Consider the following 42928-nt stretch of genomic DNA (forward strand, 5'->3'; position numbering starts at 1 on the left):
AGCCGGAGGAGCCGGAGGAGCCGGAGGAGCCTGAGGGGCCTGAGGGGCCTGAGGGGCCTGAGGGGCCTGAGGGGCCTGAGGAGCCTGAGGAGCCTGAGGAGCCTGAGGAGCCGGAGGAGCCTGAGGAGCCTGAGGAGCCTGAGGAGCCTGAGAGGCCTGAGAGGCCTAAGAGGCCTGAGAGGCCTGAGAGGCCTGAGAGGCCTGAGGGGCACGACCGCCCGACCGCCGCGGCGGCATGCTCGCCTCGTGGCAGCGCCGGCGCGCCTGCTCTATCCTTCTTGGCGAACGGCGCACCGGCTCAGGTGCGCCCCTCCTCGGGAGTCCGCCATGTCTTACCTACTGTTGATCGTCGAACCCGTCGGCCAACGCGCCGAGCGCACGCCAGACGAAGCCCGCGCCGCCTACGATTCGATGCTCCGCTTCGGCGCGGATCTGAAAGAACGCGGCCTGCTCGTCGCCGCGCAATCGTTGGCGTCGACCGACGAAGCGGTGCGCGTCGAGCTTCGCGGCGGCGAGCGCCGCTTGATCGACGGCCCATTCGTCGAAGCCAAGGAGATGGTGGGCGGTTTCTATCTGCTCAACTGCGACCGCGAGGAGGACGCCCTCGCCATCGCGGCCGAGTGCCCAGCCGCCCAATGGTGCACGGTCGAAGTCAGACGCCTGGCACCCTGCTACGAATAAGGGACAGACCTTTCCCAAGATTGTCATCGATATTTCGCAGAAATGAGCGGTGTCGATGTCGAACGGGCAGCGTTTCGTTCGTCGCAAAGACAGGAGACCGATCCATGGTCGCCGTCACTTTCGAGGAGCGATACGATGCGTTTCATGATCATGGTCCGGGCCAGCGCTCGCAGTGAATCGGGCGCGATGCCGGAGGAATGCTGGATAGCGGCGATGGTGGCCTATCACGAAGAACTGACGCGCGCCGGGGTATTGCTCGACGCGAACGGTCTCAAGCCGAGTTCGGAAGGCTGGCGCGTGCGTTATTCGAGCGGCGCCCGCACGGTCATCGACGGGCCGTTTGCTGAAACGAAGGAGCTCATCGCCGGCTATACGCTCATTCAAGTGCGTTCGCGCGAAGAAGCACTCGAATGGGTGCGGCGCTTCCCCTCGCCGTTCGGTGACGCCGGCGACGGTGAAATCGAGGTCCGCGAGCTGCTCGAGTTGGAAGACTTCGAACCCAGTGAGCGCATTGAACGTTTCCGTGCACTCGAGTCGAGCCGGCGCTGACCGACCATGATCCCGGCTAATCCCACCCATCGCGCAATCGAAGCTGTCTGGCGCATCGAAGCGGCGCGCGTCGTCGCGCACGCCGCGCGACTCGTGCGGGACATCGGCGTCGCCGAGGAACTGGCGCAGGATGCGCTCGTCGCCGCGCTCGAACATTGGCCGCGCGATGGGGTACCCGATAATCCCGGCGCATGGCTGATGGCGACCGTCAAACATCGCGCACTCGACAAGCTGCGCCAGGACGCTCTGCATGCCAAGAAGCACGAGGCGATCGGGCGCGACCTCGATGCGCTGGAAGCTCATGTCGTACCCGATTTCGTCGATGCGATCGATGCCGCGCGCGCCGATGATATCGGCGATGACTTGCTGCGCCTCATTTTCACGGCCTGCCATCCGGTGCTATCGACGGACGCACGCGTCGCCTTGACGCTACGGTTGTTGGGCGGGCTCGCCACGCACGAGATCGCACGCGCCTTCCTCGCGCCAGAAGCGACGATCGCGCAGCGCATCGTGCGCGCCAAACGCACGCTGCGTGAAGCGCATGTGCCGTTCGAAGTGCCGCGCGCCGAGATGCGCGCCGCGCGCATGGCATCCGTGCTCGAAGTCGTCTATCTGATTTTCAACGAAGGATATGCAGCCACGGCAGGCGAAGACTGGATGCGGCCGGCGCTCTGCGACGAAGCCCTGCGGCTGGGCCGCATTCTCGCTGAACTCGTGCGCGACGAAAGCGAAGTGCACGGTCTCGTCGCCTTGATGGAGCTGCAGGCGTCACGACTCCATGCGCGCATCGATGCAAGCGGCCGGCCCGTGCTGCTCGCCGATCAGGACCGTTCGCGCTGGGATCCGCTGTTGATTCGGCGGGGGCTCGCCGCGCTCGCGCGGGCCGAAGCGCCCGGCGGCGCACTGGGCCCGTACGCGCTGCAAGCGGAACTTGCCGCTTGTCATACGCGCGCGCGCCGCGCCGAAGACACCGATTGGGCACGAATCGTCGCGCTTTACGACGCGCTCGCTCAAATCAATCCGTCGCCTGTCGTGGAACTGAACCGCGCGGTCGCGGTCGGCATGGCCTATGGTCCTGAAGCCGGTTTTGCAATCGTCGAGGCACTGGCGGCCGATCCGATGCTCGCGCGTTATCACTGGCTGCCGAGTGTGCGCGGCGACTTATTGGCCAAGCTTGGGCGGCATGACGAAGCGCGCACCGAATTCGAACGCGCGGCCGCGATGACGCAAAACGCGCGAGAGCGCGAACTATTGCTCGTCCGCGCGCAGGCGATGCGCGGCGCGCGATAGCGCAGGAGCAGACGAGCGGCAGTCATCGCCCCGGGATGCTCGATGCGGCGGCGCCCCTATGCCGCCGATGCAAACCGGATCACGCCGTCCTCACCTTCGCGGCGCTCGAGTTCGCCTGCGAGCCACAGCAAGTGCAGATGGGCGAGCGCTTCGCCCATTGCGAACGTCGTCTGGTGGATATCGAGCTCGCGCTTGAACATCAACGGCACAATCTCGGCCGCGCTCATCGGCCGCCGCGCACATGCCTCGCGTACCTCGGCCAGCCGCGCGTCGTGATGGGCACGCAATTGCGCGATACGCGTGCGCACGCCGCGAAACGGCTTGCCGTGCGAGGGCAGCACGAGCGTATCGGCCGGCATTCCCTGGTAACGCCCCAGCGATTCCAGATAGAGCGCAAGCGGATTGCTTTCCGGCTCGATATCGAAGACGGAGACGTTCGTCGAAATGCGCGGCAACACCATATCGCCCGAAATCAGCACACCCGTGGCCTCGCAATGGAGCGCGGCATGTTCGGGCGAGTGCCCGTACCCTGTGACCACTCGCCAGGCATTCCCGCCGATGCGAATCAGATCGCCCTCCCGTATGCGCCGATACTGCCCCGGCATCGACGGCACGAGCTTCGAGTAATAATCGCGGCGGTTGCGCAGTTTTTCGAGCGCGATCGGATCCGAGAGCCCGTGTCTGGCGAAGTGACGCGCCGCCCCTTCGCCGCCCGCGTTCGACCCATCTCCTGCAGCCATCACACGCCCGAGCATGTATTCGCCAAGGGTGATCCACAGGCGCACGTTCCAGCGCTCGCGCTCGCCGCCCTTGCAGATCCAGTCGGCCAACCCGAGGTGATCGGGGTGGCAATGGGTGACGATCGTGCGCAAGATGGGCAAGCCGCCCAGCTCGTGCGCGAAAATGTGCTCCCAGTTCGCCTTGATGGTGTCATCGGCAATGCCGCAATCGACGACTGTCCACCCGGCGTGCCCGTCGATTTCGTCACGCAGCAGCCACAAGTTGATGTGATCGAGCGCGAACGGCAACGGCATGCGCACCCAATGAACCCCAGGGGCCACCTCGACCAACCGCCCCGGCTCGGGCAAGGTATCGGTGAACGGATAATCGAGTTGGTGTTCCAACGCATTCATCAGGAGTTTCCCGTTCGAGGGCAACGCAGCCACTCGGCTAGTTGCACTTTGTTGAAGTTGACGATAACGTAAACGTCTGTCGATTCTACCCCGACGCGCCCCTTATGACCCAGCACTTCACGATTACCGAACTCGCACGCGAATTCGATGTTACGCCCCGCGCCATCCGCTTCTATGAAGACCAGGGCCTGCTCGCGCCGCGCCGGGAGGGCTCCAGCGGTTTGCGGCGCGTGTACTCGCCGCGCGATCGCACGCGCCTGAAGCTGACGCTGCGCGGCAAACGGCTGGGCTTCACGCTGTCGGAGATTCGCGATCTGCTCGACCTGTACGAATCGCCGACCGACACCGTCCCGCAGTTGCACGCGTTCCTGGCGACGATCGCCGACCATCGCCAAGTGCTCGAACGCCAGCTGGAAGACCTGACGACGACGCTCGAGGATCTCGCGCAATATGAATCGCAGTGTCGCGCGATGCTGGCCGACAACGGCATCGATTGCTCGCGGGATGCCGGCGCAAACGGCAGCGCGAATGGGAGCGCAAACGGCAGCGCGAATGGAGTCGCGAACGGCGGCGCGGGCGTTGAGCAATCGGAAGACGAATGAAGCACTTTCCCAAACTGCTGTCGTCGCAGATCGGCTTCGACGTCGCGCAGACGATGCTCGAGGGCTTCGATCGTCACTACGGCAATTTCCGCTCGGCGGCCGTCCATGCGAAAACGCTGTTCGAAGCCGCTGACTGGCTCGCGCTGCAAAAGCTCGCACGTGACCGGATCGCTTCGTACGACGATCGGGTGGACGAATGCGTGCGCCTGCTCGAAGACGAATACGATGCCGAGAACATCGACGACGAAGTATGGCAGCAGATCAAGCTGCACTACATCGGCTTGTTGACGCACCACTTGCAGCCGGAATGCGCCGAAACGTTTTTCAATTCGGTCTGCTGCAAGATTCTGCACCGGTCGTACTTCAACAACGATTTCATCTTCGTGCGGCCCGTCATTTCAACCGAGTATCTGGAAAACGAGGAGCCCGCCGCGAAGCCGACCTACCGGGCCTACTATCCGGGCAAGGATGGCCTGGCCGCCACGCTCGAACGCATCGTCACGAATTTCCAGCTCGAGCCGCCGTTCGAGGATCTGTCGCGCGATGTCGCCTGCATCATCGATGCGATCCACGAAACGTTCGGCGTGTTTTCGGAAGCGTTCAACTTCCAGGTGCATGTGCTGTCGTCGCTGTTCTTCCGCAACAAGGCCGCGTACATCATCGGGCGCATCATCAACGGCGAAGTGCTGGTGCCGTTCGCCGTGCCGATCCGTCACGTGAAGCCCGGGCTGCTCGCGCTCGACACCGTGTTGCTCAAGCGCGAACTGCTGCTGATCATCTTCAGCTTTTCGCACTCGTATTTTCTCGTCGATATGGACGTGCCCTCCGCTTACGTCGACTTCCTCGGCACGATCATGCCGGGCAAGCCGAAGGCGGAAATCTACACGTCGGTCGGCTTGCAGAAGCAAGGCAAGAACAACTTCTATCGCGATCTGCTTAAGCACCTCTCGCATTCGAGCGATCACTTCATCATCGCGCCCGGTATCAAGGGGCTCGTGATGGTCGTGTTCACGCTGCCTTCGTTCCCGTACGTCTTCAAGATCATCAAGGACGCCTTCCCGGCCCCGAAGGACACGACGCGCCAGAAGATCCAGGACAAGTACCTGCTCGTGAAACGGCACGACCGGCTCGGGCGCATGGCGGATACGCTCGAATACTCGAGCGTGGCGCTGCCGCGCTCGCGCCTGGACGAAGAACTCCTCCGGGAGCTCGAGAAGGAAGCGCCTTCGATGATCGAGTACGAGGGCGACTGCCTCGTCATCAAGCACGTGTACATCGAGCGCCGCATGGTGCCGCTCAATCTGTTCCTGCAAAACGGCACCGAAGCCGATATCGAGCATGCGATCAAGGAATACGGCGATGCCGTGAAGGAGCTCATGCAGGCGAACATCTTCCCCGGCGACATGCTCTACAAGAATTTCGGCGTCACGCGTCACGGCCGCGTCGTGTTCTACGATTACGACGAGATCGAATATCTGACGGACTGCAACGTGCGGCACGTGCCGCAAGCGCAGACGGAGGAAGATGAACTCTCGGCCGAACCGTGGTACGGCGTCGCGCCGAACGATATCTTCCCCGAAACCTATTCGACGTTCCTGCTCGGCGATCCGACGGTGCGCCAGTACTTCATGCGCCATCATGCCGACTTCTTCGATCCGAAGCTCTGGCAACGGCACAAGGAGTTGCTGCTCAAGGGCGACTTGCCCGACTTTTTTCCGTACGACTCGGGCTTGCGCTTCTGCAATCGCTTTCCTGCCCGGTTCGCCGATCAACCTGCCGCCGAAGCGGCGCAAGACACCGCATCACCGCATCCGGACGGCGGCGGCTCAGGTACCGCCCGCGCGGCATGAGTGCCGGGCGCCCCGCACACAGTCCAAACGCGCTTCATAGCCTGTCAGGGCTCAACCACTACGACGACGACTCACTATGAACGAACCCAACCATCCACTCGCCCAGCTCTTCGCCAACAACGAAGCGTGGGTGGAACGCAAGCTCGCCCAGGATCCGCAGTACTTCGCACGCCTCGCCGATCAGCAGGCGCCCGAGTACCTCTGGATCGGCTGTTCCGATTCGCGCGTGCCTGCCAACCAGATCATCGGCCTGCCGCCGGGCGAGGTATTCGTCCACCGCAACATCGCGAACGTCGTCGTGCACACGGATCTGAACTGCCTGTCCGTCATCCAGTTCGCCGTCGATCTGCTCAAGGTCAAGCACATCATGGTCGTGGGCCACTACGGCTGTTCGGGGGTCGGCGCCGCGTTGCACGATCGCCGCATCGGGCTGGCCGACAACTGGCTCCACCACATTCAGGACGTACGCGCCAAGCATGCCGCGCTGCTCGAACAGTGGCCGATGGTGGCGCGCCACCGCCGTCTCGTCGAGCTCAATACGATCGAGCAAGTCGTCAACGTCTGCCGCACGACGATCGTGAACGATGCGTGGGCGCGCAGCCAGCCGCTCACGGTGCACGGGCTCGCCTACGGTGTGCACGACGGGCGCGTGCGCAACCTCGGCATGACGATTTCGAGCCCCGACGCGCTCGATGCAACCTATCAACGCTGTGTCGCCGCCCTTTCCGCCGAACAGGCGGGATCGGCGCAAAACGACGTGGTCGCCGCCGATCTAGCCTCGCTTGCGAACGTCGAGCAGGTGGCCAAGGGTGTGATCAAGGAGCTCAAACATGACTGACGCAATGCGCAACACGAAGGATCCGATCGTGATCGTCTCGGCAGCTCGCACGCCGATGGCGGGTTTTCAGGGCGAGTTCGCCTCGCTCACATCGCCGCAACTCGGCTCGGTGGCCATCGCGGCCGCACTCGAGCGCTCGGGCCTCCAACCCGGGCAGATCGAGGAAGTGCTGATGGGCTGCGTGCTGCCGGCCGGCCTCGGCCAGGCGCCGGCGCGGCAAGCGGCGCTGGGCGCGGGCCTGCCGCTCGCGACGGGCTGCACGACCGTCAACAAGATGTGCGGCTCGGGCATGCGCGCGGCGATGTTCGCCCATGACATGCTTGCGGCGGGCTCCGTCGACGTCATGATCGCCGGCGGCATGGAGAGCATGACGAACGCGCCGTATCTGCTGCCCAAGGCGCGCAGCGGCATGCGCATGGGACACGGCCAGGTGCTCGACCACATGTTCCTCGACGGCCTGGAAGATGCCTATGAAAAGGGCCGCCTGATGGGCACGTTCGCGGAAGAATGCGCGAGCGCCTACGGCTTCACGCGCGAGGCGCAGGATGCGTTTGCGATCGAATCGCTCGTGCGTGCGAAGCGCGCGAACGAAGACGGCTCGTTCACGTGGGAAATCGCCCCCGTCAAGGTGGCGGGCCGCAAGGGCGACGAAGTGACGATCTTGCGCGACGAGCAGCCGTTCAAGGCGAACATCGACAAAATCGCCACGCTCAAGCCGGCCTTCAGCAAGACGGGCACCGTCACGGCCGCGAACGCGTCGTCGATCTCCGATGGGGCCGCGGCGCTCGTCATGATGCGCGCATCGACCGCCGAACGGCTCGGTCTCACGCCGCTCGCGCGCGTCGTCGGACATTCCACGTTCGCGCAGGAGCCGTCGAAATTCACGACGGCGCCCGTCGGCGCGATCCGCAAGCTGCTCGAGAAAAACGACTGGCAGGCGAACGATGTCGATCTGTACGAAGTGAACGAAGCGTTCGCCGTCGTGGCGATGGCCGCGATGACGGACCACAAGCTGCCGCATGAGAAGGTCAACGTGAATGGCGGCGCCTGCGCGCTCGGCCATCCGATCGGCGCTTCGGGCGCACGGATCCTCGTCACGTTGATCGGGGCGCTGCGCAAGCGCGGTGGCCGGCGCGGCGTGGCGAGCCTGTGCATCGGCGGCGGCGAAGCGACGGCGATGGGCATCGAAATCGTCTGATCGATGGAGGATGGCCGCCGCGCGGATCGGCGCGGCGGCCGCCCATCAAACGCAGTCCATCGCGACAGGAGAGCATCGATGAAGACCGTCTTGATTGTCGGCGCATCGCGCGGCCTCGGCCAGGAATTCGTCCGCCAATACGACGCCGCAGGCTGGCGTGTGATCGCCACGGTGCGGGACGAGCGGGCACTGGCCCAACTCGAGGCTCGCAACGTATCGGCGATTTCGCTCGACGTGACCGAACCCGGCGACATCGCCGCGCTCGCCGCGAAACTCGCCGGTGAACGGCTTGATGCCGCGCTGATCGTGGCCGGCGTTTATGGACCGGCCACGGAGGGTGTCGACCCGTTCAGCGCCGAAGACTTCGATTACGTCATGACGACGAACGTACGCGGGCCGATGATGCTGATGCCGGTTTTACTGCCACTCGTCGAAGCCGCCCATGGCGTGCTCGGCGTGGTATCGAGCCGCATGGGCAGCATCTCCGAGGCGACGGGCACCACGGGTTGGCTCTATCGCGCGAGCAAGGCTGCCTTGAACTGCGCGTTGCGCATCGCGGCGTTGCAGACGCGGCGCGCCACCTGCGTCGCGCTGCATCCGGGATGGGTGCGCACCGACATGGGCGGCTCGCAGGCCGCGATCGACGCCCCGCGCAGCGTCACGGGCATGCGTTCGGTGCTCGCAGCGGCTGCAGCCGATCGCGAAAGCTATCACGGCCGATTCGTGCAATACGACGGCACGTCGATCGATTGGTGATCCTGCGGATTTCGCCGGAACAACAAGCAGGCGGTTGCCCACAGCCGCGATAGCAAGCAGTCCTAATCGAATACCGAATACCGAAAATTGAATTGACGGAGACGCCGCCCATGGTGCTCGACCAAGATCACTCGATGATACGCGACGCCGTGCGCACGTTCGTGCGCGAGGCTATTGCACCGCATGCGGCCACCTGGGACCGCGAGCGTACCTTTCCACGCGAGGTGCACCGGCAACTGGCCGAACTCGGCGCCTATGGCGTGCTGGTACCGGCCGAGTACGGCGGTGCGGGGCTCGATGCGCTCGCGCTCGCCGTCATGCTCGAAGAGATTGCGGCAGGCGACGGCGGCACGTCCACGGCCATCTCCGTCAACAACTGCCCCGTCTGCAGCATCCTGCTTGCCTACGGCAACGAAGAGCAAAAGCGCGAATGGCTGACGCCGCTCGCGCGCGGCGATATGCTTGGCGCGTTTTGCCTGACGGAGCCGCAAGCGGGATCGGACGCCTCGGCGCTGCGCACCGTCGCCGTTCGCGATGGCGACAGTTACGTCATCGACGGCGTCAAACAATTCATCACGAGCGGCAAGCACGGCGATGTCGCGATTGTCATGGCCGTGACCGACAAAACCGCCGGCAAGCGCGGCATCAGCGCGTTCATCGTGCCGACGAATACGCCCGGCTACCTCGTCGCGCGGCTCGAAGACAAGCTCGGCCAGCATTCGTCAGACACCGCGCAGATCGTCTTCGAAGGCTGCCGCGTACCGAAGGCCAATCGGATCGGCGAGGAAGGCGAAGGCTACCGGATCGCCCTGTCCGGGCTCGAGGGCGGACGGATCGGCATCGCCGCGCAAAGCGTCGGGATGGCGCGGGCGGCGTTCGAAGCAGCGCTCGCCTACGCGCGCGAGCGCGAGAGCTTCGGCCAGCCGATTTACGCCCATCAGGCCGTCCAATTCCGTTTCGCGGAGATGGCGACGCAGCTCGAAGCCGCGCGCCAGCTCGTCTGGCACGCCGCTTCGCTCAAAGACGCGGGCCTGCCGTGCCTGACCGAGGCGGCGATGGCCAAACTGTTCGCCTCAGAGGCGGCCGAGCGCATTTGCTCGAGCGCGATCCAGACGTTCGGCGGCTACGGGTACGTGAGCGACTTCCCGGTCGAGCGGATCTATCGCGACGTGCGCGTCTGCCAAATCTACGAGGGCACGAGCGATATTCAAAAGATCCTGATCGCGCGAGGGCTCGCCGCGTGACGGCCGCCTCCGTTTCCCGATACAAGGCCGCACCGCTCGAATGCCCTTGCGGGGGCACGGCCCCGGGACGGGCGCCCGGCGTGCGACCGCCCAGGTTCGACGCCTGCTGCGGGCCGTACCTCGCCGGCAGCGCCATCGCACCGACCGCGCTCGAACTGATGCGTTCGCGATACAGCGCGTATGTGCTCGGCGCCACAGATTATCTGCGCGCAACATGGGACCCTGCCACCTGTCCCGCCGATCTCGACGTCGACACGGATACGCCCGACGCACCACGCTGGCTCGGCTTGCAAGTGAAGCGATTCGAGCCGCTGGATGCTCGGCATGCGATCGTCGAATTCGTCGCCCGCTACAAACAAGGCGGCCGCGGACATCGGCTGCATGAGGTCAGCCGTTTCGTACGAGGAGAAGACGAACGCTGGCGCTACGTGGACGGCGACGTCAGCGAGCGCTAACTCGCATCGATTTTAGGCGATCTTTGCTTCGGCAAAGATTGCCACCCTCCCCCGCCCTGGCCGCCTCGCGCCCCGGGTTCTCCTGCATTGGCGGAACATTTCAGCGACGCTACGATGGTTCCGCACTATCGCCGTACCCCTTCCCCGCTGTTTCACCCTATTGGCCGCCGCCATTTCGTCGCTGCCGAAGGGGCGAATTGCGGCCGGAGCCGGGCTCTTTTCGGGCAACGGCACCGGGGGCGGCTCACAGATACTGAGCAGGTCGGGCGCTTACGCCACGCACCGCCAGCAGTAGGGGCACTTTTTTTGTAATCAGGGCAGACACGCGCATGGGTTTGAAGAACGTATTCGTCGGATGTTTGTGCGCGTGCGCATGCGTGAGCGCTTTTGCCGGCGCGACCACGGCCGCGCCGAGCGACGCGAACACGCTGCGCGCCATGACGCTCGCCTCGAACGATACGAGGCCGCTCGGCCGCGCGGGCGTCGCGCCACTGGAATTCGGCAACGACGCTTACGTCCGCCCCCCGCTCGCGGGCGACATGAACGAACAGATCGTGCGCATCCCTGTCGACGCGGCGGGAACGATCACGCTCGAGGCGACCATCTATAAACCCGACGGGCAGGGGCCGTTTCCGCTCGTCGTTTTCAATCACGGGAAGATCGAGGGCGATCCGCGTGCACAGCCGCGCAGCCGCCCGCTCTCATTCGCACGCGAGTTCGTGCGACGGGGCTATGTCGTCGTCGCGCCGAATCGCGAAGGTTTTGCCGATTCGGGCGGTGCCTATCGTCAGGAAGGCTGCGACGTCCAGAAGAACGGCATGGCGCAAGCCGACGACGTCAAGGCGACGATCGCGTTCATGACGAATCGATCGTACGTCGACGCATCGCACATCGTCGTGGCCGGCACCTCGCATGGCGGCCTGACGACGATCGCTTACGGCATGGGTGCCGCACCGGGCGTACGCGGCCTCATCAATTTCTCGGGCGGCCTGCGACAGGACGCCTGCACGGGCTGGCAAGACAATCTCACGCATGCGTTCGAGCAATACGGCGAGACGGTGCATGTGCCTTCCCTGTGGATCTACGGCGACAACGATTCAGTCTGGAGCCATAACTTGGCGCAGCGGATGTACGCGGGCTATGTCGAGCACGGCGCCCCCGCCCGCATGGTGGACTTCGGCGATTATAAGAACGATGCGCATCGGCTCGTGGTCGATCGCGACGGCGTGCGTATCTGGTGGCCTTCTGTCGAGGCATTCCTCGAACGAATCGGCATGCCTACCCGCGTGCAGTACGAAGTTCAGGATCAGGCGGCTCCGCAGCCGTCCGGCTTTGCCGCGATCGATGCGGTGAAGGCGGTGCCCTACCTCGATGCCGCCGGCCGCGCCGCTTACCGCGCGTTCCTGAATCAATACCCGACGCGCGCGTTTGCCGTGTCGTCGTCGGGGGCGTGGTCGTGGGCCGAAGGCGGCGACAACCCGATGTCGGTCGCACTGGCTAATTGCCGCAAAGAAAACGGCAACTCGCCTTGCCGGCTCTATGCCGTCGACAATCAAGTCGTCTGGAACGACACATCTTCCGCTGCGAATGCCTCGCAAACGGCTTCGTCGTCGAATTCCACCAACGGCAACGAGTCCGCGCTGGCCAGTCGCGATTGATGTGACCTAGCGGAACATCGTTCGCACCACCCTGCACGCTGGCCCGGTTTTCGTCCGAACTCGTCATCCTCGGCGCGCTCGCCAGCCTTGTCGGCCCTTTTACTTCATTCCAACGGCTATTGCTCGGCTTGTCCGCGCTCGTCGCGCTCGTCCCCCTCGTCCCCCTCGTCCCGCTCGTCCCGCTCGTCGCGCTCGTCTGCGCTCGTCTGCGCTCGTCTGCGCTCGTCCACGTTCGTTTTCACGTTCGTTCACGCGTCTTCGCCTTCGCATCACGCGTTCGGAAAATCGGTTCCACAGACGCGACGACAAATTTTTTTCGCAGGTAGGGCTCACTCTGCCGTCGCTATCTGAGTCGATTTCGGTCGATCTCGGCAAAAGCGTCGCCAGCTGCCTCGAACCGCCTCGAACGGGCCCTTTGGCAGCCTTGAGCAGGCAGGTGCAATCGTGCGCCGAACGCGTTAATCTCACGCCGTTTTTGTTCGCGCGGCACCGGTCGGTGATTCAAATCGCCAGACCTGTCACGCATTTTTCGCATGAATCCAGCGCGACGCGCGGCTCTCATGCCACGGAGCGGTGATTGAACAGACAAGTAGCCGACGATCGTCGAACGCAAACGCCAGCCGGCGGATATGGCGCCGATCACGATTGGGTTGCCCGCAGCCTGAAGGCCGTATGGCATCCGTGTACGCAGATGAAGCATCACGAGCGTCTGCCGCTCATCCCCGTCGCGCGCGGTAAAGGCGCGTGGCTCTACGATCGCGCGGGCCATCGCTACCTCGACGCCATCAGCTCGTGGTGGGTCAACCTGTTCGGTCACGCGAACGACGACATCAACGCAGCGTTGAAGACCCAGCTCGATACGCTGGAGCATGCGATGCTCGCGGGCTGCACGCACGAAACCGCGGTTGAGCTCGCCGAGCGGCTTTCCGCGCTCACGGACGGCACGCTCGGCCACGCGTTCTTTGCATCGGACGGAGCCTGTGCCGTCGAAATCGCATTGAAGATGAGCTTCCACTACTGGCGCAATCGCGGGCAAGCGGACAAATGTGAGTTCGTCTGTGTAGCGAACGGCTATCACGGCGAAACGATCGGCGCGCTCGGCGTGACTGATGTCGCCTTGTTCAAGGATGCCTACGATCCACTGATCCGCTCGGCGCATATCGTCGCGTCGCCCGACGCACGCCGCGCCGAGCCCGGCGAAAGCGCACGCGACGTTGCCGAGCGCGCACTGGACGACGTGCGTGCGCTGCTGGCCGCACACGGCTCGCGTATCGCCGCGCTGATCGTCGAACCGCTCGTGCAGTGCGCAGCCGGCATGGCGATGCACGACAGCGCCTACGTGGCCGGGTTGCGCACGCTATGCGACGAACACGACGTGCATCTGATCGCCGACGAAATCGCCGTGGGCTGCGGCCGCACCGGTACCTTCTTCGCCTGCGAACAGGCGGGTATCTGGCCGGATTTCCTGTGCCTGTCGAAAGGCATCAGCGGCGGCTACCTGCCGCTTTCGCTCGTCCTCTCGCGCGACGAAATCTACGCGGCGTTCTACGACGACGACACCACGCGCGGCTTCCTGCATTCGCATTCGTACACGGGCAACCCACTTGCTTGCCGGGCTGCGCTGGCGACACTCGATCTGTTCAAGCGCAACGACGTACTCGCGCAAAACGAAACGAAGGCAGCGATGTTGATGGATGCGCTTTCGCCGCTTCGCTCGCATGCAGCCGTCCGTCATTTCCGCCGGACCGGCACGATCATCGCGTTCGACGTCGCGCTGCAAGGGGATGCCGCGCGCACCTTCTCGCGCCGCTTCTTCGAACAAGCGCTATCACGCGAATTGCTGCTGCGCCCGATCGGCACCACCGTCTACCTGATGCCGCCGTATATTTTGGACTCCGAAACGATTGCCCTGCTCGCCTCACGCACGTGCGAAACGTTCGATGCCACGATGTCGGCAGGAGCGCAATGATGCACCCGCTCGATACCTTGCGCGAAGGGCTGGCCGACCTCGAAGCGCGCGCGCTGCTACGCCGGCACCGCGTGGCCGATACGCCGTGCGCCGCACATATGACGGTGGACGGCCGCGCGACTGTCGGCTTCGCCAGCAACGATTATCTCGGTCTCGCCGCCCATCCGCTGCTGGCCGATGCGGTGGCCGAAGGCGCGCGCCGCTTCGGCTCCGGCAGCGGCGGCTCGCATTTGCTCGGCGGCCATTCGCGCGCGCACGCGGTGCTGGCCGATGAACTGGCCGCGTTCGCCGGCGGCTTCGTCGACGCACCGCGCGCGCTGACGTTCTCGACGGGTTACATGTCGAACGTCGCCGCCGTGACGGCCCTTGCGGGACGCGGGACGACGTTGTTCTCCGACGCACTCAACCATGCGTCGCTCATCGACGGTGCCCGGCTCTCGCGTGCCGACGTGCAGGTCTATCCGCACGCCGATACCGCGGCGCTTGAGGCGATGCTCGAAGCGTGCGATACGCCGGCGAAAGCGATCGTGACCGATGCCGTGTTCAGCATGGACGGCAGCATCGCGCCGCTTGCGCGGCTCCTCGAATTGGCGGAGCGACATGGCGCGTGGCTGCTCGTCGACGATGCGCATGGCTTCGGCGTGCTGGGCCCGCAAGGGCGCGGCGCCGTGGCACAGGCCGCATTGCGTTCGCCGAACCTCGTCTACCTGTGCACGTTCGGCAAGGCCGTGGGCGTGGCGGGGGCCGCGGCGATCGCGCACGAGACCGTCATCGAATGGCTGCTGCAGCGCGCGCGGCCGTACATCTTCACCACGGCTGCCTCGCCAGCCGAGGCGCATGCGGTGTCGGCCAGCCTCGCGCTGATCGCGGGCGCGGAAGGCGACGCGCGTCGCGCGCATCTGGCCGCACTGATCGAGCGCACACGCACGATCTTGCGGGCAACGCCCTGGCGCCCCATCGATTCGCCAACGGCGGTGCAGCCGCTCATCATCGGCGGTAACGAGGACACGCTGGCGCTCACTGCCCGCCTGGATGCCCAAGGATTGTGGGTACCTGCGATCCGTCCGCCGACGGTACCCGCGGGCACATCGCGTTTGCGCATTTCACTGTCGGCGGGGCACAGCTTCGACGATCTCGATCGACTGCAAGCCGCCCTCGTTCACTCGGGAGACTGCGCGTGAGTTCGGCGCTTTCGCTATTTGTTACCGGCACTGACACCGAGATCGGCAAAACGCTGGTCTCGTGCGCACTGCTGCGGGGATTCGCTGAAGCCGGCCTGTCCGCTGCCGCGATGAAGCCGATTGCCGCGGGCGCGTATTTCAACGTGGAAGACGGCCTGTGGCACAACGAAGACGCCGATCAGCTCGACGCGGCCGCCGGTGCGCTGCTGCCGCCCGAGATGAGAACGCCTTACCTGCTTAAAGCGCCGGCTGCGCCGCACATCGTCGCTGCGCAGGAAGGCCGCACGCTGAAACTCGCACCGATCGTCGACTGTCATCGCGAAGCGATGCGACGGGCCGACGTGGTTGTCGTCGAAGGGGTTGGCGGCTTTCGCGTGCCGCTCGACGATCAGCGCGACACGGCCGACCTCGCGCTCGCGCTGGGTTTGCCTGTCGTCATCGTCGTCGGCGTGCGACTCGGCTGCATCAACCACGCCTTGCTCACCGCCGATGCGATTGCCGCGCGGGGCCTGCATCTCGCGGGGTGGGTGGCGAACATCGTCGATCCGGCCATGCGCTTTGCCGACGAAAACATCGAAACGATCCGCGCGTGGCTGCAACGCGAACACGGCGTGCCGCTGATCGGCACGGTGCCGCATCTCGCGCCGCCATCGGCGGAACGTGCAGCCACGCACCTCGACATGCCCTTACTCCTGCGCGCGCTGCGAGCGCATGCAGGGTGACCGCACGCAACCGCACGCCTATCGTGCCTTTCGACTTATTCGATTTCCAACCGGATCAACGCTATGACTGAAGCCCAACACGCTACGCAGACTGCCTCGCTCAACCCTGACAAGGCCCACGGCGACGACGCCAGGGCCGGCACGGCACCGCGTTGGCGCGTGGTCGACGTCGTCGCGCTCTACGAGCTGCCGTTCAACGATTTGCTGTACCGCGCGCAGCAGGCGCATCGCGAACATTTCGACGCGAACGAAATTCAACTCTCGACGCTGCTTTCGATCAAGACGGGTGGTTGCGAAGAAGACTGCAAGTACTGCTCGCAATCGTCGCACTACGAGACGGGCCTGAAGGCCGAGAAGCTGATGGATGTGGACGCGGTGCTCGATGCGGCGCGCCTCGCGAAGCAGAACGGCGCGACGCGCTTTTGCATGGGGGCGGCCTGGCGCAGCCCCAAGGAGCGTCATATTGAGCCGATCAGCGAAATGATTCGCGGCGTGAAGGCCATGGGTCTTGAAACGTGCATGACGCTGGGCATGCTTGAAGACGATCAAGCGAAGGCCTTGCGTGAGGCGGGGCTCGATTACTACAACCACAACCTGGATACGTCACCCGAGTTCTACGGACAGATCATTTCCACACGCAGCTACCAGGAACGGCTCGATACGCTGGAGCGCGTCCGCGATGCGGGGATCAACGTCTGCTGCGGCGGCATTATCGGCATGGGCGAATCGCGCCGCGAACGCGCGGGGCTGATTGCTCAGCTTGCCAACATGGATCCCTATCCGGAATCGGTGCCGATCAACAATCTCGTGGCGATTGAGGGGACGCCGCTTGGCCATGTCGATCCGATCGATCCATTTGAATTCGTGCGGACGATTGCGGTGGCGCGCATCACGATGCCGCGCGCGGTGGTGCGGCTCTCGGCTGGACGCCAACAGATGGACGACGCGCTGCAGGCGCTGTGCTTCCTGGCGGGTGCGAATTCGATGTTCTATGGTGATCAATTGCTGACGACGGGCAATCCGCAGGCGGATGCGGATCGTAAGCTGCTCGATCGCCTCGGGATGCGTGCCGGGAGCCCGGCACCGGCTGAATCCGGCGAGTCGTGCTCGGGTGGCTGCGGCCACTGACGGGCGGGCCGCTGAGGGAAGAGGCGCCCAAATCGAGCTGCGAGACTCCCTGGACAGGCCGTAAAATAACGGCCGTCCTCAGCCTATCAGGTCGGCCCTTCAGGGCGATCCGCCACTGCATGAAAATCCTGTTCTACAAACCGGAGAGCGACGACGCACGCGCCTGGGTTGCGTTGCTCGCACGCGCGCTGCCTTCGGCCGACGTACGGTTATGGACGCCGGGCGATACGGCCCCTGCCGATTACGCGGTCCTGTGGCGGCCACCGCCCGAACTGTTCGTCGGACGCGAGCACCTGCGTGCCATCTTCCTGATCGGAGCCGGTGTCGACGCGCTGCTCGCGCTCGAACGGCGCGCGCCCGGTACGTTGCCTACCGGCGTGCCGATCGTGCGGCTCGAGGATACGGGCATGGCCGAGCAAATGATCGAATACGCCATGCACGCCGCACTGCGCTACCTGCGCCGCTTCGACGAATACGAACTGGCTCAGCGGGCAAGCACCGGTGCGGGTGCCGCGCCATGGCAGGCACTCGTGCCGCATGAGCGCGAATCGTTTCATGTCGGCGTACTCGGTCTGGGCGTGCTCGGTGCGCGGGTGGCCCGCGCGCTCGCGTCGTTGGGCCTGCCGGTCCGCGGCTACAGCCGCAGCGTCAAGACGATCGAAGGCGTCACCACGTTCGCCGGCCGCGATGCGCAGCCCGCCTTCCTGAGCGGCCTGAAGCTGCTCGTCAATCTGCTGCCGAGCACACCCGATACGGACGGCATCCTGAACCGCCAGACGTTCTCGCATCTGTCTCCCGGCGCCTATCTGGTCAACCTCGCCCGCGGCGCGCATCTCGTCGAACCCGATCTCATCGACGCGTTAAGCAACGGACGGCTCGCCGCCGCCACGCTCGACGTCTTCGCGCAGGAACCGCTTCCAGCCGAGCATCCGTTCTGGCGCATGCCGCGCGTGACGATCACGCCGCATATCTCCGCGCTGACCTTGCCTGAACCTGCGGTGCAGCAAATTGCGCGTAAGATTGAAGCGCTTACGCGCGGTGAAGAGATCGGCGGCATCGTCGATCTGCACCGCGGGTACTGAATTCTCATACTGAACGTTCGGAGCACGATACGCGGCGATGTGCTCGCTTGCGCACCGCGTCATTTCGGCCTAATTGCTTAGCATTCCAAACGAATACTATCGAGGAGACATCCATGTCTTTGCCTGGCTCAGTGAAGATCGTCGAAGTCGGCCCGCGCGACGGGCTGCAAAACGAAAAGGAGTTCGTGCCGACCGAGGTCAAGATCGATCTGGTGAATCGACTCGCAGCGGCGGGTTTTCGTAACATCGAATCCGCGTCGTTCGTCTCGCCGAAGTGGGTGCCGCAAATGGCCGACGGCGCGCAAGTGATGGCCGGCATCAAGCGCCGCCCCGGAACGATCTATTCCGTGCTTACCCCGAACATGCAGGGCTTTGACGGCGCACTGGCCGCGCATGCCGATGAAATCGTGATCTTCGGCGCCGCAAGCGAAGCGTTCTCGCAAAAGAACATCAACTGCAGCATCGCGGAAAGCATCGCGCGCTTCGAGCCCGTCGCGCGCGCGGCGAAGGAAAGCGGCGTGCGCGTGCGCGGCAGTATTTCATGCGCGCTCGGCTGTCCGTATCAGGGCGACGTGCCAGTACCGGCCGTCGTCGACGTCGTGCAGCGCATGGCCTCGCTCGGCTGCGATGAAATCGACATCGCCGATACGATCGGCGTCGGTACGGCGGGACGCACGCGCGAAATCTTCTCGGCCGTGACGAAAGTGTTCCCGCGCGAACAATTGTCGGGGCATTTCCACGATACGTACGGGCAGGCGCTCGCGAACATCTATGCGGCGCTGCTTGAAGGCATCACGATTTTTCATGCGTCCGTCGCCGGGCTCGGCGGCTGCCCGTATGCGAAGGGCGCAACAGGTAACGTCGCAACTGAAGACGTCTTGTATCTGATGAATGGGCTCGGCATCGAAACGGGCATCGATCTCGACGCCGTGGTTGCGATCGGCGATTTCATCTCGAAGTCGATTGGACGCACGAATGCGTCGCGTGTGGGACGCGCGCTGCTCGCCAAGGCGGCCAATGCCGCATGCGCGTCCTGAATTCGGTGCACGACAGCAACTCGGTCAAGAACGTTTAACGCAGCTAAAAGACGTCAGGAATACACGAGACATGGAGCATCCGCACTTCGTTTCAAGCAATCTGCCCGATACATCGGACGCATCCGAGCCGCTCGTCGCGCTGCCCGATTCGGCGCAGCGTGTGGCGCGCCTGCTGCGCGAATGCGGGCACGAAAAGCCGGTCGTCATGCTGCCCCATACCGGCAAGACGTCGGCAGAAGCGGCGGCGGGGCTCGGTTGCTCCGTCGCCCAAATCGCGAAATCGATTTTGTTTCGGCGGCAAGAGGACGATATGCCGGTGCTCGTGGTGGCCAGCGGCGCGAACCGCGTCGACGAGGAAAAGGTTGCCCAGCATGTTGGCGGCATTGCGCGCGCCGATGCGAAATTCGTGCGCGAGAAAACGGGGTATGCCATCGGCGGGGTGTGTCCGATCGGGCATTTGACTGTGCCCGTGACGCTCATCGATTCGGATCTGCTGCAGCTCGAAAGCCTGTGGGCCGCGGCCGGTCATCCGCACGCGGTATTCAATCTATCGCCGCAGGAGTTGATCGCGATGACGGGCGCGCCCGTTGTCGACGTCGCGCTGCGCGCGTAAGCGTCACACAAAAAAGAAAGCCGTTCATCATCGAGGACGAACGGCGCAATTTTCGACGTGATCAGCGTCAGTTGTCATCATACCGAGGCACCCGTCGGAGCCGCATCGGTGATTTCCCTGCAGATCGCGGCGGCGGCCGTCACTTGCATTGAGCGGCGCCATACTCCTCGCGCTTCGCACCCGCCGCACGGCGCGTCGGTACAATCCGCCAGCCGAAGTTAACCCCCGCTGCAGCCAGCAGAATCAACCCCGCGCCGGCCAGTTGCACCCATGCCAGCGTCTGCCCGAATGCGAACCGGTCGCAGATGATCGCGACGATCGGATAGATGAACGAGAGCGCGGCCGTCATCGACGTCGGCAATTTCTGAATCGCACCGTAAAGCAGGATGTAGACGAGCCCCGTATGCACGACGCCGATCGTGGCCAGATCGGCCCACGGCATCATCATGACCGGCAGCGCACGGTAGTTGACGAACGGCGCAAGCAGGAACACGCCAAGCGTGACTTGAATCAATGCGATCAATTGCGCAGGCGTGCCCTTCAGCCGCTTCGTGATAATCGAAGACACCGCATAGAAGAACGCCGCGCCCAGCGCATAGCCGATCCCTTCGAGATATTGCCCGGGCACCGCCAGCACGGCCGGCTGAACCTTGACCACCAGCATGAGCCCCACGAACGCCACGCCGAGCCACGCCGCGGTCGATGCCGTGATGCGTTCACGAAACACAACAACACCCAGCGCGACGAGTATGAACGGTTGCGTGTTGTAGGCGACAGTCGCCATCGAGATCGACGCACGCGAATACGCGGCAAACAGCAAAACCCAATTCGCGACAATGGCCGCGCCGCCCGCCGCCGCAAGCGCGAGCGTGCGCCACGTCAGCATGTCCTTGCGAATCAATCCGAGCGCGAGGCAGATTGCCGCGAGTGTCGGCGCGCCAAGCGCGCAACGGACGAATACGACGTTCTGCGGCGACTGCCCGGACGCCACGACGAGCCACCCGATCGTGCCCGAGATCAACATTGCGGCGATCATCTCCAGGGCGCCGCGCCTCATTTCCTTGCCTGTCTGGTTAGCCATGCATGCACCTGTCTTGGTTTTGTCTCCGCGCCTGCGTTCGCTCGCGCGTCGGCTTGGTGGTGCGCCCCGCCGGGAGTGGGCGAAGCGTCGAAGATCGATGCAATCAGTCTAGCGATTTGAAAACCGGCTAGACATGGATAAACTTAGGCAAACCAACGATTCTTGCTTCCAAACGAAGGCCAATATGCCGCAACGCCTTGCCAATGGTTCAACTGCAGCTGATCTCGACGCCACCGATCGCACGCTACTGCGCCTGCTGGCAGACGATGCACGCATGCCGGTAGCCGACCTGGCCCGGGAAATCGGCCTCTCGGCGCCCAGTACGGCCGAACGGCTGCGGCGCCTGGAAGCGCAGGGCGTCATCGAACGCTTCACCGTCCAGGTCGATCCGCGCGCGCTGGGCTACACCTTGCAGGCGATCGTGCGCGTGAAGCCGCTCCCGGGGCAGTTGCATCTCGTCGAAGATGAGATTCGCCGGATTCCCGAGTTCGTCGAATGCGACAAAGTCACCGGCGACGATTGCTTCATCTGCCGGCTCTTTTTACGCACGATCGAAGAACTCGATGAGATCTTGATGAAAGTCGGCGAGCGCGCCGAGACAAGTACCGCCATCGTCAAGGCGACGCCCGTCGGACGGCGACTGCCGCCGCTCGGGCCCGGGGAGGCGCGCAAGGAAATGGATCAGGAGAAGAAACCCCAACCCCGCACACTCAAGCGCGGTGTTCGTTGATCTGCCGCTCGGGTTTCACCATTCGTTCGCCCGATTCGTCTGCCTCGAAGAAGTCGTGAATCTCGGCAATGAGCGCATCGGGTGCCTCTTCGGGAATGTAATGGCCGCATGAGAGCGCGCGGCCGCTGACATCGCGGGCCACCCGTTGCCATTCGCGCAGCGGGTCGAAGCACCGGGCGACAACACCTTCACCGCCCCACAGCACACGCAGGGGGCAGCCGATCTTGCGGCCTCGCTCGAGGTCAGCGCGGTCGTGCTCGAGATCGATCGTCGCCGAAGCCCGGTAGTCCTCACACATCGCATGAACCGCACCGGGCGCCGCGAGCGCGTCGCAGTAAGCCTGCAACGCATCGGGCTCGAACGGCGCGAGTCCGGCATGACGCCCCCCCATGACGCCTTTCACATAGGCTGCGGGATCCGCCCCAATCAACATTTCCGGCAAAGGCTCAGGCTGGATCAGGAAGAACCAATGAAAGTACGCCGTGGCGAATGCCCGATCGGTGCCCTCGTACATCGCGAGCGTCGGCGCGATATCGAGCAGCATCATGCGTTCGACGGCATCGGGATGGTCCAGCGCCATCCGGTGCGCCACACGCGCCCCACGATCGTGTGCGCACACCAGAAAGCGATCGAACCCGAAATGACGCATCACCGCGACCTGATCGGCCGCCATCGCCCGTTTCGAATACGGCGCATGCGCCGCATCGCTCTCGGGCTTGCCCGATTGACCGTAACCACGAAGATCCGTAGCCACGACGGTAAAGTGCTTCGCAAGCCGCCCCACACAGCGATTCCAGATCCGGTGCGTTTGCGGATGCCCATGCATCAGTAGTAAAGGGGGACCGTCTCCGCCCGTCATACCGAAGATCTCGACGCCGTTGGCGTCGACGTGAAACGGAGTAAAGTCGGCGAAACTCATAGCGTTCGCTCCTGCCTCTTATCGTTGTTCGAACTTTTCGTATTTTAGGTGCGCCAATGACGCGCGCTCGTTCGAAGGGCCACGAAACATAGAACCAGAGCACTCACTCCAGAGCCGGGCGGTGCAATTGGCCCGTTTGAATCGCCTATAATTCGAACGTTCGTTCTTTTAATGAAGAGGAGACACGCGATATGGCCCTGCCTGCCGTTCTACAGAATCTGACGCTGCCTATCGTCGCGTCGCCGATGTTCATCGTCAGTTACCCGGAACTGGTGCTCGCGCAGTGCAAGGCTGGGATCGTCGGTTCGTTTCCGGCATTGAACGCGCGGCCTGCCGAATTGCTCGATGAGTGGCTGACGCAGATGAACGAGGGATTGGCCGCGCATCGCGCCGCCCATCCCGGCGCGAAGGTCGGGCCGATCGCCGTCAATCAGATCGTTCATCAGTCCAATGCGCGGCTCGAGCACGACGTACGCGTGTGCGTCGAGCACAAGGTGCCGATCTTCATTACGAGCTTGCGTGCCCCCGCCAGGGAGATCATCGATGCCGTCCACAGCTACGGCGGCATCGTCCTGCACGACGTCATCAACCTGCGGCACGCGCAGAAGGCGCTCGAAGCCGGCGTCGACGGGCTGATCCTCGTCGCGGCCGGGGCGGGCGGACACGCGGGCACGACGTCACCGTTCGCCCTCGTGGGCGAAGTACGGCGGATCTTCGATGGTCCGATCGTGCTCTCAGGTTCGATCGCCAACGGCGGGTCGGTCCTTGCCGCGCAGGCAATGGGTGCCGATCTGGCCTACATGGGCACGCGCTTTATCGCCACGCAGGAAGCCCATGCGGTGGACGACTACAAGCATGCGATCGTCAATGCAAGCGCATCGGACATCGTCTACACGAACCTGTTCACGGGCGTGCACGGCAATTACATCCGCGAAAGTATCGTCAACGCGGGACTCGATCCCGATGCGCTGCCCGAGTCGGACAAGACCGCGATGAACTTCGGCGGCGACAAGGCGAAGGCATGGAAGGATATCTGGGGCGCGGGCCAAGGCGTCGGCTTGATGGATGACGTGCCGAGCGTGGCTGAACTCGTTGCCCGTTTGAAGCGCGAATACGACGAAGCGCGCGAACGGTTGTCGATTCGTTAATCGTTCGTTGATCCCCCACCCGCGGCCGCGTTAATCGTTGCGCGGCGCGGCGGCTGTCTCGACTTCCCCGAGCAGCCAATCCATGAGCGCTCGCACGGCAGGCGCTGCTGTCGGCGCGGGTTTCCGCTTGATCATCGCTTGATCACCGCTTGAGAACTGTCTGGCGGTTCGCAGAAACGGCGCGGCCTTACCGGTGCCCGCCGGTCGCTTACATGTTGCGCCGATACTGCCCGCCTACCTCGAAAAGCGCGTGTGTGATTTGCCCCAGCGAGCATACGCGCACCGCCTCCATTAACACCGCGAAGACGTTTTCATTGTCCATCACGGCACGCTGCAGTCGCTCGAGCATTGGCCCGGCCGCGGCGTGATGGCGCATGTGAAATGCCTGCAGCCGTTCGAGTTGACTGCGCTTCTCTTCACTCGTCGAACGCGCCAGTATCAACGGCCCGCGCGGTTGCTGCTGTTCCTCGCCGACGAACGTGTTCACGCCGATGATCGGATACGAACCATCGTGTTTGCGATGCTCGTAGCGCATCGATTCGTCCTGGATCCCCCCCCTCTGATAGCCGGTTTCCATCGCTCCCAGCACACCCCCGCGCGACGTCAGCCGGTCGAACTCGTCGAGCACCGCGGCTTCCACAAGATCCGTCAATTCCTCGATCACGAAGCTGCCTTGGTTCGGATTCTGATTCTTGGCCAAACCCCATTCGCGATTGATGATGAGCTGAATCGCGATTGCGCGCCGCACGGATGCTTCCGTCGGCGTCGTGATCGCTTCGTCGAATGCGTTCGTATGCAGAGAATTGCAGTTGTCGTAAATCGCAATCAGCGCTTGCAGCGTCGTGCGGATATCGTTGAACGCGATCTCTTGCGCATGCAGGCTGCGGCCCGACGTCTGCACGTGGTACTTCAGCTTCTGGCTGCGCTCATTTGCGCCATATTTCTCGCGCAAGGCCACGGCCCAAATGCGGCGTGCCACACGGCCAAGTACCGTGTACTCCGGCTCCATGCCGTTCGAGAAGAAGAACGACAGATTCGGCGCGAAGTCGTCGATCGCCATGCCGCGTGCCAGGTAGGCTTCGACGTAGGTGAATCCATTCGCCAACGTATAAGCCAATTGCGTGATCGGATTCGCGCCGGCTTCGGCGATGTGATACCCGGAAATCGACACCGAATAGAAATTGCGCACGCCATGCTCGGTGAAATAAGCCTGTACGTCGCCCATCATCTTCAAGCTGAATTCAGTCGAGAAGATGCAGGTGTTTTGGCCCTGGTCTTCTTTCAGAATATCGGCTTGGACGGTGCCGCGCACTTCCCGCAGTGCATGAGCGCGTGTGTCGATCAGCTCTCTTTCGCTCGGCTCGCGGCCCTCGGATTCGCAGCGGGACCGCAGCCGTTCGAGTTGCTGATCGATCGCCGCGTTGAAGAACATCGCCAGGATCGTCGGGGCCGGGCCGTTGATCGTCATCGATACGGATGTCGCCGGATCGCACAAATCAAAGCCGTCGTAGAGCGCTTTCATATCGTCGAACGTGGCGACCGATACGCCCGAATTGCCCACCTTGCCGTAGATGTCGGGGCGCTCGTCGGGGTTTTCGCCGTAGAGCGTCACCGAATCGAATGCCGTCGACAACCGTCGCGCCGGCATCCCTTCCGACAGCAGTTTGAACCGCCGATTCGTGCGCGGCGGATCGCCCTCGCCGGCGAACATGCGAGTGGGGTCTTCGTTCTCGCGTTTGAACGGAAATACGCCGGCCGTGAAGGGGAAGTAGCCCGGCAGGTTTTCGAGCAGGAGCCAGCGTAGCGTCTCGCCAGGATCGGCGAATTTGGGCAATGAGACTTTGCGGATCGAGGTGCCGGATAGCGTCGTCACCGTAAGCGGCGTGCGCAGCTCGCGGCCGCGGATCGTGACGACGCGCTCGTCGCCGGCATACTCTGCTACCGTGTGCGGCCAGGCATCGAGCAACGCGCGTTCGTTCGCCCCGAGGCGGGCGTCGCGTTCGGCGATCAGCGCATCCAGGCCCTGTGCTAACGAAGCGCAGGCACCGGGCCCTTCGAGCGCCATCCGCTTTGCTTCGGCCAGTTGCCATCGCTCGCGCGCACATTGCGCCTGCTCGATCGCTGTCGTACGGTATGAGCGGACGATGTCAGCGATTTCCGATAGATAGCGGACCCGCGCGGCCGGCACAATCGCACTGTCCTCACGCGAATGTCGAAGGTCAAGGCGAGGCAATCTGGCTGCGGGCTCGGGCGCACGCAGACCAAACTCGTGTAACGCATCCGCGATCCGTCCGTAGAGCGCCGTCACGCCATCGTCGTTGAAATGCGATGCGATCGTACCGACTACCGGCATGCGCTCCGGATCGTCGGCAAAGGCGCCACGGTTGCGCTGCATCTGCTTGGCGACGTCCCGCAGCGCATCGAACGCGCCGCTGCGGTCGAACTTGTTGATGGCGACGAAATCGGCAAAATCGAGCATGTCGATTTTTTCGAGCTGGCTTGCCGCGCCGAACTCGGGGGTCATCACGTATAGCGACCGGTCGGCCACCTGCGCGATTGCGGCGTCGCCTTGGCCGATGCCCGAGGTCTCGACGATAACGAGATCGAAACCGGCCGCCTTGCACGCCGCGATGGCGTCGGGAATCACATCGGGCAGCTCAGTCGACGCTTCGCGCGTGGCGAGCGAACGCATGAAGATGCGTCGCCCGTTGGCCCACTCGCCGATCGCGTTCATGCGAATGCGATCGCCGAGTAGCGCGCCGCCTGATTTGCGCCGCGATGGGTCGATCGCCAGCACGGCGATCGATAGCGAATCACCATAATCGAGCCGAAAGCGACGGACGAGTTCGTCCGTCAGCGAGGATTTGCCTGCGCCGCCGGTGCCTGTTACGCCCAGCACAGGAACGGGCCGCGCGGCTTGGACACGTTCAGCGAGCGCCGCCCGCGTCGCGGCATCCGCTTGGCCGTTTTCCAGCGCGCTGATCAGTTGCGCGAGCGCGCGCCTCGCCTCATCGCCACTGCCGCCGAGTCTTGCGAGCCACTGAGCCGAGAGGGCTTCGGCGCGCGGTTCGGCCTGTTTCGCTGCTTTTGCGCAGCGGGCGATCATGTCGTCGATCATGCCTTGCAGTCCGAGCTGCTGGCCGGCCTGCGGGGAGTACAGGCATTCGACGCCGTAGCGCATGAGTTCGTCGATTTCGTCGGCGACGATCACACCGCCACCGCCGCCGAATACCAGGATGCGTTCGCCACCGCCTTCGCGAAGGGAGTCGACGAGGTATTTGAAGTACTCGACATGGCCGCCCTGGTAGCTTGAGACGGCGACGGCGTCGGCGTCTTCATCGAGCGCCGCGCGTGCGATTTCCGCTACGGACCGGTTGTGGCCGAGATGAATCACCTCGACGCCGCTCGCCTGCAGGATGCGCCGGATGATGTTGATCGCGGCGTAGTGTCCGTCGAACAGCGCGGCGGCTGTGACGAAACGCAGACGCGGGCCCGGCGTCGGCCGCGTAGCGGGCAGACCTTGCGGCATCGAAAGATCGGTCATGGGTTGGCCTCGCTCGCTTGTGGCGGGTGCGCGGTTGATCTTTCGAGTATAGGCAACGGTGGGGAGGCGGAAAATTCGGATTTCTTTACGGCCTTCGCTAATTGCCAAGCGAAACCCGGCTTTTCTCGCAGGGTTTCGGTTACAGGCAGCCCCGAAAAACCCGCATTTCGTTACCATACCGAACCCTTAGCCGTACGCATCGAAAAGGCGGAGCGGCTCGCAAGAACCCCGGTAGGACTGCACTAACGCACAGATGGAGAACGAAGAAATTCTCCGTCAACGGACTCCCCAATCACTGAAATCTCATTCCATTTTATAGCATACACTCTCGACATCGATTTCCGAGATGACACATCAAATAAGATAACCCACTTTCCGATGATCAAATGCAGCGCAGATATCCACGCATGAAATTCTTTCTCAATCAACACCATCGACAGGAGGAACCGTGTCGATTCCGCGCATGGCCCTGGGGCTAATTGTCTTATAACCTCCGGACCCGCACATCAAATTAGCGACAATTTTCCCATTTTTTTTCACATACACACCACTGACATTCCCCTGATAAAGCACATAATTATAACTTCCCGACTTGAATTTCAAGTGAACAATATTTAGATTTCCGCCCGAAATATCGCTTATCGTAAAATTCCTCCGAGGAGGATCAGGCATTTTCGGATATTGAAATTCCATCCTTCCTGGCCGCCCAATTCTGTACTGAACATAACCATTTTCGGGGGAGATATTCCCCGAAGCACACACAGAAATAACTTTATGCCCCACCGGACAACTGAAGTAAATCTCCTCGAACGGTGCACACAGGGCTTTCTCCTCTGATTGAGCATAACAATTCTGCAGACCAAGGAATAGCATCGCGGTCATTGATAACGCAGCTTTCTTACTCAACACGCTCATTCGAACACCTTTCGATCACAAATAGAGTTGAAATTATTAACTCTTGCACCATAGCATCATCAGCGTTCGGTTTGCTTTGGAATCCACGTTCGCTCTGGCCTGGAAGACGCACTCAATTGACAGAAAGAGGGGGCTTGGGCGGAACACCGACCCATACGCCGTGCATCCCCGCTTTTATTTTATCAAGCACGAAGAGCCCAGTTGATTCCTTGTTCGATGCCAGTTCCAACAAATATACAAGCCCGCCCCGATTCGCCCCCATTAGCGTAATGTTCACCCCCTTTTTTGCATACGCATAGTCGCCAACCAAACAGTTATTGACGTTCGCTAACGCATAACTGATCTCGAGCCTACCAGCCATTTTGGCTTTGCCGGAAATGTCCTTCCGTGTGGCATGATCTTGAGAAACGCAAGCAAGATTGCCTTCGAAATTCACAACTCGATCGGGGAGATCGGCACTCAAAACAAATCCCGTGCCATCGCCTTCTGGAATCAACTCGTAGCCAGCGACAGAAAATAGCAACGCCCCACGTGCATCAAAGACCATGACCTTCAGATTCTTCGTGTCCGCAACGCCCTCAGTCGCGCATCTGACGATGCGATATTTACCGTATTCCAGCCCAACTGCGTTGGCGCAAGAAGGCGGGGCGATTCCTTTCAACCATTTTTGATCTCCGCTGTAAACATCAACCCATACTCGGCAATGGCTATCGAGGCATCGAATTTACCAAGATCAACACGTTTGCAGGACGAACCCACGGACCTCGTTTCATCCACCGAGTCATATACCGTTTTATAGAGGCAATCAACATAGAACTTTCCATCTACTTTTGAGATAGGCGCAATTACGCGATACTTATCTCTCGAACCATCGGATTCGACTTCGATAGCCAAGCCACCGCCCGTGAGCGCCACTAGATCGGAAGAGATATTTGTCTGATCAAGAATGAGGTTAGTAAAATTCCCTGCGAGAGCCCCGTTCTCATATATCTCCACAACGCCGGAGCGCCCCTCTTTCGACACGACCACCTTATCAACTCGACCGTCATGACCGATATCGGTGGAAAATGTTTCTGCGGACACTAGACAAGGAAACACCACGAACATCAACGTAACAACTACGCTTCTCAGCATTTCGTCGACTCAAGGATAGTTTTAGATTTAGCCGCAAATTCCGCGATTACATGCGCCTGATCATGGCCATTAATTATTTGTTTTGCATTAAAACAACTTTGCCCTTCATCACTTACATAGTCTGACAATTCGCACCCAGCAAATAGTCTCCATGCCGTGCACTGTTGCCCAAGCTGTAATAGCAAGCTCCTGCATTCGATCCGGATTGTTTAGCCGGGCAATGGACACACTGTCGTCGATCATCGACTCGTCACCCTCGAGGATCTCGTTGGGTTCGATGTCCGGTCGCTAAGCTCAAGGGGCATTTCGCCTCTGCTGAGGTCACTCAGGCAACTTCACCGTATCCGCCTTCACCCATTTTAATATTGCCTCCCCTTTTTTCTCAATATACTTAATGAGCACCCAGTTCGGCTTCATTGTGTCCAACAATATCACTTGATCTCCCTTCACAAGATACATTCGTGTCTCGTATGTTTCGTCGGGCAGCTCATAGAGCGGTGCTTTGTCCAGGACAATCATCGATATCGGGATAGGATCGTTATCCGGCGGTGCTTCAGCAAGGCTCGTTTCGATGTATTTAGCATCAGCCTCATCATTTTCTTTTGCAAGCTGACGTGCAATTTTCACATAAGAATCCTTGTTTGCAGATTTTGGCGGCTCACAGGCCAACATATTCACCACCCCCAAATTGTCTTTCAACGCCGCCTTCAGCGAGTATGGGAGCTTGCTTCTATTCGACACAAGATATTCTTGCCATAAAACATTTGCACCATCGAAGCTATAACTTAACATACCATGATCTATATCATCCTTATCCATCCCCCCGACAATCCACGTGTCATTGTTAGTGTCCCATTGACCACCACAGAGCTCCCCGGTCTGCATGCTAATGATGCAGCCTGACGCGGTATCCAATACAGGGCAATATTGTCTTGATTTCGATTCAGGCGCCGCATTGGGGCCAGACTCAACCATACCAACGCGAAGCACATCAAGGACAGCATATTTTCCTGAAGGAGAAACCTGAGGGGGATAGCCTTTCGCAAACACTGCCTCGCCATATTCCATCGGCAACAATTCCATTCTTTTCTCTGTTGAGCTTAGATATGTTGCCCTTCTCCAATTCTTTCCGAAGTTTTTCTCATCCGCGGAACTCATCGGCACCGAGAAGATTAGTGCGGCATGCCCCGAAAAGTCAAATCTCTGTTCAGGCTCCGTTGCATAGCCAGAAGTTGCCGCTAGCGAAAGCAGTGCACACAGATTAATCGTTACGTTTCTGATTTCCAAGGTGAACCTCATCAAGCCAATATTTTTCCAAGCTGTCGATATCGATCCAACGCAATGGCTGGCGAAGCCATCGTTCTGGCAGGACCGTAAACTTCTATTATTTTCTCGCTCATAGGCATCCTGACTATCACCCAATTCACTCGGATTTTTGGAAACCTTCGGGTGAGCCAAATAAAATAGATCAAGAGCCTTGGCAACATCTACATGAACGTCCCCAGGACGATTAACGTGCTGATCCAACGCAGTCGCGCGACCGAGATCAGATTTTAAATAATCCCCTATGGCCGGATAATGATAAGGATGTTTTGGCGAAGTCATGAAAATGGCTTGTTATGGTTCCACGGCGTGCAGATCAACTGACATGCAATGGCTTCGTTCCGAGAAATCCAGAGAATGCCCAGGCTTGAGGGTGGTCGGCGTCGCATTCGGCAGCACGCCCTTGATCTTCGACGAAGCCGCCGTCGGCTTATCCCACGACGCGCATTTCTCGAGGAACCGCCCGGCCGTCCCGTTCTCGATCAAATTCGGCCCGATCTTGATATGTGACCCGTCGGCACCAATCCAAACCTCCTTGTCCGCCGACAGCACCGGCCGTCCCTGCACGCTCGTGATCGTCAGATCCTTCAATGACGTGAGTGCCAACTCGTCGCTCTGCGCCTGAACCTGCGCCTTGCCCTTCGCATCTGTCGCACCGATCGTGAGCGAAAGACTATTTGCAGGGGCTAACATCATTGCAACGTACCCATTTTGTCACCCGCCCTCCTTTTCCCGTCTTATAAATTATATAAAGAAGCTTCCCATCAACAGATTTACTAACTACCGAAACTCTATCTCCTTTTATAAGATACGCCCTCGACAGCGGTCCCTGAGATGGAGTATCAAATAGATTAGCTCGATCACTGATAACCACAGCATCCCATTGACCGGCGCTCGACGAACCACCCCTATCGCCCCCCGGGAAGACAGAAGATCGGAGTTTATTATAGAAGACCGGATCATCCACTATCTCCTTTTCGCCCAACATCTGCATTAGATCAGAGTACCCCTGGCTATTCTGATACTCCTCACCAAAAAGCAAAAATGCCGAACCAACATAAGGGTTGCGCGCATTACGAAATGCGGATGAATTAAAATCAACCACTCCCAATACCATTTCGTTAATATCGTTCGACGAAATATTTACATTTTTCTCAACATCAATTGATTCAACCTTCCCCAAATGAAGCGAGGTTTGCACTGTCCCAACGGATTCCAGAAGGCCCTTGAATGGAAGCAAATAGTTATACGTCACATGCCCTTCCATCCCACCCGAATTCACGATGATCGACAAAAATCCAAGCGGGTTTGCCTGCACAGAAGGATAATCATCGGCATCATACGTATAGGTCAGCGGAGCATGGTTTCCTTCGATATAAACGGTTATCGCAACACGCTCGATTCGCATACCATCAGAATCTTTGGCTTCAATGACTGAATATTCCGCCGTATACGCCCGATTTGTTGCAAATCTTCCTCGCAGCGACTCTGCATTTGCAGAAAGCGCGAAACCTGCGACAATCACAAGCAATATCTTACATAGGATGTTTCTCACCTCAGATCTCCGCCTTTTTCGTCATTCTCATCAGCCTTTGGGTTAACATCGCCCCATTTACTTCCTTGCCGACAATGCCAGCAAGAGGAACGAATTGTATGTGTTCATCGGAAATTTTTCCCGCAACCCGTTAGTCAACGGTTCACTCAACTCCGCTCGTCGGGCCCATCCGTTGCGTGACCGCGCCCGCATCGAGCGTGCGGGCTAACGACCAAGGCATGCGGATCAGTCAACGCGCGTCGCGCTGCTGGCGAGTCGAGATTGAAATCGTTCGACTTGCAGCATCGAAGCTTTCGCTCCGCCTGCAATTAAATACAAAACCGGTCTATCTCGAATTTGAAGACGCGATGTGATTGAGGCACAAAGCCGTGCCCCTATCGCGACTCGAATCGAGGCGGCAATTGTTCGTTGGAGGATGCGGCGAGATCCGCTGAATTTCCGGATCGGATGACTTCAAACGACGAGAGGTGCGTGGGATCGACGATTCGCCGAAAGCGCACCTACCGGGACAACCGAGCGCAAGGGAACCGTGCGGCCGACACACGCGCAGCCGCACGGTTTGAATTGCCATTGAATAAACTGCATGGCGCAAGACCGAGCTCCGCCCAGCCTTGCCGAAACACGCCAGTTGCCGCCTTAAAACTTCGCCCGAATCCCCGCCCCAACCGTCTGCCCGGTCGACAACCCGCTCAACCGGTCATTCATATAGGCCGCATAGAGATCCGTCCGCTTCGACAACGGATAGTCATACCCCACCGCCCACGTCCGGCGCGTCTGATCCAGCCCGCCCGCATCGCGCGAATACGCGTACGACGCCATCACCGTTCCCGGTCCAACGGGCACCGTGACACCACCCTGCCCCGTGTTCACATGCCAGCTGCCGCCCGTGAGATTGTCGTTCTTCGTGTACATGTACTGGCCGTAAAACTTCACGAACTTCAAATCGTAGCTGGCACCGAGCTGCCCGACGCTCTGGCTCTTGAACGGCACGATCGTCCCGAACGCCGGCACATTGATCAGATCGCCCGGGCTGTTGTTGAAGTTCACGTACTGGAACACGCCCGTCGCCGCAAACGGCCCATGGAAATACAGGAACTGCGCGCTCCACTTTTTCGCGCCGTTGTTGCCGGCCTGGTTGCCAAGGCCGTACATGATGCTGCCCGACAAGCCGTTGAAATCCGGCGTCGAGTACTGCACCGCGTTGTTCCAACCCGAATCGCCCACCACACCCGTGTCGGTGCCATACGTTGCGCCCGTCGGCGTGGCCGTATTGCCGAGGAACACGTGGTACACCATCGGCGAGAACGTGTACGAATCGATGAACGGGTTGAACAGGATCGTCGAGACGAACAGATGCGTCGTCAGGCGGCCCGCCGTCACCGTACCGTAAGGCGATTCGATGCCGACATACGCGTTGCGGGAGAAGAAGCTGTCGCCCGAGAAGCGGCCGTAGTTGCCGTTTTGCGGCAGGAAGAAGTCTTCCAACGTAAAGACAGCCTTATAGCCACCGCCCAGGTCTTCCGCGCCCTTCATGCCCCAGTACGACGTCGACATGCCGCCACCACCTTCCACCCACGCGCGTTGCCCGCCGGGGAACTGCTGCATCCCTGCCCACGTGTCGACCTGCCCATAAAGCTTCACGCTAGATTGGGCATAGGCAGTCGTCCCTACGGCGGCAGCCAAGGCGGCGACGGCCGTCATGCGAAAACTGTTCTTCAGCGCGCGGCTGACGGTGGCTCTCATAAGATCTCCTGTCTTTGTCAGAAAAGTGAAGCGTGCGAACCGCGGGCGCGCTCTGGGTCGCCTGCGTTTGTTCGGGGCCGGACCCATCGTTACGGACCATATTGATGGACAAAATTACGTCCGCTTATTGCCGGTATAGCGGTTCGCTTAACCCTGCCGCATCCGAGCGCACGACTGCCCCCGGACGGTGCACATGCACCGATGCACGCACCCGGGGAACGCGCGGCTGCCGCCCGCAAAGGCCCGCTGGCGCTCGCTTGCAGCGATTGACGTCAAGAACAGGGAGCAATATGACGCACGAGTGGCGGACGACAAAATGTTTTCGTCCGACGACTGCTTCGTTGGCGTTCGAACCCGATGTTTCGGGAGCGAAAGTGTGGCGTATTTGCATCAAACGCGCCTGCCCCGGTCCGGGCAGGAGGCGGTTCGCATCAGACGAAATACGAGGCGGAAATGATGTACCGGCCTGCCGGACCGCGGAAAGCGCGGAAGCAGTGGCGCCGAGGCAGCATGAGAAGAGCGAATCTCACGAAGCGTTCATGTTCGCAGAAATCGCACAAGGCGCTGGAAGCGCGGAGAATACCAGGGCAACCCGGGTCGCCCCGGGTGCACTAATTGCGATAGACCGACGGTTGCCGCTGCCCCGGCGGCCCCTCCTCGAGGTTCCCGTTCGGCGGACGGGGAACGTGAGTCACCCCCCGTTCCTCGTTGTAGCGCGCGATATCGGCGCGGAGGGAACCCGCGCGCAAATAGGCGTTCCCGCCCTCGCGGGCCAGCGTACGCGCCTCGTCGCTCACCGGACGGAACGGTACGGTCGCGGGGGCCGGCACCAGATGCGTGCCCCCGTGTCCATATGGGTCTGTCGCCATGACGAACGGGCGGCGCGGCGCCTCAGTCCGGGGCATGCGGCGCGGAGCCTGGTTTGCGGGGAAATAGAGTGGCGCGCCAGCGATGGCATGGGCATGCGGGGCGGCGAACTGAGCGCGGTAGCCATGGGGCGGCTGTGCCTGGGCGATCGAAGCCACGGCCGCACAGAGCGCGCCCGCCACCCAACGTCCAATGATCTTCAATGCCGAATCCGCCATGATCGATGCACTCGCCTACCACCCACGGGATGCTGTCGCACAGCGGCGCATCACAGGCGCCGACTTTACCGAGCGATCGTCAGATAAATTACGCCCCGGGGGGATCTCGTTGTGTAATTTATGGGGCGCCCATCAACGTGTCGAGGCAAAAAGTGTTAGGCGAGCGACGCCGTTGTAACTCGGTGTTACCGTCGCTTTTTTATGTACCGGGCCTCAGTCGTGCGACCATTTCGCCGAACCACCAATTCCATTATTTGCCCCGATTTTTTGCCCGGGGTTTTCGTGCCTCCGGGCGCGAGTTTTTCGCGATTAAGAGAAGTTGCTCATGCGCCGTCCTCCGTTTCTAGTTCCGGATAACTTCACACTTGCGCTCGTCGGTACTGTCGTCTTTGCGAGTCTTTTGCCGTGCGCGGGCCAGACAGCCGTCGCGGTCAATTGGGTGACGAATATCGCCATCGGACTGTTGTTCTTCCTGCACGGCGCGAAGCTTTCGCGCGAAGCCGTCGTGGCCGGTGCCACGCACTGGCGGCTGCACCTTCTCGTCCTGCTGAGCACGTTCGTCATGTTCCCGCTGCTCGGGCTGGCGTTGAAGCCGCTCGTCGCACCGCTCGTCACGCCCGCGCTCTATACCGGGATTCTGTTCCTCTGCACGCTGCCCTCGACGGTGCAATCGTCGATCGCGTTCACGTCGATCGCGCGCGGGAACGTGCCGGCCGCCGTATGCAGCGCATCGGCCTCCAGTCTCATCGGTATCTTTCTCACCCCCGCGCTCGTCAGTATCGTCGTCACGAACCACGCGGCCACCACCGGTTCGGGCTGGCATACAGTCGGCGCCATCGTCATGCAATTGCTCGTGCCATTCGTCGCCGGGCAAGGGCTGCGGCCGCTGATCGGCCCGTGGATCGATCGCCGTCGCGCGTTGTTGCGTTTTGTCGATCAAGGCTCGATCCTGCTCGTCGTCTACACGGCGTTCAGCGAAGCCGTCAACGAAGGGCTGTGGCATCACCTGCCGCTCACAGCGCTGGCCGGGCTGTTCATCGTCAATGCGCTGCTGCTGGCCGCTGCGCTGGGTATCACATCGTTCACCAGCAAGCGTCTCGGCTTCAATCGCGAAGACCGCATCACGATCATCTTCTGCGGCTCGAAGAAAAGCCTCGCGTCGGGCATTCCGATGGCCAAGGTCATCTTCGCGTCGCAGGCGGTCGGCGCCGTTGTCTTGCCGCTCATGCTGTTTCACCAAGTGCAGTTGATGGTGTGCGCCGCGCTGGCTCAACGCTGGTCCACGCGGGACTCGCCAGCCGAACGCCCGAGCCGGCCGGCGCGCGCGGGCGCCGAGTAATTCGTCGACGCCGGTTCGTCGACGCGGCGCGTCCGGTGCGGCGGCGCAGGTGCACTCGCCGTTCCGCCCCGGGCGCTGCGTCGATATTGCATTGCATCGAAAGGTTCACCTATCTGTCCGATAGGGAAAGCCGATTAGCGTGTCGATATTTTGCGGTGCGAAAACGGACAGTCCGTCAGGCAAACGTTTGCCGTTTTGAAATACATAAAAAGTGTGAATCCGCCGGTCACCGCGATTGACGCTTCAGCTCCCTCGCAGCCCCTCCCGTCACATAATCGGCAAGCCTGGAAGTGGCGCGGACGGGTTGGCGATCTTGCATCACTCATAAATCTTCTTAAAATCGTTCCGCGCGACATTTCGCGCTATTAGAATGGCGCGACGAAACGGGGTGCCCAAAAGCTTTTTCCGTCAACGCTGAAACTGCACGTCCAAGCGAGACCAATAAATGACCAGCGAGGATCGATCTCACGACGGTCGCCACGAGGCGGCGTCGCGCCGCATGCGGCGCATCCGCGGGCGGCGCGCCAAGACGATCGAGGCGCCGGAAGACACGCATTCGTTCGAAGACTACGCGGCCCACCGGCTGTGGTCGTTCCTGTGCGCGCAACTCGCAACGGCGCTGGTCGGCTTCGTGGTGCTCGTCGCCGGCGACGCCTGGCTCGACAAGCAGCGCATGGCGCCCGCCGTTCTCATGAGCGCGTTGCCCGCGGTACCGATGGCCGTCGCCCTCATCTACGCGTGGCTTCAGCGCAGCGGGCCGCGGGCGAGCCTGGCCGCCCTCGCGTTCATCGCTTCACTCGAAGCGGGCATTGTCTTGCATGCGCTCCAGTGGGGCGACGGCATGCTGATCGTGCTGCCGGCTTTCGTTCTCATTCCGCTGACGTTCAGCCCAGTGCTGCTTCGCGGATGGGACTTCCCGGCCGCGGCGGTGCTCGCCGTGGCCGGGCCGCTCGCGCTTGTCGCGATCAGCCAGCCGCCCGCGGTGGAGCAGTTCGGCGTCGTCCTGTCGATGTTCATCGCGATCTCCACGAGCCTCGTCACGAATCTGTTCGCCCTGCGCTCGCAGAAGAAGAGCTTCCGGCTCGAGCGTCAGCTGCGCGCCTTTGCCGATATCGACGAACTGACGCAACTCCCGCGGCGGCGCCGCGTGTTCGAACTCGGCCGTCGCATCCTGCTGCGCGCCGAACGAGTGGGGCAGGCGTTTTCGGTGCTGTACATCGACGCCGATCACTTCAAGACCGTCAACGACCGCTTCGGCCACGATGCGGGCGATCGCGCGCTGCAGCTCATCGCGCAGCACATCCAGCACAGCATGCGGCCGAGCGACGTGGCCGGACGCTTCGGCGGCGAGGAGTTCGTCGTGCTGCTGCCGGGCACCGACGAAGAAGACGCCGCGCGCGTAGCCGAACGGCTGCGCCGGCGGATCGAGGATTGGCGTCAGTTCGAGGTCGCACTGACGATCAGCGTCGGCGTGGCCCAGCATGTGCGCGGCGAGCCGATCGAGCGCGTGATCCGGCGTGCCGATGCCGCGCTGCTCGACGCCAAGGGCAGCGGCCGCAACCGTGTCGTCATCGCGCAACGGCCGCCCGAGGCTACGGCCCCGCTCAAGGAAGCCGGCATCACCGACCGGGTTGGCGACCACGCCCGCGCCGATGCGGCCAACGATTCGCTGGCCCAGCCCGGCCGCGAGCCCCTTGCCGACTAGCGTCCGCCTCGCCGCACGGCGAATCGTTACCCAGCAGGAAAGCCGCCACGGCAGCGTATCGGAGCCGGCGATGAAGCAACGCACCACTTCAGTGCATCGCTTCATCGAAAATTCATTCAACTCTCAAGCACCGCGGTCGATAAGCCGAATGTCCAACCATTCCGGCTTGTAGTCCCGTCATGTCTTTGAGCCTGCTTACGCCGCTCGGCCACTCGAACGTTGCCGAGCTGATTGCTCGGCGAACGCTTACCGCCGTTTTCCAGCCGATCGTCAATTTCGACGGCGGCACCATTCTCGGTTACGAAGGGCTGATTCGCGGCCCTGCGGGATCGGCGCTCGAAGCGCCCGGGGCGTTGTTCGCGCAGGCGGCTCGGGAGGGACTGTCGGTGGCGCTCGAACATGCCGCCGCGCGCACGTGCGTCGCGGCCTTCGCGAGCCTCGGGTGCGAAGGCAAACTGTTCCTCAATTTCAGCGCCGAAGCGCTCGTCGCGCTGGGCGAGACGCGCGATCGTACCGTCGCCTGGCTGAACGAGCATGGCTTGGGGGTCGATCGGGTCGTCCTCGAACTGACGGAGCAATGCCAGATCGCCGACGTGGCCCGCTTCGTCACGGCCGTCGGCGCCCTGCGCGAGAGCGGGATTCAATTCGCGCTCGACGATTACGGGACGGCCAATGCGAGCATGAACCTGTGGGTGAGGTTGCAGCCCGATGTCGTCAAGATCGATCGATTCTTCATCGACGACATCGCGAACGATCCGCTCAAATTCGAGGCCGTGCGCGCGATGCAGCACTTCGCGGGGGCGAGCGGCGCACGGCTCGTGGCGGAAGGGATCGAAAACGCGGCCGATCTGATCGTCGTGCGCGACATGGGGATCGCGTTGGGCCAGGGCTTCTTCATCGGCCGCCCCGATGCACGGGCTTCGCGCGAGTTCGCCCAAGGCGCGCGCGAGGCGCTCGACGCCGGGCATATCGCCGTCTTCCCCGGGGCCACGCGCACGCCTGTCGCCGCGTCGCCGTCGGGCGGCATGGCAGCCGCCAAGATGATCGTCGCCGCGCCCGCGGTGCCCAAGAGCGCGACGAACAACGACGTGCTCGAGCTGTTCAACCGCTTGCCGAACCTCCATGCCGTCGCCGTCGTGGAACACGAGCGCCCGCTCGCCCTCATCAACCGGCGCAGCTTCATGGACCGCTATGCGCTGCCTTATCACCGCGAGCTGTTCGGCAAGCGCCCTTGCATGCTCTTCGCCAACGCCTCGCCTGTCATCATCGAAAAATCGATGACGGTCGAGCAAATGGCCAAGCTGCTCGCCAGCGACGATCAGCGCTACCTCGCGGACGGCTTCGTCATTACAGACGAGGAGCGCTACGTCGGCCTCGGGACCGGTGAAAGCCTCGTGCGCGCGGTCACTGAAGTACGGATCGAAGCGGCCCGCTATGCCAACCCGCTCACGTTCCTGCCCGGCAATATCCCGATCAGCTCGCACATCGCCAGGCTCGTCGAGCATCGCGCCGAGTTCTACGCCTGCTATGTCGATCTGAACCATTTCAAGCCCTTCAACGATCGCTATGGCTATTGGCAAGGCGACGAAGTGCTGAAGTTCGCCGCGGCGGTGCTCGCCGATGTCTGCGATCCGACGCGCGACTTCCTCGGCCACGTGGGCGGCGACGATTTCCTCGTGCTGTTCCAGAGCGACGATTGGCTCGAGCGCGCGATGCGGGCGTTGCGCGCCGTCGATACGGGCGCGCTGCGCTTTTACGCGGACGAAGACCGCGCCGCGGGCGGCATCCATGGCGAGGACCGGCGCGGCAACCCCGCTTTCTTCAGCTTCGTGACGATGGCCATTGGCTGCGTGCGCGTGAGCCCCGATACGCGCGGCGGCTTGCCATACGGCAGCGAGGAAATCGCCTCGGTGGCGGCCTTGGCCAAGCATCGCGCCAAGCAGGAGGCCAGCGGGTTTTTCGTGATCGACCTCGATGAAGGCGCCGCGCAGTTGCATCTGCACGAGGCTCCGGGCGCTGCCATGCCCCAGCGCGCCAGCGCGCTCAGCTAGTTCACGCTATTTCCCAAGCGATGCGATACTGCACCGGTGCTCGGCCGGTGCGGTGCCGCACTCGGCATCCTCATGCGGCGCCGCCAGCGGAAGAGGACACCCTGCGATGGGACAACTGTACGAAAGAGGTGCCCGGCGCTTACGAGCGCTTTACGACCGGCGTCTCCCCGGCCCGGCCGTACTGGACGCCGCCCGCCATTTCCCTGATGCAGCGCGCTTCGTCGCCGCGTTGCCGGCGCTGCGCGCCGAAGCACTCGACGTCGCGCGGCAATTTGCAGCCATCCCGCGCTTTCACGACATCATGCATGCGCAGGCCGATATCTCGGCCAACGACGCGCGCGACTGGCGCATGTACATCATGCAGGCGTACGGGGTGCCGATCCGCCGCAACCTGGCGCGCTGCCCGGCGCTGGCCGCGCTCGTTGCGCACTCGCCGGACGTGCTGTCCGCCTCGTTCTCTTTCCTCGGGCCAGGCAAACACATCCCGCCCCACCGAGGCCCGTTTCGCGGCATCGTGCGCGGCTATGTGCCGCTTGTCATGCCGCTCGATGCAGCGGGCCGGCCCGCGGCCATTCTGACCGTCGACGGCGTGGCGCATCGCTTGCATGAAGGCGAATTCATGCTCTGGGACGACACGTTCGAACATGAAGTACGCAATACGAGCGACGAGGTGCGTGTCGTCCTGCTGCTCGATATCCGGCGCCGTGGACTGCCGCCCGGCTTGCGGCTGCTCTCGAACGTCATCATCGGCACCGTCGGACTCGGGATCCGCCTCCAGCGCGCCAAAATAGCCGTTTAGCATCTTTTACTAAACAAATAAACGTTCTGCATTCCTTACTGATTCAACGCTTAAGGTGAACTCCTAGCGTAGATTCGGCGATTGTGTGCCATTTTTACTATACAATTGGCCGCATTCTCCCCCAACCGAAGCGAGCGACGATGGCCACCACGATTCGCGACATCGCCCGAGCGGCGAACGTGTCGATCGGCACGGTCTCACGCGCGCTGAAGAATCAGCCGGGATTGTCGGAAGCCACGCGGCTGCGGGTGGTCGAAACGGCGCAGCGGCTCGGCTACGATGCCGCGCAACTGCGCCCGCGCATCCGCCGCCTGACGTTCTTGTTGCATCGCCAGCACAACAACTTCGGCGCAAGCCCGTTCTTTTCGCACGTGCTGCACGGCGTGGAAGACGCGTGCCGTGCCCACGGCATTGTGCCGTCGCTGCTGACCGCCGGGCCGCTGGACGACGTCACCGAGCAACTGCGCCTGCATGCGCCCGATGCAATTGCCGTTGCGGGCTTCGTCGAGCCCGAAACGCTCGCCGCCGTGGCCGCCATGCAGCGCCCGCTCGTGTTGATCGACCTGTGGGCGCCGAACATGCGCTCGGTCAATCTCGATAACGCGGAAGGCGCGGCGCTCGCCATGCGGCACCTGTTCGCGCTGGGGCGCAAGCGCGTGGCTTTCATCGGCGGTTCGCTCGCGCATTACAGCATCGCGCAGCGCGCGCTCGGCTATCGGCGCGCGTTCTTCGAAGCCGGGCTGCTGTTCGATCCGTCGCTCGAGACAACGATCGATGCGCATCTGCCGCCCGAAGAAGGTGCGGCGCTGGCGATGCAGCGTCTGTTGGATACGCACGGTCCCGAGCGTGCCCCCAACGCCGTCTTCGCCTACAACGACGTCGCGGCGCTTGCCGCGATGCGCGTCGCGCTCGCACGCGGCTTGCGCGTGCCCGAAGACATCGCGTTCGTCGGCTTCGACGACATCCCCGCCGCCTCGCACGCGACCCCCGCGCTGACCACCCTCACGATCGACAAGGAAGCGCTCGGCGCGCGCGGCGTCCAATTGCTGCTGGAAGATACGCCCGGCGAGTTGACGGTGCGCCTGCCCGTTCAGCTTGTCGTGCGGGCGAGTACGATCGGCGGTGCCGGTGCGCAGCATGCATTCGGCCCGGCCGGCATTGAATCGGAAACCACATCATGACGAAGCTGCCCAACGCCTCTCGAAGCCCCAAGCCGGCATCCGGCGCCATCCATACGAATACGATGGTGCCGCCCGTCGGCGACTTTCGCGATCGCGCGTTCCTGCTGGAGCACGTGGCCGACACGCTGGCCTTCTACGCGCCGACGGTGCACGATCCCTCCGGCGGCTTCTATCACTACTTCAAGGACGACGGCTCCGTCTACAACCGCACCTCGCGCCACCTCGTGAGCAGTTGCCGGTTCGTCTATAACTACGCGATGGCGTACCGCCATTTCGGCGATCCGCAGTACCTCGACTATGCGCGCCACGGGCTGGCGTTCCTGCGCGACGCCCACTGGGATCCGGCGCACCGCGGCTACGATTGGGAGATCGAGTGGCGCAACCGCGAGAAGCGCACGATCGACGGCACGCGGCATTGCTATGGCCTGGCGTTCGTGCTGCTCGCGCAGGCTCATGCGGCGATGGCCGGCATCGAGGAGGCGCGGCTGCAAATCGCCGAAACGTTCGAGCTGATGGAGCGCCGCTTCTGGGATCCGGCCGCAGGCCTGTATGCCGACGAAGCGACGCCCGACTGGCACGTCTCGACCTACCGCGGCCAGAACGCGAACATGCATACGACGGAAGCGTTGCTGGCCGCCTATGAGGCGACGGGGCATCTCGTCTACCTCGATCGCGCCGAGCGGGTCGCGA

General features: G+C 62.2%; 38 protein-coding genes and 2 pseudogenes. 26 read left to right on the forward strand and 14 right to left on the reverse strand.

The genetic code is table 11. The annotated features are described in order from the left end of the window. Nucleotides 1-327 precede the first annotated feature (327 nt). The 3 genes from ACTHL0_RS05625 (at nucleotide 328) to ACTHL0_RS05635 (ending at nucleotide 2520) form a co-directional block, all read left to right on the forward strand. On the forward strand, nucleotides 328-681 hold the full coding sequence (locus ACTHL0_RS05625) for a YciI family protein (protein ID WP_440565603.1): 354 nt from the start codon (nucleotides 328-330) through the stop codon (nucleotides 679-681). Nucleotides 682-816: 135 nt separating this feature from the next. Continuing rightward, nucleotides 817-1230 carry a YciI family protein gene (locus ACTHL0_RS05630; protein ID WP_440565604.1) on the forward strand — a complete coding sequence of 138 codons (414 nt, stop codon included), beginning with the start codon at nucleotides 817-819 and terminating at the stop codon, nucleotides 1228-1230. Between the two features lie 6 nt (nucleotides 1231-1236). Next, nucleotides 1237-2520 (forward strand): RNA polymerase sigma factor, encoded by a 1284-nt coding sequence (locus ACTHL0_RS05635; RefSeq protein WP_440565605.1) that lies wholly within the window; start codon nucleotides 1237-1239, stop codon nucleotides 2518-2520. Between the two features lie 56 nt (nucleotides 2521-2576). On the opposite strand, the gene ACTHL0_RS05640 is transcribed toward ACTHL0_RS05635, so the two are convergent. After that, nucleotides 2577-3653 (reverse strand): MBL fold metallo-hydrolase, encoded by a 1077-nt coding sequence (locus ACTHL0_RS05640; RefSeq protein ID WP_440565606.1) that lies wholly within the window; start codon nucleotides 3651-3653, stop codon nucleotides 2577-2579. Nucleotides 3654-3757: 104 nt separating this feature from the next. Between ACTHL0_RS05640 and ACTHL0_RS05645 the strand changes: the two genes are divergently transcribed. The 7 genes from ACTHL0_RS05645 (at nucleotide 3758) to ACTHL0_RS05675 (ending at nucleotide 10596) form a co-directional block, all read left to right on the forward strand. After that, on the forward strand, nucleotides 3758-4255 hold the full coding sequence (locus ACTHL0_RS05645; RefSeq protein WP_440565607.1) for a MerR family transcriptional regulator: 498 nt from the start codon (nucleotides 3758-3760) through the stop codon (nucleotides 4253-4255). After that, a complete protein-coding gene (gene aceK, locus ACTHL0_RS05650; RefSeq protein WP_440565608.1) occupies nucleotides 4252-6105 on the forward strand; it encodes a bifunctional isocitrate dehydrogenase kinase/phosphatase in 1854 nt (617 codons plus the stop codon). Before ACTHL0_RS05645 ends, aceK begins: the two co-directional genes overlap by 4 nt. Before the next feature lie 76 nt (nucleotides 6106-6181). Further along, nucleotides 6182-6943, forward strand: a complete 762-nt coding sequence (can, locus tag ACTHL0_RS05655) for a carbonate dehydratase (protein ID WP_440565610.1) — start codon at nucleotides 6182-6184, stop codon at nucleotides 6941-6943. Nucleotides 6944-6947: 4 nt separating this feature from the next. Then, the gene (locus tag ACTHL0_RS05660) at nucleotides 6948-8141 is read left to right on the forward strand and encodes an acetyl-CoA C-acetyltransferase (RefSeq protein WP_440565665.1); all 1194 of its coding nucleotides are present in this window, start codon (nucleotides 6948-6950) and stop codon (nucleotides 8139-8141) included. Nucleotides 8142-8219: 78 nt separating this feature from the next. After that, nucleotides 8220-8897 (forward strand): SDR family oxidoreductase, encoded by a 678-nt coding sequence (locus tag ACTHL0_RS05665; protein WP_440565612.1) that lies wholly within the window; start codon nucleotides 8220-8222, stop codon nucleotides 8895-8897. Nucleotides 8898-9007: 110 nt separating this feature from the next. Beyond that, nucleotides 9008-10141: an acyl-CoA dehydrogenase family protein gene (locus ACTHL0_RS05670; protein ID WP_440565614.1), complete on the forward strand. Its 1134-nt coding sequence runs from the start codon at nucleotides 9008-9010 to the stop codon at nucleotides 10139-10141. Beyond that, nucleotides 10138-10596 carry a YchJ family protein gene (locus ACTHL0_RS05675; RefSeq protein WP_440565616.1) on the forward strand — a complete coding sequence of 153 codons (459 nt, stop codon included), beginning with the start codon at nucleotides 10138-10140 and terminating at the stop codon, nucleotides 10594-10596. Before ACTHL0_RS05670 ends, ACTHL0_RS05675 begins: the two co-directional genes overlap by 4 nt. Nucleotides 10597-10840: 244 nt before the next feature. Here ACTHL0_RS05675 and ACTHL0_RS05680 read toward each other — a convergent pair whose 3' ends face one another. After that, nucleotides 10841-11035 (reverse strand): hypothetical protein, encoded by a 195-nt coding sequence (locus ACTHL0_RS05680; RefSeq protein ID WP_440565618.1) that lies wholly within the window; start codon nucleotides 11033-11035, stop codon nucleotides 10841-10843. Between ACTHL0_RS05680 and ACTHL0_RS05685 the strand changes: the two genes are divergently transcribed. Then, nucleotides 11034-12254, forward strand: coding sequence for a dienelactone hydrolase family protein (locus ACTHL0_RS05685; protein WP_440565620.1), 1221 nt, complete (start codon nucleotides 11034-11036; stop codon nucleotides 12252-12254). The genes ACTHL0_RS05680 and ACTHL0_RS05685 overlap by 2 nt on opposite strands. A 116-nt stretch (nucleotides 12255-12370) precedes the next feature. On the opposite strand, the gene ACTHL0_RS05690 is transcribed toward ACTHL0_RS05685, so the two are convergent. Next, on the reverse strand, nucleotides 12371-12496 hold the full coding sequence (locus ACTHL0_RS05690; protein WP_440565621.1) for a hypothetical protein: 126 nt from the start codon (nucleotides 12494-12496) through the stop codon (nucleotides 12371-12373). Between the two features lie 419 nt (nucleotides 12497-12915). On the opposite strand from ACTHL0_RS05690, the gene bioA reads away from it, so the two are divergent. The 7 genes from bioA to ACTHL0_RS05725 all read left to right on the forward strand — a co-directional run bounded on the left by bioA (nucleotide 12916) and on the right by ACTHL0_RS05725 (nucleotide 19986). Then, a complete protein-coding gene (gene bioA / locus ACTHL0_RS05695; RefSeq protein ID WP_440565667.1) occupies nucleotides 12916-14223 on the forward strand; it encodes an adenosylmethionine--8-amino-7-oxononanoate transaminase in 1308 nt (435 codons plus the stop codon). Further along, a complete protein-coding gene (gene bioF / locus ACTHL0_RS05700) occupies nucleotides 14223-15404 on the forward strand; it encodes an 8-amino-7-oxononanoate synthase (RefSeq protein ID WP_440565669.1) in 1182 nt (393 codons plus the stop codon). The genes bioA and bioF overlap by 1 nt, the downstream gene beginning before the upstream one ends. Then, nucleotides 15401-16126, forward strand: a complete 726-nt coding sequence (bioD, locus tag ACTHL0_RS05705) for a dethiobiotin synthase (protein WP_440565623.1) — start codon at nucleotides 15401-15403, stop codon at nucleotides 16124-16126. The genes bioF and bioD overlap by 4 nt, the downstream gene beginning before the upstream one ends. Nucleotides 16127-16189: 63 nt before the next feature. Next, nucleotides 16190-17254 (forward strand): biotin synthase BioB, encoded by a 1065-nt coding sequence (gene bioB / locus ACTHL0_RS05710; protein WP_440565625.1) that lies wholly within the window; start codon nucleotides 16190-16192, stop codon nucleotides 17252-17254. Nucleotides 17255-17373: 119 nt separating this feature from the next. Continuing rightward, nucleotides 17374-18336 (forward strand): 2-hydroxyacid dehydrogenase, encoded by a 963-nt coding sequence (locus tag ACTHL0_RS05715; protein ID WP_440565627.1) that lies wholly within the window; start codon nucleotides 17374-17376, stop codon nucleotides 18334-18336. Nucleotides 18337-18449: 113 nt separating this feature from the next. Further along, nucleotides 18450-19373, forward strand: a complete 924-nt coding sequence (locus ACTHL0_RS05720) for a hydroxymethylglutaryl-CoA lyase (protein WP_440565629.1) — start codon at nucleotides 18450-18452, stop codon at nucleotides 19371-19373. Nucleotides 19374-19443: 70 nt separating this feature from the next. Continuing rightward, nucleotides 19444-19986 (forward strand): YbaK/EbsC family protein, encoded by a 543-nt coding sequence (locus ACTHL0_RS05725; protein WP_440565631.1) that lies wholly within the window; start codon nucleotides 19444-19446, stop codon nucleotides 19984-19986. Between the two features lie 139 nt (nucleotides 19987-20125). Here the strand turns inward: ACTHL0_RS05725 and ACTHL0_RS05730 are convergent, their stop codons facing one another. Then, entirely contained in the window at nucleotides 20126-21067 is a 942-nt protein-coding gene (locus tag ACTHL0_RS05730; RefSeq protein ID WP_440565632.1) for a DMT family transporter, read from the reverse strand. Between the two features lie 184 nt (nucleotides 21068-21251). Between ACTHL0_RS05730 and ACTHL0_RS05735 the strand changes: the two are divergent. Further along, a pseudogene (locus ACTHL0_RS05735) lies at nucleotides 21252-21731 on the forward strand (Lrp/AsnC family transcriptional regulator); the annotation flags it as partial. Between the two features lie 46 nt (nucleotides 21732-21777). On the opposite strand, the gene ACTHL0_RS05740 reads toward ACTHL0_RS05735, so the two are convergent. After that, nucleotides 21778-22716, reverse strand: coding sequence for an alpha/beta fold hydrolase (locus tag ACTHL0_RS05740; protein ID WP_440565634.1), 939 nt, complete (start codon nucleotides 22714-22716; stop codon nucleotides 21778-21780). Between the two features lie 191 nt (nucleotides 22717-22907). Here ACTHL0_RS05740 and ACTHL0_RS05745 point away from each other — a divergent pair, with 191 nt between their 5' ends. Next, a complete protein-coding gene (locus ACTHL0_RS05745) occupies nucleotides 22908-23864 on the forward strand; it encodes an NAD(P)H-dependent flavin oxidoreductase (RefSeq protein WP_440565636.1) in 957 nt (318 codons plus the stop codon). Nucleotides 23865-24072: 208 nt separating this feature from the next. On the opposite strand, the gene icmF is transcribed toward ACTHL0_RS05745, so the two are convergent. The 9 genes and pseudogenes from icmF to ACTHL0_RS05790 all read right to left on the reverse strand — a co-directional run bounded on the left by icmF (nucleotide 24073) and on the right by ACTHL0_RS05790 (nucleotide 35148). After that, a complete protein-coding gene (gene icmF / locus ACTHL0_RS05750; protein WP_440565638.1) occupies nucleotides 24073-27408 on the reverse strand; it encodes a fused isobutyryl-CoA mutase/GTPase IcmF in 3336 nt (1111 codons plus the stop codon). A 420-nt stretch (nucleotides 27409-27828) separates the two neighbouring features. Then, the gene (locus ACTHL0_RS05755) at nucleotides 27829-28323 is read right to left on the reverse strand and encodes a hypothetical protein (RefSeq protein ID WP_440565640.1); all 495 of its coding nucleotides are present in this window, start codon (nucleotides 28321-28323) and stop codon (nucleotides 27829-27831) included. Nucleotides 28324-28435: 112 nt separating this feature from the next. Next, nucleotides 28436-28984 carry a hypothetical protein gene (locus tag ACTHL0_RS05760; RefSeq protein ID WP_440565642.1) on the reverse strand — a complete coding sequence of 183 codons (549 nt, stop codon included), beginning with the start codon at nucleotides 28982-28984 and terminating at the stop codon, nucleotides 28436-28438. Further along, the gene (locus tag ACTHL0_RS05765; protein WP_440565644.1) at nucleotides 28981-29457 is read right to left on the reverse strand and encodes a hypothetical protein; all 477 of its coding nucleotides are present in this window, start codon (nucleotides 29455-29457) and stop codon (nucleotides 28981-28983) included. The genes ACTHL0_RS05760 and ACTHL0_RS05765 overlap by 4 nt, the downstream gene beginning before the upstream one ends. Nucleotides 29458-29778: 321 nt before the next feature. After that, complete coding sequence (locus tag ACTHL0_RS05770; RefSeq protein WP_440565646.1) at nucleotides 29779-31062, reverse strand: hypothetical protein; 1284 nt, start codon at nucleotides 31060-31062, stop codon at nucleotides 29779-29781. Between the two features lie 12 nt (nucleotides 31063-31074). Continuing rightward, nucleotides 31075-31425, reverse strand: a pseudogene (locus tag ACTHL0_RS05775) (DUF2345 domain-containing protein); the annotation flags it as partial. Between the two features lie 28 nt (nucleotides 31426-31453). Next, nucleotides 31454-32335: a hypothetical protein gene (locus tag ACTHL0_RS05780; protein ID WP_440565648.1), complete on the reverse strand. Its 882-nt coding sequence runs from the start codon at nucleotides 32333-32335 to the stop codon at nucleotides 31454-31456. Nucleotides 32336-32971: 636 nt separating this feature from the next. Beyond that, a complete protein-coding gene (locus ACTHL0_RS05785) occupies nucleotides 32972-34078 on the reverse strand; it encodes a porin (RefSeq protein WP_440565649.1) in 1107 nt (368 codons plus the stop codon). Nucleotides 34079-34689: 611 nt separating this feature from the next. Beyond that, nucleotides 34690-35148, reverse strand: coding sequence for a peptide-binding protein (locus ACTHL0_RS05790; protein ID WP_440565651.1), 459 nt, complete (start codon nucleotides 35146-35148; stop codon nucleotides 34690-34692). A gap of 340 nt (nucleotides 35149-35488) precedes the next feature. Here ACTHL0_RS05790 and ACTHL0_RS05795 point away from each other — a divergent pair, with 340 nt between their 5' ends. From ACTHL0_RS05795 to ACTHL0_RS05820, 6 genes are all read left to right on the forward strand, one after another. Further along, nucleotides 35489-36502, forward strand: a complete 1014-nt coding sequence (locus ACTHL0_RS05795) for a bile acid:sodium symporter family protein (RefSeq protein WP_440565653.1) — start codon at nucleotides 35489-35491, stop codon at nucleotides 36500-36502. Between the two features lie 445 nt (nucleotides 36503-36947). Continuing rightward, on the forward strand, nucleotides 36948-38207 hold the full coding sequence (locus tag ACTHL0_RS05800) for a GGDEF domain-containing protein (RefSeq protein WP_440565655.1): 1260 nt from the start codon (nucleotides 36948-36950) through the stop codon (nucleotides 38205-38207). A 179-nt stretch (nucleotides 38208-38386) separates the two neighbouring features. Next, nucleotides 38387-40258 (forward strand): EAL domain-containing protein, encoded by a 1872-nt coding sequence (locus ACTHL0_RS05805; RefSeq protein WP_440565657.1) that lies wholly within the window; start codon nucleotides 38387-38389, stop codon nucleotides 40256-40258. A 106-nt stretch (nucleotides 40259-40364) separates the two neighbouring features. Further along, the gene (locus ACTHL0_RS05810; RefSeq protein ID WP_440565659.1) at nucleotides 40365-41057 is read left to right on the forward strand and encodes an aspartyl/asparaginyl beta-hydroxylase domain-containing protein; all 693 of its coding nucleotides are present in this window, start codon (nucleotides 40365-40367) and stop codon (nucleotides 41055-41057) included. Nucleotides 41058-41197: 140 nt separating this feature from the next. Beyond that, nucleotides 41198-42238 carry a LacI family DNA-binding transcriptional regulator gene (locus ACTHL0_RS05815; protein ID WP_440565661.1) on the forward strand — a complete coding sequence of 347 codons (1041 nt, stop codon included), beginning with the start codon at nucleotides 41198-41200 and terminating at the stop codon, nucleotides 42236-42238. Beyond that, nucleotides 42235-42928: AGE family epimerase/isomerase (locus ACTHL0_RS05820; RefSeq protein WP_440565663.1), on the forward strand; the 694-nt coding region annotated here is incomplete at its 3' end. The genes ACTHL0_RS05815 and ACTHL0_RS05820, both read left to right, overlap by 4 nt.

Origin of the sequence: Trinickia sp. (assembly GCF_051961175.1) — a bacterium.
Classification (GTDB): Bacteria; Pseudomonadota; Gammaproteobacteria; order Burkholderiales; family Burkholderiaceae; genus Trinickia.

Coding starts and splice junctions, on each gene's coding strand:
- ACTHL0_RS05720 (WP_440565629.1), top strand. CDS start 18,450: ATGTCTTTGCCTGGCTCAGTGAAGATCGTCGAAGTCGGCCCGCGCGAC.
- ACTHL0_RS05680 (WP_440565618.1), bottom strand. CDS start 11,035: ATGGCGCGCAGCGTGTTCGCGTCGCTCGGCGCGGCCGTGGTCGCGCCG.
- ACTHL0_RS05685 (WP_440565620.1), top strand. CDS start 11,034: ATGACGCTCGCCTCGAACGATACGAGGCCGCTCGGCCGCGCGGGCGTC.
- ACTHL0_RS05635 (WP_440565605.1), top strand. CDS start 1,237: ATGATCCCGGCTAATCCCACCCATCGCGCAATCGAAGCTGTCTGGCGC.
- ACTHL0_RS05645 (WP_440565607.1), top strand. CDS start 3,758: ATGACCCAGCACTTCACGATTACCGAACTCGCACGCGAATTCGATGTT.
- ACTHL0_RS05660 (WP_440565665.1), top strand. CDS start 6,948: ATGCGCAACACGAAGGATCCGATCGTGATCGTCTCGGCAGCTCGCACG.
- ACTHL0_RS05725 (WP_440565631.1), top strand. CDS start 19,444: ATGGAGCATCCGCACTTCGTTTCAAGCAATCTGCCCGATACATCGGAC.
- ACTHL0_RS05795 (WP_440565653.1), top strand. CDS start 35,489: ATGCGCCGTCCTCCGTTTCTAGTTCCGGATAACTTCACACTTGCGCTC.
- ACTHL0_RS05625 (WP_440565603.1), top strand. CDS start 328: ATGTCTTACCTACTGTTGATCGTCGAACCCGTCGGCCAACGCGCCGAG.
- ACTHL0_RS05640 (WP_440565606.1), bottom strand. CDS start 3,653: ATGAATGCGTTGGAACACCAACTCGATTATCCGTTCACCGATACCTTG.
- can (WP_440565610.1), top strand. CDS start 6,182: ATGAACGAACCCAACCATCCACTCGCCCAGCTCTTCGCCAACAACGAA.
- ACTHL0_RS05755 (WP_440565640.1), bottom strand. CDS start 28,323: ATGAGCGTGTTGAGTAAGAAAGCTGCGTTATCAATGACCGCGATGCTA.
- ACTHL0_RS05740 (WP_440565634.1), bottom strand. CDS start 22,716: ATGAGTTTCGCCGACTTTACTCCGTTTCACGTCGACGCCAACGGCGTC.
- ACTHL0_RS05800 (WP_440565655.1), top strand. CDS start 36,948: ATGACCAGCGAGGATCGATCTCACGACGGTCGCCACGAGGCGGCGTCG.
- aceK (WP_440565608.1), top strand. CDS start 4,252: ATGAAGCACTTTCCCAAACTGCTGTCGTCGCAGATCGGCTTCGACGTC.
- ACTHL0_RS05730 (WP_440565632.1), bottom strand. CDS start 21,067: ATGGCTAACCAGACAGGCAAGGAAATGAGGCGCGGCGCCCTGGAGATG.
- ACTHL0_RS05805 (WP_440565657.1), top strand. CDS start 38,387: ATGTCTTTGAGCCTGCTTACGCCGCTCGGCCACTCGAACGTTGCCGAG.
- ACTHL0_RS05765 (WP_440565644.1), bottom strand. CDS start 29,457: ATGCTGAGAAGCGTAGTTGTTACGTTGATGTTCGTGGTGTTTCCTTGT.
- ACTHL0_RS05810 (WP_440565659.1), top strand. CDS start 40,365: ATGGGACAACTGTACGAAAGAGGTGCCCGGCGCTTACGAGCGCTTTAC.
- bioF (WP_440565669.1), top strand. CDS start 14,223: ATGCACCCGCTCGATACCTTGCGCGAAGGGCTGGCCGACCTCGAAGCG.
- ACTHL0_RS05670 (WP_440565614.1), top strand. CDS start 9,008: ATGGTGCTCGACCAAGATCACTCGATGATACGCGACGCCGTGCGCACG.
- ACTHL0_RS05815 (WP_440565661.1), top strand. CDS start 41,198: ATGGCCACCACGATTCGCGACATCGCCCGAGCGGCGAACGTGTCGATC.
- ACTHL0_RS05745 (WP_440565636.1), top strand. CDS start 22,908: ATGGCCCTGCCTGCCGTTCTACAGAATCTGACGCTGCCTATCGTCGCG.
- ACTHL0_RS05665 (WP_440565612.1), top strand. CDS start 8,220: ATGAAGACCGTCTTGATTGTCGGCGCATCGCGCGGCCTCGGCCAGGAA.
- ACTHL0_RS05785 (WP_440565649.1), bottom strand. CDS start 34,078: ATGAGAGCCACCGTCAGCCGCGCGCTGAAGAACAGTTTTCGCATGACG.
- icmF (WP_440565638.1), bottom strand. CDS start 27,408: ATGACCGATCTTTCGATGCCGCAAGGTCTGCCCGCTACGCGGCCGACG.
- ACTHL0_RS05715 (WP_440565627.1), top strand. CDS start 17,374: ATGAAAATCCTGTTCTACAAACCGGAGAGCGACGACGCACGCGCCTGG.
- ACTHL0_RS05630 (WP_440565604.1), top strand. CDS start 817: ATGCGTTTCATGATCATGGTCCGGGCCAGCGCTCGCAGTGAATCGGGC.
- bioB (WP_440565625.1), top strand. CDS start 16,190: ATGACTGAAGCCCAACACGCTACGCAGACTGCCTCGCTCAACCCTGAC.
- ACTHL0_RS05770 (WP_440565646.1), bottom strand. CDS start 31,062: ATGACTTCGCCAAAACATCCTTATCATTATCCGGCCATAGGGGATTAT.